This is a genomic window from Neobacillus sp. 204 (assembly GCF_046562815.1).
In the GTDB taxonomy this organism is placed as follows: Bacteria; Bacillota; Bacilli; order Bacillales; family Cytobacillaceae; genus Neobacillus.
Genome location: NZ_JBJORY010000001.1, coordinates 749,730 through 807,400, shown reverse-complemented (window position 1 = coordinate 807,400; position 57,671 = coordinate 749,730). Strand labels below are relative to the sequence as shown.

27 protein-coding genes (1 of these 27 only partly in view) are annotated in these 57,671 nt (G+C 37.3%); 4 read left to right on the top strand and 23 right to left on the bottom strand.

Going from position 1 to position 57,671, the window contains the following annotated elements:
* Window positions 1–146 precede the first annotated feature (146 nt).
* The 3 genes from ACJ004_RS03675 to ACJ004_RS03665 form a co-directional block, all read right to left on the bottom strand.
* A complete protein-coding gene (locus ACJ004_RS03675; RefSeq protein ID WP_410891158.1) occupies window positions 147–311 on the bottom strand; it encodes a hypothetical protein in 165 nt (54 codons plus the stop codon).
* A 32-nt stretch (window positions 312–343) separates the two neighbouring features.
* Window positions 344–1,633 (bottom strand): MFS transporter, encoded by a 1,290-nt coding sequence (locus tag ACJ004_RS03670; RefSeq protein WP_410891157.1) that lies wholly within the window; start codon window positions 1,631–1,633, stop codon window positions 344–346.
* 149 nt (window positions 1,634–1,782) lie between these two features.
* Window positions 1,783–2,838, bottom strand: a complete 1,056-nt coding sequence (locus ACJ004_RS03665; protein ID WP_410891156.1) for a TauD/TfdA family dioxygenase — start codon at window positions 2,836–2,838, stop codon at window positions 1,783–1,785.
* Window positions 2,839–3,309: 471 nt separating this feature from the next.
* Here ACJ004_RS03665 and ACJ004_RS03660 point away from each other — a divergent pair, with 471 nt between their 5' ends.
* Window positions 3,310–4,083, top strand: coding sequence for an SDR family NAD(P)-dependent oxidoreductase (locus ACJ004_RS03660; protein WP_410891155.1), 774 nt, complete (start codon window positions 3,310–3,312; stop codon window positions 4,081–4,083).
* Between the two features lie 107 nt (window positions 4,084–4,190).
* Here the strand turns inward: ACJ004_RS03660 and ACJ004_RS03655 are convergent, their stop codons facing one another.
* The 6 genes from ACJ004_RS03655 to ACJ004_RS03630 form a co-directional block, all read right to left on the bottom strand.
* Window positions 4,191–5,135 (bottom strand): alpha/beta hydrolase, encoded by a 945-nt coding sequence (locus ACJ004_RS03655; RefSeq protein ID WP_410891154.1) that lies wholly within the window; start codon window positions 5,133–5,135, stop codon window positions 4,191–4,193.
* A gap of 179 nt (window positions 5,136–5,314) precedes the next feature.
* The gene (locus ACJ004_RS03650) at window positions 5,315–6,313 is read right to left on the bottom strand and encodes a TauD/TfdA family dioxygenase (RefSeq protein WP_410891153.1); all 999 of its coding nucleotides are present in this window, start codon (window positions 6,311–6,313) and stop codon (window positions 5,315–5,317) included.
* Between the two features lie 60 nt (window positions 6,314–6,373).
* Window positions 6,374–7,666, bottom strand: coding sequence for an MFS transporter (locus ACJ004_RS03645; RefSeq protein WP_410891152.1), 1,293 nt, complete (start codon window positions 7,664–7,666; stop codon window positions 6,374–6,376).
* 94 nt (window positions 7,667–7,760) lie between these two features.
* The gene (locus tag ACJ004_RS03640) at window positions 7,761–8,816 is read right to left on the bottom strand and encodes a TauD/TfdA family dioxygenase (protein WP_410891151.1); all 1,056 of its coding nucleotides are present in this window, start codon (window positions 8,814–8,816) and stop codon (window positions 7,761–7,763) included.
* 33 nt (window positions 8,817–8,849) lie between these two features.
* The gene (locus ACJ004_RS03635; protein ID WP_410891150.1) at window positions 8,850–10,364 is read right to left on the bottom strand and encodes a long-chain-fatty-acid--CoA ligase; all 1,515 of its coding nucleotides are present in this window, start codon (window positions 10,362–10,364) and stop codon (window positions 8,850–8,852) included.
* 284 nt (window positions 10,365–10,648) lie between these two features.
* Entirely contained in the window at window positions 10,649–11,536 is an 888-nt protein-coding gene (locus ACJ004_RS03630) for a LysR family transcriptional regulator (RefSeq protein ID WP_410891149.1), read from the bottom strand.
* 176 nt (window positions 11,537–11,712) lie between these two features.
* Between ACJ004_RS03630 and ACJ004_RS03625 the strand changes: the two genes are divergently transcribed.
* On the top strand, window positions 11,713–12,699 hold the full coding sequence (locus ACJ004_RS03625) for a YeiH family protein (protein WP_410891275.1): 987 nt from the start codon (window positions 11,713–11,715) through the stop codon (window positions 12,697–12,699).
* Window positions 12,700–12,776: 77 nt separating this feature from the next.
* Here ACJ004_RS03625 and ACJ004_RS03620 read toward each other — a convergent pair whose 3' ends face one another.
* The 4 genes from ACJ004_RS03620 to ACJ004_RS03605 form a co-directional block, all read right to left on the bottom strand.
* Window positions 12,777–13,697, bottom strand: a complete 921-nt coding sequence (locus ACJ004_RS03620; RefSeq protein ID WP_410891148.1) for a LysR family transcriptional regulator — start codon at window positions 13,695–13,697, stop codon at window positions 12,777–12,779.
* A gap of 224 nt (window positions 13,698–13,921) precedes the next feature.
* Window positions 13,922–15,031, bottom strand: a complete 1,110-nt coding sequence (locus ACJ004_RS03615) for a Ger(x)C family spore germination C-terminal domain-containing protein (protein WP_410891147.1) — start codon at window positions 15,029–15,031, stop codon at window positions 13,922–13,924.
* The gene (locus ACJ004_RS03610; RefSeq protein WP_410891146.1) at window positions 15,028–16,125 is read right to left on the bottom strand and encodes a GerAB/ArcD/ProY family transporter; all 1,098 of its coding nucleotides are present in this window, start codon (window positions 16,123–16,125) and stop codon (window positions 15,028–15,030) included. The genes ACJ004_RS03615 and ACJ004_RS03610 overlap by 4 nt, the downstream gene beginning before the upstream one ends.
* Before the next feature lie 4 nt (window positions 16,126–16,129).
* The gene (locus ACJ004_RS03605; RefSeq protein ID WP_410891145.1) at window positions 16,130–17,560 is read right to left on the bottom strand and encodes a spore germination protein; all 1,431 of its coding nucleotides are present in this window, start codon (window positions 17,558–17,560) and stop codon (window positions 16,130–16,132) included.
* A gap of 267 nt (window positions 17,561–17,827) precedes the next feature.
* On the opposite strand from ACJ004_RS03605, the gene ACJ004_RS03600 reads away from it, so the two are divergent.
* Entirely contained in the window at window positions 17,828–19,048 is a 1,221-nt protein-coding gene (locus tag ACJ004_RS03600) for a helix-turn-helix domain-containing protein (protein ID WP_410891144.1), read from the top strand.
* Window positions 19,049–19,145: 97 nt separating this feature from the next.
* Here ACJ004_RS03600 and ACJ004_RS03595 read toward each other — a convergent pair whose 3' ends face one another.
* The 8 genes from ACJ004_RS03595 to ACJ004_RS03560 form a co-directional block, all read right to left on the bottom strand.
* Window positions 19,146–27,389 carry a S8 family serine peptidase gene (locus tag ACJ004_RS03595; RefSeq protein ID WP_410891143.1) on the bottom strand — a complete coding sequence of 2,748 codons (8,244 nt, stop codon included), beginning with the start codon at window positions 27,387–27,389 and terminating at the stop codon, window positions 19,146–19,148.
* Between the two features lie 495 nt (window positions 27,390–27,884).
* Window positions 27,885–36,062: a S8 family serine peptidase gene (locus ACJ004_RS03590; RefSeq protein WP_410891142.1), complete on the bottom strand. Its 8,178-nt coding sequence runs from the start codon at window positions 36,060–36,062 to the stop codon at window positions 27,885–27,887.
* 704 nt (window positions 36,063–36,766) lie between these two features.
* Window positions 36,767–40,309 carry a S8 family serine peptidase gene (locus tag ACJ004_RS03585; RefSeq protein WP_410891141.1) on the bottom strand — a complete coding sequence of 1,181 codons (3,543 nt, stop codon included), beginning with the start codon at window positions 40,307–40,309 and terminating at the stop codon, window positions 36,767–36,769.
* 608 nt (window positions 40,310–40,917) lie between these two features.
* Window positions 40,918–44,466 carry a S8 family serine peptidase gene (locus ACJ004_RS03580; protein ID WP_410891140.1) on the bottom strand — a complete coding sequence of 1,183 codons (3,549 nt, stop codon included), beginning with the start codon at window positions 44,464–44,466 and terminating at the stop codon, window positions 40,918–40,920.
* A gap of 472 nt (window positions 44,467–44,938) precedes the next feature.
* Window positions 44,939–48,490 (bottom strand): S8 family serine peptidase, encoded by a 3,552-nt coding sequence (locus ACJ004_RS03575; protein WP_410891139.1) that lies wholly within the window; start codon window positions 48,488–48,490, stop codon window positions 44,939–44,941.
* Window positions 48,491–49,015: 525 nt separating this feature from the next.
* Complete coding sequence (locus ACJ004_RS03570; protein WP_410891138.1) at window positions 49,016–49,771, bottom strand: M15 family metallopeptidase; 756 nt, start codon at window positions 49,769–49,771, stop codon at window positions 49,016–49,018.
* 474 nt (window positions 49,772–50,245) lie between these two features.
* Window positions 50,246–50,413, bottom strand: coding sequence for a hypothetical protein (locus tag ACJ004_RS03565; RefSeq protein ID WP_410891137.1), 168 nt, complete (start codon window positions 50,411–50,413; stop codon window positions 50,246–50,248).
* Between the two features lie 90 nt (window positions 50,414–50,503).
* Window positions 50,504–54,646, bottom strand: a complete 4,143-nt coding sequence (locus ACJ004_RS03560) for a S8 family serine peptidase (protein WP_410891136.1) — start codon at window positions 54,644–54,646, stop codon at window positions 50,504–50,506.
* 455 nt (window positions 54,647–55,101) lie between these two features.
* Here ACJ004_RS03560 and ACJ004_RS03555 point away from each other — a divergent pair, with 455 nt between their 5' ends.
* Complete coding sequence (locus ACJ004_RS03555) at window positions 55,102–56,322, top strand: helix-turn-helix domain-containing protein (protein WP_410891135.1); 1,221 nt, start codon at window positions 55,102–55,104, stop codon at window positions 56,320–56,322.
* Between the two features lie 91 nt (window positions 56,323–56,413).
* On the opposite strand, the gene ACJ004_RS03550 is transcribed toward ACJ004_RS03555, so the two are convergent.
* Together ACJ004_RS03550 and ACJ004_RS03545 are read right to left on the bottom strand one after the other, a co-directional pair.
* A complete protein-coding gene (locus ACJ004_RS03550; protein ID WP_410891134.1) occupies window positions 56,414–56,635 on the bottom strand; it encodes a hypothetical protein in 222 nt (73 codons plus the stop codon).
* A gap of 125 nt (window positions 56,636–56,760) precedes the next feature.
* Window positions 56,761–57,671, bottom strand: the 3' portion of a protein-coding gene (locus ACJ004_RS03545; protein ID WP_410891133.1) for a metal ABC transporter substrate-binding protein. 37 nt of this gene lie beyond the right edge of the window; 911 of the gene's 948 nt are visible here — the last part of the coding sequence; its start codon lies off the right edge, out of view; its stop codon occupies window positions 56,761–56,763.

Genomic DNA, 57,671 nt, shown 5'->3' with positions numbered 1-57,671 from the left:
GTTGAGGCCCTTTTACAATTTAAATCGCTAAGACTAAATCCATTTTTTATTCCATTTCTACACAACATCCAACAATATGTAAAAAGTCGGTACTAATGCATAGAATTAGCTGCTAAATATATTAAATCGATTTTCTAATAAACAAACTAATTTATTCCATCTTCCACATCAATATGATCATCAGCGTAAGTCTCGGACATTTTATCCAGACAATTCCAGCACTTACTACGATTTCGCTCCATAATGGCTAATTCTTCATTGCAATCTACACAACAATCCATTCCATTAACAGCCTTGTTATTTTTACACATATTTCGTTTCCTCCTCGATTAAATCATGATTTTTAAATAATCACAGTTTCATCTGTTTTTAACGTTGTGTTAGTTTGCTTCGCAGGACGTACAATGGTCAAAAACAATAATCCGAAAACAAACATAACCAATGAAGTTACTAGAAACCCAGAACCATATCCAATTGCCTCAGTTCCTGAATTTTGGATAAAATTCCCGAATACAACTGGAGCAATAACACTTGCTGAACTTGATAGAGCAACATATGTCCCTTGTGCTTTTCCAATGTTTTTGGTAGAAAAGAATTCCATCAACATAGCGGGTGCGAGTGAAAGAATAACAATCGCAAAACCTGGAGCAAGAATGAAGAACACGATGGCGATAGCACTTGAATGCACGACACTTCCAATATATAAACAAATAGCGGATAGCACCATTGAAATACCTGCAAGATTTACTCGTGCTTTACGAATATCTCCTGTTTTGCGATAAAGTCGATCTGATAACAAGGCAAATACAATTTGGCAAATGGCAGCGAAGAGAAAAGGCAAAGACACTGCCATTTTTAATGTTTTTCCATCAAAATGTTGAATTTTGGTAAAGTATGCTGGAAACCAAACCGCTTGAACAGACAATAACCAATAGGCACAACCTGCACACAAAACAGTAAAAATAAAATTTTTAGAAAAAAGATGCGGAAGAAATTGACGCCAAGAAACCTTAGAAGGGATGAATGAGTTCTTATCCTCTTGTTCAATTGTAGGTAACCCGATTTCTTTTGGGCTTTCTTTTCCGAAAATCATCCATAAAACTAGAACAATAAGTCCAACAATCCCCATTGCGATAAAAGCAGATCTCCATCCATATTGAGCGATCAAGGAGATTAATAATGGAGAAGCAATCGCTGGACCGATTGCTGCTCCAAAGAGAACAGCGCCAAAGCCTATACCATGTCTATGTTTAGGGAACCATTTTCCTATTAGAGAAGTTGATATAGCAATCGCTGGACCTTCTCCTGCTCCCAAGATCATTCTTGAAAACATTAATAAAGACAGACTGGAAACAAAAGGTGTGGTAAATTGAACAACCAACCATATTAACATGATCCAAGTAAACATTTTTTTCGTGTTTTTGGAATCGGCCATGCCACCTATAATTAAAGAGGATATGGTAAAGAACCAAAAGAATGAGCTTCCAATAACCCCCCATTGTGAAGGACTTAAGTGTAACTCTTTCATTATGGGAACGGAAACTAAACCGATGATAATTTTATCAACTTGGTTGACCATTCCGGAAGCAACGAGAATAAATAATATAATCCAAGAATATTTTGGTGTCTTCAATGTAAAAATCTCCCCTTCTAATCCACTATTTATGGAAAATCTTATCTTAAAATCTGCAAGCTACTCCCATCACATGATGCAAATGGTATTTTTATGAAATGGTTTTAAAGTCAATCTTCTGCGTTAAAATCATGACATTATTAAAACTATTACCTCATGTTTTCTGCAATCCCGCCAGCTGTTTTTTCACGTACAGGAATACCCCCGCGACCCGCTTTACCTGTTTTCTCATCAATAAACATAGCAAAATCGGGCGCGATTTCTCTTCCATTTGGCATCGTGAGCCACAATCTTAATAAATGACGTTTGCGTTCGGGTTCTTCATAATCTTCATAAACAGTCCGTGAATGAAGAACGGTATAATTATTTACGAATTGCATATCACCAGGTTCCATCATCATATCGATATGCATGTTTTCATCATGAAGGAGAGAATCCATTAAGTCATATGCGTCCATTTCTTCCTTTGACATTTGGATACCTGTTTTCGCTTGTGCAGATTCGACATATCCGCGATTATATCTGCAGCTCAATTTACCTTTGTAATAGCTAAAGACTGGTGAGGAATATACTGGAGATTCTCCTAGTGATTCTTCACCACGACGATCCAAGAAGTATATACGATAGAGAATTTCAAGGTACTCTGGGTACTTCTCCAGAATTTCATTATAAACAGCCATCGAACTTACGATACTACTGAAACCCCCAGATTTAGCTTTTCGTAGAGATAATAAACCGACTACGTCAGATCCATCTGGGTGAAAGGGAAGATGTGCATTCGTTTGGTAACCGCGTACATTGGAATCATTAATGTTGAGACCTTGGTCAACGACATGCCCTAAAAGATCACCTTTTGCGTTTTGCGCCACCGGGATGCCCAAGTGAATTCCAAGACCCCAATAAATGATGCTTGCTTCTTCATCTGTATACCTGTCCATTGGTAATCCGCGAATGAGTAGAAATCCTCTTCCATTTTCCAACTCTTCAACGAAGTAAGCGATTTCATTTGAAAGATCAGGAATTGGGAAGTCGTCCTTGTTAAAATCAGGTGCCTTTAACCCCTTTTGTTTTACATGAAATAGTGCCTTCTCAAGAGCTGAAATTGTTTGCTCTGACAAATAATAAATCCATGTATCATCTTTAGCAAGATCAATTCCTTTCCACGCTACAGATCCTTGAATTTTTTCCTTCAAAATGAACGGCACCGATACTCCCCCTTCTTTTTCTAAATCAACTTTAGTAATAGTAAGTAATAATAAATTTCGGGTTGATTCTCTTTTAAAAGAGTGACTCTATCTCTCTTCCAAATCCTTTTTCATCCTTTTAATAAATAAAATGAAGTTCCCCCTTTCATTTACATGGAAGCGCTTTAAATAACTTTCTGACTGTTTTAATTGTTATTACAGTAATTATATTCATAATTTTCAGTAAAATAAAATTAAAATATTTAATTTGCTAGTAAAAATTACTAATATACTTGAAATAGTCTTACCATGTACATTGGAAAATAACGATATAACAGTATATTAGTACAACTTAATTACAGATTAATATCTTTAATTTTATATAATTATTATTTATAGGTAGAATGAAAATATAGAGATAAGTTAATAGTCAAAAAAATCACTCTCAACTTATGTGGTTTTTTGAGAGATTCGAAACAGGAGGTCTAGACAATGGATTTAAAGTTATCCGGAAAAAAAGCTCTTATCGTTGGAGGAAGCCGCGGGATTGGTAAAGCGATTGCCCGCCAGTTGGCTTTGGAAGGTGTAGATTGTACAATTTGTTCAAGAACTGAATCCACACTAAAGCTCGCTGCAGAGGAATTGACACAAGAGACAAAAAGAAATATCTATCCGATCGTGGCAGATACTACTGACCCTGATTCAATCCTGAATTTAGTTGAAAAATCAGCGGCAGCGATGGGAAGCATTGATATTTTAATCAACAGTGGAGCCCGTGTTGGCGGCCATGAGCCAGAGGATTTTTATAGTATTAAAGATGAACTTATTTTGAAAGATTTTGAAGAAAAATACATGGGTTATTTTCGCTGTATCCGAGCAGTTGCACCTTATATGATAGAAAATAAATGGGGCCGTATAATAAATATAAGTGGTCTGGCAGCCAGAATTGGCGGCAATTATTTTAGTTCCGGTCCGCGTAATGCATCTGTTGTCCATATGACGAAATCCGCCTCATTGGAATTAGGAAAGCACGGTATTAACGTTAATGCTGTTTATCCAGGGATAGTCGATACAGAAACGTTTAGAGGCCGGGTCACGAATGAGGAAGCTATACGCCATGTAGAATCACTGAATTCCCTCGGCCGCTTGATAACTGCAGAGGAAATTGCTTATGTCGTTACCTTCCTGGCTTCGCCTTTGGCGGCATCGATTACTGGCGATGTTATTCCGGTAACTGGCGGCATTGGAAATACCGTTTATTTCTAACATACTTGGTTGTTACTGTTAACTGTTTCATAGATTACCAATTTATAGTCCATGAAAAATATATAATATAAAAAACGAGCCTCATTAAATTGTGAGGCTCGTTTCATTTAGATTTTTATCGAATATTTTGTTGTACGTAGGAATTTGTCGATCTTAGAAACAGTTGATTCAATGTTGTTAGAGAAAATAGCCATATGTCCAAAAAAACCGTGGACCATTCCGGATTCACATGCATATTCTACCTGCACACCAAATTTTTTCAGACGATCAGCATAAGCTCTACCTTCATCCCGAAGCACATCATTTTCCGCTGTGATTACTAATGCTGGCGGGAGGCCACTTAAATCTTCAGCCACCAAGGGAGAAGCGTACTCATTACACCTATCCTTATCATTTCTTAAATAATGATCCCGGAACCAAATCAGCTGTTCGCGATCCAGACCAAATCCTTTTGCAAAAGTTTGATGGGATTCCGTATTGCACTCAAGGCTTGTCGGAGGATAAAGCAGGACCTGAGCAGTGATGTCGGGACCTTTTCTGTCTCTCGCCATCATCGTAACTACTGTTGCTAGATTTCCACCTACGCTATCCCCTCCGACTGCCAATCTAGAAACATCACCGTTAAAGGAAGTCCCTTTTTCATACACCCATTCCAATGCCGCATATGCGTCTTCTACTGCAGTCGGAAACTTATACTCTGGTGCAAGACGATAGTTTACGGATACAACAATACTTTCCGTTCTATTAGCGATCATACGACAGCTTGCATCCGACGATTCAATGTCTCCGAGAACCCATCCCCCACCATGGTAGTATATAAATAGGGGAAAGGGACCTTGCCCTTCTGGTATGTATACCCGACATTTGATTTCTTCATCCTGGCTTACTGGAAGCATCAAATCCTCTACCTTTGAAAGCGGCTCTAATATCACAGCAGGGCGCGGTGCCTTTGCTAGCATATCTCTTACTGTCTTTGGATCCATTTTATGAATAGGCGGCATCTGATTAAAAGCTTGTAAATATTTTTCTGCTTGCGGATCTAAATTTACCAAGGAGCATCATCCTCACTTCAATTATTTTTAAATTAACTCGGCTATATCCTAATCTTTTATTCCGGCCATAAGGCATTTAAAAACATAAAATGGTGATTTTATTCACCATATTTCGTTGAATAAAATCACCATCTCACTTGATATAAGAAATAATGGTGTTTATTACTACCACCAGCTTTTTATCTTTTTACAGGTACCCCGCCGATATAAAACTCGAAATCTGGGGCAATTTTCCGGCCATTTGGCATCATGAGCCATAATCTTAATAGATGACGTTTCTTGTCATCTTCTTCGTAATCTTCAAAATGAGTCCGTGAATGAAAAACGGAATAATTATTAACGAATTGCATATCACCCGGTTCCATCATCATATCAATATGGAAGTTTTCATCATGAGTGAGGGAATCGATAAAATCAAATGCTTCGATTTCCTCTTTCGACAAAGAGATACCTGTTTTCGTTTGTGCTGATTCGACATATTGACGAATATATCTGCAGCTTAATTTACCATCGTAATAGCTAAAGATCGGTGTTTGAACTACTGGAGATTGGCCTGGTCCTTCTTCCCCGCGAAGATCATGGGCGAATGGACGATAGAGAATTTCAAGGTACTCTGGGTGCTTCTCCACAATTTCATTATAGATAGCCATCGCACTTGCAATACTGCTTAAACCGCCAGATTTCGCTTTCTGAAGACATAGTAATCCGACTACATCAGCGAGATCAGTGTGATAGTCAAGATGTACATTCGTTTGGTAACCACGAACTTTTGTATTATCATTAAAGTCTTTACCTACGTTTTTGATATGTCCTAGGAGCTCCCCGTTTTTGCTTTGGATTATCGGTAAGCCCAAGTGAAGTCCGAGACCCCAGTAAATGATGCTCGCTTCTTCGTCAGTAAACTGACCCATTGGCAATCCACGAATCAATAGAAACCCTCTTCCATTCTCCAGCTCGTCAACAAAGTATGCGATTTCGTCAGCGAGATCAGGAATCTGGAAATCCTCCTTTTTAAAATCAGGTGCTTTTAATCCCTTTTGCTGAACATGTAATACAGCCTTCTCAAGTGCAGCAATTGTTTTCACGGACAAATAATAAATCCATGAATCATCTTTTGCCAGTTCAGTACCTTTCCACGCTGATCGACCCTGAATTTTTTCCTTTAAAATAATCGACATAATTAACCCTCCCTTATTAATTTCGTACACTAGTATTCTGATGGACTATAATTGTATACTTTAAACACTCACTCGCTCTTCTGCTTCTATTATTGAATTACTTTGCTTTACGGGACGAACACCTATCCAAAACAATAATCCGATTATGAGCATCCCCAAAGAAGAGGCTTGAAACGCAAATCCATAGCCAATAGCTTCAGTCGTTGCATTTTGTATAAGATTCCCAAATACGATTGGAGCAATAATACTTGCAATACTTGCAAGAGCAATGAATGTTCCTTGTGCCTTTCCAATGTTTTGAGGAGAAAAAAACTCCATCAATATGGCCGGTGCGAGTGATAGAATGACATACGCAAAACCGGGTGCAAGGGTAAAGAATATTATGGACAAAGACGTCGAATTCACGGTATTTGCTAGATATATACATAAAGCGGATAACATCATCATGAAACCAGCAAGATTAATTCGTGCTTTACGAATATCTCCTGTTTTACGATAAAGCCGATCTGATAGCAAAGCAAATCCAAATTGGCAAAAAGCTGCGAAAAGAAAAGGTAAAGACACGGCTAGTTTTAATGTTTGACCATTAAACTGTTGAACTTTGGAAAAGTAGGCTGGAAACCATACCGCTTGAACGGACAATAACCAATACGCACACCCACCGCACAAAACGGTCAAAATAAAATTTTTAGATAAAAGATGCGGAAGAAACTGACGCCATGAAACCTTAGAAAGGCTAGACGACTGGTGCTCCTTTTGATGAATGACAGTCAGCCCGATTTCTTGTGGACTTTCTTTACCGAATATCATCCATAAAACCAGAACAATCAGTCCCAGTATACCCATGGCAATAAATGCAGATCTCCATCCATAATTATCGATTAAAGAGATTAATAATGGCGAAGCAATCGCCGATCCCCCTGTCGTTCCTAAGAGAACAGCACCAAAGCCTATTCCGTGTCTATGTTTCGGGAACCACTTTCCCATGATTGCCGTAGAAAGAGCTGGGGCTGGACCTTCACCTGCTCCCAAAATCATTCTTGTTAACAAAAGCAGAGACAAACTGGAAACGAAGGGCGTGGCAAATTGTACAATCAACCATACAAGCGATATCCACGTTAACATTTTTTTCGTGTTTCTGGAATCGGCCATGCCGCCAAGAACGATAGAGGCGAAGGTAAAAAACCAAAAGAAAGAACTTCCTACAACTCCCCATTGCGAAGGACTTAAATGTAACTCTTTCATTAAAGGAACGGAAACCAAACCAATGATAATTTTATCTACTTGGTTGATCATCCCGGAAAGAACTAGAAATAATAAGATAATCCAGGAATACTTTGGAGTGCTTGACATATATATATCCTCACTTTTTCCTATATAAGGAACACCTTTTCCTGAAACTAGAAAAGATGTTCCCACTAGTTTTAACGAAGCTGCTGATGCACAATTACTTTAAGGTTTCAACAATACCACCAGCTGTTTTATTACGAGGAGGTACACCGCCGCGACCCGGTTTTCCCGTATTCTCATCAATAAACATCGCGAAATCCGGGGAAATTTCCCGGCCATTTGGCATCGTGAGCCACAATCTTAATAAATGACGTTTTCGATCCAGTTCTTCATAGTCTTCATATTGAGTACGTGAGTGAAGAACCGTATAATTATTGACGAACTGCATATCACCTTCCTCCAGCAGCATATTATAATGCAACTTTTCATCATGAAGGAGGGAATCCAGTAAGTCTAATGCTTCAATTTCAACTTTCGACAGCTGGATACCTGTTTTCGCTTGTGCTGATTCGATAAATAAACGGACATATCGGCAGCTCAATTTTCCATCATAGTAACTAAAGATTGGTGATGTAAATACTGGAGATTCTCCTGGCGCTTCCTCTCCACGACGATCAAAGTTGAATGGACGACAGAGAATTCCTAAATATTCGGGGTTCTTCTCCAGAATTTCATTATAAACAGCCATCGAGCTTATAATGCTGCTGTAACCTCCGGATTTCCCTTTTCGTAGACTTAACAATCCGACAACGTCAGATCCATCCGCATGAAAAGGAAGATGCAGTTTCGTTTGGTAACCGCGTACATTTGAATTTTCCAGGCTAAGACCTTGATCCCTAACGTGCCCTAAAAGATCACCATTAGCGTTTTGCGATACAGGAGTTCCCATATGAAGGCCGAGACCCCAGTATATAATGCTGGCTTCTTCATCTGTATACCTTTCCATTGGTAATCCGCGAATTAATAGGAACCCTCTCCCATTCTCCAGCTCTTCAACAAAGTAATCGATTTCCTCTAAGAGATCTGAAATCGGGAAGTCCTCCTTGTTAAACTCAGGTGCTTTTAAACCCTTTTGCTTAACCTGTGCTAAAGCGTTCTCAAGTGAAGTAATCGTTTTTTCGGTCAAATAATAAACCCATGATTCATCTTTAGCCAGGTCAGTGCCTTTCCAAGCTACTGGCCCTTTAACTTTTTCCTTTAAAATGGTTGACATAATTAATCCCCCTTTAATAATTTGGTTAGTTTCTTACTTTACTTCAGTCAATTCTCTTAACTCTCTGCGCAAAATCTTCCCTGTTGAGTTCTTTGGCAACTCTTTAAAAAATTCTACTTGTTTAGGAAGCTTGTACTTGACCAGCTTATCCAGACAGAATTGAATAATGTCATTCATAGCTATTTGCTCATCCTTGACTACGACGTAAGCTTTTACGCTTTCTCCGTATTCTACATCTGGAACTCCAATTACGGCCGCCTCGACCACGGCAGGATGCTGATACAGGACTTCCTCCACTTCACGAGGATATACATTGTATCCGCCCACAATAATCATGTCTTTCTTGCGGTCAACAATGTAGATGTATCCTTCTTCATCCATTGTTGCGAGATCACCGGTGTAAAACCACCCGTCTTTAAAAGCAGCTAATGTAGCTTCCGGCATCCCCAAATATCCCTTCATTACATTTGGCCCTTGAACAACTAACTCTCCGACTTCACATCTAGGCAATTCTTTACCGAACTCATCTACCACTTGGCTTTGAACAGCTGGAATATTCAGGCCGATAGAACCTGGTTTGCGAGTTCCTTTTAATGGATTAATAGCGACGAGAGGAGCTGTTTCCGAAAGTCCATATCCTTCTAAGATAGAAACTTTAAACTTGTTTTCAAATTTATGCAGCAACTCGACCGGAATCGATGCACCTCCAGAGATACACAAGCGAATAGATTGGAAATCCTCCGCAGCCGCTTCAGGCAATTGATTGATAAAACTGTACATCGTAGGTACTCCAGCAAACACGGTTGCCATTCTTTCTCGAATGGTACTGACCACATCGACCGGGCTGAATTTAGGCTGGATGAGAACAGTTGCCCCGCAAGCAATTGGTGCATTCAAACAAACTGTCATACAGAAAACATGAAACATTGGCAGGACAGCTACTACACGGTCATTTTCATCGAGTTCAAGTAATTTTGAAATGGAGTCTGCATTCGATGCTAAGTTCCGATGTGATAACATCGCACCCTTTGGTTTCCCTGTAGTACCTGATGTGTAAAGAATGACTGCAAGGTCTTCTTGATCAATGAAAGGGCTTACACAAACATCCACACTAGTTTCCATGAGATTCTCCCATGTCCATTCCTGATTCTCGGCTTCGGTATAAATGACTAGCTTTAGATTTTCCAATTGTTTCTTTACTTCTGATAACTTCAGCTCTACAGATATGTGAGCAATGACCGCCTTGGCTTGACTATTGTCTAATATGTAGCTGATTTCCCCTTGGGTAAACAACGGATTGATCGGTACAACAAATGCACCTAGTCGTAAAATGCCGTAATAAGCAATGAGAAATTCAGGGCTATTTCCTAATATTAGAGCCACACCATCTCCCTTCCCTATTCCTTGTGCAGACAAACCAGCAGCCAATTTATCCACCTGCTGATGTAGTTCTTTATAAGTAACACTTTTATCTCTAAAGATATAAGCGTAACTGTCTGGGAACATACTTGCACTTCTTTTCAGATTTTCGTATAAATGATAACTCATAAAATAATGACACCCCTTTTACTCACATAGAAGCATTTTGAATGCCCACTATTGTGAATATTTAAAATATTACTACAGTAAGTATACTCATAAATAATAATTAAATAAAATTAAAGATTTTAATTTGTATATAGATTTCACTAATATAAAAAGGAGTTCAGCATAGCAAGTGGCTTACTTCCACGGTCTCGTCATCGACTTGTAAATAAAAAGACAAAGTCCTATAGATGGCTTTGTCTTTTTTATATCTTTAATGATTTATTGTTTAATTAGAGCTATTGCTCTTATTGATTCTTTAGATAATTTTCTATTAACTCAATAAATAAGTTCATAGATTTCGTATGCAATTCAATAGATTCTGTTATAACTGAAAAATTTCTTTTTATCGGTGTCCCTTTAACATTTAATATTTGGATGGTACCAAGCAGCCTTTCTTTTTTAACCGTAAGTTCAGATAAATAACTAATACCAAGCCCCGCTTCGACTGCTTCTTTAATTAGTTGTGTGCTGCCGAACTCCATTAACCTAGTAGGACGTATTTGCAAAGTTTCAAATAATTTTTCTGTTGCATCTCTTGTTCCAGAACCTTCTTCACGAACAATCCAATTCTCTTGTTCTACCTGGCTTCGTGTAACTTCCTTATTAAAATATATTGGATATTTCCCTCCTGCTACGATAAACATTTGGTCCGTTGAAACTGTTTTAATATATATATTTCGATGAGATATCTCACCCTCTACAATTCCTACATCGATCTCATGACTTAAGATTGCTTTTGCTATATCTCTTGTATTGCCAATCTGTACCGAAGGAATGATATTAGGAAATCGGTTCTTCATTGTTGCAAGTATATGCGGTAAAACATATTCACCAAAAGTATAGCTCGCACCAATTTTTAATAGTCCTGTTGGCTCGTTATTTAATTCATTCACTAACATCGACATTCTTTTATATAAAGCTGTTATTTCTTTTGCATGTAAATAGACAATTTCACCTGCTTTAGTGAGCTGTACATTTTTGTTTGTCCTTAAAAGCAGCTTTGCACCTATATATTTTTCTAATTGCTGAATTTGCTGGCTAACGGCAGGCTGAGTCATATGAAGCTCTTCCGCTGCTCTGGAGAAGTTTCTTTTATCTGCTACAGATATAAATACTGATAATAGTTGATCCATTGAGTTTACCTACTTTATATCGTTTTTACTTATTATAACTATAATAATCATTTATTTCCCTTATTGTAAATCATTCGTTACGATATATTTAAATAATGCAATTGAGGGGATGAAAAACATTGGAACAAAAAGCATTAATACTTTCCAGTCCGAATCAGCAAAAAAAATCTAATAAAATGATAAATGTTTCTTTGATATTTGGAATTGGTTTTACATTGATTATAGCCATTTGTGGGTTTTTTTTGGCGACATTGCCAGGTCTAAATCATATAGGAGCACTTGCATGTGCCATTTTACTTGCTTTGGTTTATAGGCAAGTATTTGGATACCCAGAGAGATTACGTACTGGCATTCAATTTTCATCTAAAAAACTGTTAAGATTGGCCATCATTCTTTATGGTTTAAAGCTTAACATGATCGTCATATTTCATCAGGGTTTGCCGCTATTGCTAAGAGGTGCCGTAACAATTATTTTTTCAATAGCAGTTCTGATGATACTTGCAAAATGGCTCAAAGCAGATCTTAATCTTTCTTTATTATTAAGTGTTGGAACAGGCATATGTGGTGCCGCTGCCATCGCGGCCGTATCGCCAATTATTAAAGCAAAAGATGAGGATACGGCTATGGGAGTCGGTATCATCGCTTTAGTAGGCACAGTTTTTTCAATTATCTATACGTTAATATATCCTATATTACCTATTAGTCTTATAGATTATGGAAAGTGGGTTGGAATCAGTCTTCATGAGATCGGCCATGTTGCTTTAGCAGCTGCGCCTGCTGGCCAGGATGCTCTTGCAAACGCTTTACTCGCCAAACTTGCACGTGTGTTTCTTTTAATTCCTGTTTGTTTTGTCCTTATGTTTTGGATGAAAAAGAAAGGAAAAATGGAGGGTGAGGCAAAATTCGAGTTTCCATGGTTTTTAATCGGTTTTATCGTTATGAGTTTTGTGGGGAGCTATATTATCGGAAATGAGTTTGTAGTATCAAAAAAACATATGTCAGATATTGCAACTTTCACATCATTTCTTTTAACGATGTCTATGACCGGCTTAGGATTAAATATTAGCTTAAAAGAATTACGCACTAAAGCAATACGTCCACTTATTGCCATTATCATTACATCTATTCTTTTATCGTTTCTAACGTTTTTTATAATTAACTAATATTAACTTTAAAATTAAAGAGCAATCATTTATTCAAATCAAAAAGACGGTAACGTCGGTCACCGCCATGAAATCGCTCAATTTGAAGTCTGTGCCCTTTTTTTACTATTTTTTAGGTTTTTAAAAAAGTCATCAATAAATTCCTTCGCTACCTTTGTTAAACCTTTTGTTTCTAAATATATAAGCCAGAAATCAATTGGAAAATAATTTTCTTCCCTTAGAGGGATGATTTTTATTTCTCCATTTTTAACCATTGGACTATAGTTAATAGAAAAATCATGCAAAAATAAAACGGCTTGACTTTCTTTTATCAACTCGAAAAGAAGGCTGCTGCTATTTGATCTAATTAAAACTTGATGGGGATTCAGTTTTATTACTTTTAATATCTTTTTATAATCCGATGAATTATAGATAACAAATTTTGAATTCTCTAAATCACTAAGAGTTACATAATCAAATGAATAATAAGGTGAATTTTTACCTACCGCTATACATACGTGACCCTCATGAATATGTTCAAAACAAATATTTTTTTCTTTTTTTAATTCATTTATAGATGCATGTATGAAAGCGAAGTCATAGTTTTCTTTGTTGAAATTCTGAATAATATCTGTAGGATTTTGCTCTACAAATTCGAATGTAATATCAGGATTTCTTGAATTAAACTTAACCATTGTTTCTTGAATTACATAAGAAAAGGTGGGCGCTGTAATAATTTTCAAATGAGTTTGATTACTATTTTTATAAGCATAAATTTCTTTGTTCAGTTCTTTAATGGTCTTAAGTAAAGCGATTGCTTTGGAAATAACTATTTTACCTTCAAAAGTAGGAGTAACTCCTTGTTTTGATCGGTTAAAGATTTTTATTCCAAGCTCATTTTCTAGCTGTGTTATTGATTGACTCATCCCCGAAGGTGAAATAAATAATTTTTCTGCTGCTTTTGTAATTGACATCTCATTTGCTACATTGACAATATACTCCATTTGTTCAAAATTCATTAGTTCACCTCAACTTCAGCGGATCTACATGATGATATTTCAATACATTCAACGAAATAATTCCTCTTTGGAATTTAACTTCACCAGCGTAAAACAGAACATCCCTATCCTGACCACGCCAAAAGGAGTTGAGCCTTTCACGAACTCACTATACTTTCCACAAAATAAAAAATCGCGGACATAAACTGGACGCGTTCCCCCTATCGGAATACGCGCCCATTGAACTATTCGGTATCCGGGTTACTGATCTGTACTTCGAATTTGGGTTTAATCGATAATCGTGGATAGTCTTTGCGCCAATGTAAAGACTTCCAAAGGTTTGGATGGTAGGCCTTTAATTGCTTACCAATACCCAGAAGATCACAATTAGCTTTTTGTAAAGTCTTGATTGTTTCAATCGCCTGTTCCTCCATATGTTTGCTCATGTCTTTTTCTATCCGGTTAACGGTATCAGCGTTCAGCGTATGAACCGACTCGCCTGCTTCGATTGAATTTATTCTTAATCGGACTCCGAAAATGACTTTCGGCAATCCGTTCGTTTCAGGGTGGACAGTGATCTTTGAATCCACTTTCTTGACGTACACCCCGTAATAACTATGTCGTTCATCGTCGTTTTCAGACATATGTCCAGTCAATCTTTGCCTTCCCATGTCCTTCCCTAGCAGTAACTGTACCATTCGAACTTGATCCTTGTCGAGTTTCTTCCTAGTATTCTTACCTTGACGGAATAATAGGGCACCCTTTAATACTATTTCCGAATCGGATTTTTTCAACAGCGGCAAAGCGATATCTTCCAATTGCATTTCTTTGGATTGTATAAAACGCATCATAGAAACGTTGGACATAATTCCGTTCTTTTCCAAAGCCAAAACAAACTCGTACAGTTCATTGGAAAACTCTTCTTGATTTTTCATCACTTTAAGAGTCTTAGATAGGCTCCCGTCAAATACGACTACGGGTACGTTGATCGCCGCATAGGGGGCCTTTAGTAAAAAAGTTAGCTTTGTAATAGGATCATGAGAAGCGAAGCTCTGGCTTATCGTATAGATTCTCGTGTTCACTCCTAAAAAAGGAGCCCGTCCGATGAAATCGCTTTGACCAACCGCTTCGACTAAACTAGGTCCTTTGAGTTCCGTAGTTTCCGAAACCAAATTTCCTCCTCCTTGGCTGGCACCTTTAAGGCGTGTGACGATATACCGGAGGACGATGTTCCCGCTCTTCTCGTCAAAATCAATACTTGCGATATCCACAAAATTGAGATGACGCAGCTGCATTTGATCCCAACAACCGGTCAATAGCAGCAACAACAAAATTCCAATTGTAGCTTTTTTCATCCTCCCGCCTCCTTTCCCCGAGCCAAAGAAATAAGAAGCAGAATGGTTGGCACAATGGCAATGATAATCACGGTAGCAGTATTATGATAGTCGCCAAATTTGAACAACCATTGCCGGTTGTCGCCCCATAATCCTCCTGCGAAGCAAACGAGTGCCAAAATCCATACCAAAAGAGGATGGTTGCGGATTTCTTTACGGCCGACGAATGCCAGATATCGTGCGGACAAAAACAAATAAACATAAACAGTTACCGTAGTCACGGAAATCCAAATCGTCATAAATAGAATGTCGAGGCTTTGAACAACTGGCCATCTGAATTTACGGAGAATGAATACCATCGGCTCCTGAATGGATTTCAATTGACTTTCGCTGTAGTTGTACGTCACAATCACCGATATCAATACATACAAAAAAGTCGTAAATCCATTGGCGGCTGACATTGCAATCAAGATATCCTTTTTCTTACGGCATCTTACAAATGGAAACACGTACAGGAGAAGCTCGTATCCCGCATACAACCAAAAGGCGGGAAGAGCGCCCTTTAGAGTAGGGCCGATCCCATGAGTACCTATCGGCAGAAAATGACGCCAATCCCCTTCTCCTATTCCACTAATAAATACAATCACAAAGCATATAAAAAACATGAACATAATTGTCTGCGTGATTGTAGCCATTGACCGGAGCGTAGATGAAGCAATATATGCAGCGATTAAGACCGATGCTCCAATTAACACGGACCAGGGTGTCTCAAATAACACCCAGCGGTTAATGACATCGGAATAAGAAACAATAACCATAAGACTAGATTGCAAGCAATACGTTGCATAGATGAAATTCACGACCGATCCTAACGGCTTGCCAACGATCGCGGATATGTACTGGGGTAAAGGCCGATCATCATATCTTTTTCCGAGCTGATAGATAATAATGATGACGGCTTGAGCGAACACTCCCCCAATTAAGATGGATATCCACGAGTCGTACCCTGCATAGCTGGATTGTGGGTAAGGGATCGATAAAACGCTAACACCGACTTGGGTCAGAATAACGAGGCAAATAAGCTGATTGATGGAAATTTTATTCAAGTGTATCAATCTGTCACCCCTTTGAATCTCCTATTCTCGTCTCGTCTTGAGACAAGCTTTCCTTCGGGCGTTTTTTCAAGCTCCTGATCGGACCTCTAAAAAGCGTATCCTTGATGAAATCGCCGCTAATTGACGAGTGATAGTACGGAATACCCATCGTGTTTATTCGAGCCAAATGCGTCAGCACTATAAGGAATGCCAGCATCAAGCCAATCAACCCGAAAATAGCTGCCATGATGATAAACGGGAAATATAATAATCGGGCTGTTAGTCTCATTTCGTAAGAAGGAATAATAAAAGAAGCAATGCCTGTTAGCGAGACTACAATCACCATCATATTGGAGATCAAATTCGCCTGAACGACGACGGTACCGATGACGATACCACCGACGACTCCGATCGTATTGGAGATCGAGCTTGAGAGTCGTACAGTAGCCTCCCGCAGGATTTCGAGTATGACCAGCATCGTTATCGCTTCGAGTACGGGTGGCATTGCGATGTATTGCATAGAGCTTTGCAATGTCAGTGCGATTTCGAACGGCAAAACCCGGGGATCGAAGGTGACAAGGGCCACGTAAATCGCGGGCAAACAGACCGCCATTAAGAAGCTGATGACCCGCAGAAACCTTAGGGAGCTGCCAAATAACCAGCCGACTTGGTAATCGTCCGGGCTTTGCAAAAACGCCCAAAACGAAACCGGAACGATCAGGCAATCTGGCGAACCGTCGGTCAAAATCGCGATTTTCCCATCCATCAGGTAAGATCTTACCCGGTCGGGTCTTTCGGTTACGAGTAATCTCGGAAATATCGAGAATTTTTTATCTTCAATCAACTCTTGTAGAAAACCTGGTGCTTCGACGTAATCAATGTCGATACTCGTAATCCTTCGATCAAACTCCTTTAAGACATCTTCGTTGGCTAACGAACGTAGGTAAAGAACGGCGACTTTTGTATTCGACCTGCGGCCAAGCTGATAGAACTTTACGACAAAATCGGGAGTCGGGATCAGCTTACGCATCAAATTGAGGTTCGTGTCTAGGTTTTCGATCAACGCTTGGTTGGAACCCCGCATTACCCGTTCGTTTATCGGAATGTTTACTGCTCGTTCTTTGTTAAGTTCGGTTCCAAGCAAATAGAGCTTCGCCTGGCCTTCTAGTTGAACCACCGTCTTTCCCTCAACCAGTGCATTTGAAGCAACTGAAAGAAGATCTGTCTCGCTGTAGTCTAGAATGGACACTGCTTCACGAACGCTGACGCCTTTGTTGCTTAGCAAAGGGCGGATAATATGGTCTTGCACCACGGCAAGCTCAATCATTGTATCCAAATAAAAAAGCCTATAGTGTCGGTCACCGGCCACGAAATCGCACGATTTGAAGTCTGAGCTTTGGAATAGCATTCCTTGCAACGACTTCTCGTTTTTATCTAGAGATCCGTCGGCTTTCATTAAATGTTCCTCTTTTCTCCAAATCGGAAAGTTTTACATATTTTACCCTCAACTTCTTTTCCTATTCCGTTTCAAAGCTAATAAAATGAACTTTTCGCTACATCGAGTGGCACCTTTATTTTTTGGATATTTCATTTGAATGTCTTCTTAAGTATTACTTCACAAGATACTCCATTTTTCTAAATGTACTTAATATTTTGAAGAATGTAGAATGTTATCTGGTAAGTTGTTTTTTTATGGGCAAATTGGCCAGGGGGGCTATTAGTTATGTATGAAGGAAAAATCATCAAATTTTATCGTGAAAAATACAAACTAACACAAGAACAATTAGGGAAAAATATATGTTCAATCACACATATTAGTAAAATTGAATGTAATCAAACAACATACTCAGCTGAAATCATTACTTTATTATCCAAGCGGCTTGGAATAAATATGGAGTTGGAAGTAAAAAAACTTAAAAATATTAAACAGCACTTAACTCATTGGCAGGACGCAATTATTATGCAATTATTTGAAGATATGGAACAAATTAACAGCGAGCTCGAACGAGAAGAATTGATTGAAATCTCAGAATATAAACTTATGTATCAGTTACTTCGGGCAAGATATTTACTAATGAATAATAGGCCGCATGAGGCAATTAAAACTATAAAAAAAATACAAAAAATAGAAAACAAATTAACCCCTTATGAGAGTAATCTTTTAAAACATGTTTTAGGTATCTATTATTTAGAAAAACAGGATTTCCTCAAAGCAATTCAAACATTAAAAGAAATACAAAATGAGAGTTATAATAATTCAGAATATTACTACCACCTAGCAATAGCTTATTGTACTATACAATCGCCCGTTTTGACCTATTATTATGCAGAAAAATCCCATCAATTCTTTAAAGATATGAATAACTATCTTAGAGTTATTGATGCAGAAATGCTTATGATCATACAAGTTGAAGATGATGATGATAATGAAGAAATCATATACCGATTTAAAAAATTAATTAAAAGCTGTGAATTATGTAATGCCCCTGATCGAAAGGCAAAAGTGTTGCATAACTTAGCTGCTGAATACAACCGAAGAAAAAATTATGAGCAAGCAAGTGAGTTTTATAAACAATCTATGTCCCTTAAGAATCCAGAATCTCCTGTCTATTTACTTTCTTTAGAAGGATTTATTCGCAGTTCGTTTGAGGGGGATCTTATTGCAAATGATCAACTAATACAACAAGCAGAGGATGGATTAATGATTGCAATTAGAATAAAACAATTATTATACATCCATCTATTTAAACTTTTGATTTATTTATTAAAATTTAAAGAAAAAGAATATCATCAATATTTACTCAATAAAGCATTACCTATGTACATTAAATCTGGATATACCTATTTGATAAAGCGTTCTAAAAAGGAATTATTTCATTATTATGCTAATAATAATTTACCGGATAAAGCATTGGAAATGGCACACTTATTAATCAACGCTTAAAAACTTTATTTAAGTCTGGAAGGAGGATGATTCATCCTCCTTTTTCTTTTTGTAAAAAAATATCCTTGAAAAAATATTCAGGGATATTTCTCGTTTCTTATTTACTAACAGTTACTTTTGTCGCATCGCTTTCGTTGCCAGCTTCGTCTTCCGCTGTTACGTAAAGGCTTGAGCCTACTTTTTGTTTGTCTATGGAAACTGCGAAATTACCATATTTATCCACAATTCCAGTTCCAATTATTTTTGTCCCAATTCTTACATAAATCTTAGTTCCTGGTTCAGCAGTACCTGTTACTAATGTAGTTGTAGAAGTCACTTTTTTCACAATTGGTGCTTGCGGAGCTGTTTTGTCAATCGTAAATTTCACGGTTGTTACATTACCGGCAGCATCTGTGACGACTAATGTATAGGTTCCTTCTTTTTTAACAATAGTTCCACTTGGTACTGGTGTCCCATTTAATAATCCACCTAATTCATTAAAGGAAAGGGTAACATTTTTATTATAGAAACCATTGTTTACTACGCCAACTACAGTTGGAGCCGTTTTATCAATAGTAAACTTAATAGTTTTTGCGTTACCAGCCGCGTCCGTTACCACTAATGTGTGATCACCCTCGCTAGTAATCTTCGTTCCGCTTGTGAAAGCTTTCCCATCTAATGTAGCTGTTGCTTCATTAAATGTAATGGTAACATCTTTGTTGTAAAGCCCATTGTTTTCTACACCCGTTGCCCATTTTGCGTAAAGAATAACGTCGCCTTCAACTTTATCTGTCGCAAAATTCCATGCCGTTTTACCGGCAGCATCTTTATACCAACCAAGGAATGTATAACCAGTTCTTGTTGGTGCTGTTGGTGCTGTGATTTTAGTGGTATAATCTGCTGTCTTACTCTCTACTAAGCCTCCATCTTGTTTATCAAAGATAACCGTGAATTTATGAAGTGACCATTTTCCATAAATTGTTTTTGCAGAATAGATTGAGTTTGTGAAATCCCAAGGAATTGTACATGCCTCATCTGCGAACCATGTTAAATCATAACCATAAACAACTGGTGGTGTTATTCTACGTGATACATTTTGGTCTTGTACTTCAAAAGGAGCATCACTTGGAAGTACAAAATGCACATTATATCCATTAACCACTTTTTGGATAACCGTTACATCCGCATAATCTTTTGCACTTATACTGATAGTGAAATCTCTTACTTTTGTGAAAAGACTCTTATCTAAAGTAATCGTTTGTGAAGCCGTATCTACTTTGTATTTAGTTCCGTCTACAGAAGACCCATTAACCGTTATACCGGCAATGGCTTTTGCCCAGTCTGAATCACTGAATTCAAGTGTCATATCATTACCAACACTGTTATTAGTAGAATCTGGTGAAACAAGAGATCCTGCTAAAGCATATTTGGCATAAAGAGTCATTGGTTTTGTAACAATATTATCAAAATCATATAGAGTGGTTAATTCTTTATCCGTATACCAGCCGTAAAACTTATAGCCGATCTTTGTTGGATCTGCTGGCTTCGTGACACTTCTATCTACGATTTGAGCTGCAATAGAATCACTGCCATTTGATTCAAACGTTACCAAATATCCGATAACTTGGTCCGAAACCAGTGCATCCATATAATTTTCGGATTTAATCACCACATTTACCTTTTGTCCCGCTGTGAATAGGGAATGGTTAAGTGTGATCGCACCGTCAGTAATGGTGTAATCGATATTAGCAACTAATTGTTTTGAGCCAATCCAAACTTCTTTAATATTATTTTTCCATGTTCCGTCATCTGTGAATGTTAACGTAATATCACTACCCACCGTGTTTCCAACTTTATCCTTCGAAACGGTTGGAGGGGTTTTAATCCAACTTAAATAGTAAGTTGCATTATCAGTTAGCATAACAGGTCCATTATTAATTGGTGCGAATTGTTCCTTTGTACCAGCACTATCAAGATAAAGATATGGACCGACTCCTTGAATACCTTTTGATATATGTGATGAAGCAGGGACCATATTTGGAGCAGCGGCTTTACCATTGACAAGTGTATCGGCAAAGTATAAGTCAGTTGGACTAGTTAGCGTTCCGCCATTTAAGTCTATATGACGTCTATAACCAAGTCTGACATCAGTAAATTCTGCTGTTTCACCAGATTTTGCTGTAATGGTTATCTTGTAACCTTTAATAGCAGTTAATATGCTCGGAGCTGCACTAAAGGCAAACTTTTCAGTCGGATGTGCATTTGCATAGCTTTCTGTAGCAGTTGTAAAAGTAAGGGTTCCACTACCATCTGGGTTAGGTAACAAGTTGTATGTACTTGGATCTAACGTATAAGTAGTAGGTGCTGAAGCTGAGTTTCCATCACTATTGATTTTATAGTAAGTTGCCTCGATTTTTGAAATATTATCTTTTCCAGTTAACCAAGGTATGTTCGCTAAATAGTCTGGAAAGGTGATTTTAAGGTCTTCTTCACCAAGCACCGAGCCAATTCCGCTTATTGATCCATTCGTTCCGTCGAACTTCAAACCATTCGGTTTTGTTTTATCGACAGGTGAATAGTTTTGTGTAAAAGCCATTTTCCATTTCCCATAGACTTTCACGTCTGCACTTACTGGGACAGGGTACCTAGGATCCCATAAAATTGTACAAGCTGGATCCGTATACCATGCTATAAATTTATACCCCGGTCTTATAGGAGTTGGATTAATAAAGGTACCAACAGAATTAGTAATATAATCAAATCTAGAAATTCCAAGAACTGGGTCGAAATATTGAATTTTGGTTTTTCCTGGTTGGTATCCAATCGCTATTGGAGCTATTGGAGCACCACCTTGAGTATCGAAAGTTACCCCATAACCAACAGCTTGTCCAGCAGTTCCTGATGCGTCCAGACCTACTGTTTTTTTCGGATAAACCGTACTATCAGCCCCAATTGAGTCGATTTCAAACATATACTGCTGAGGCAACCAGTTAGTTCCCCCTGGATTGATAGCTGCAGTTGCAGTAGCAGGTGATGTATTCGTTTTAAATAAATCTTTATTAAACGTAATTTTTCCAGGTTGACTAATGTCGTAATATTTGTTTCCAGTAGCTGGATTTATCAAATTCGTAATATCGACACCAGGTGTCCAGTTTGAATGTTTAACTACGATTTTATCGATACCATTTCGCCAGTTTGCATCATCTGTAAAGTCAAGGGTTAAATCCTGTCCAATATGTGCTTTTGCTGGATCTGTAACCAATGAAATCGTAGGCGTCACAATCGGTATATCCTTAATTGAAAGACTTACCTTTACATCTTTATAGCCAGTAGCAGTAATCGTAACAACGGGATTACCTACTGTCGTAAATAATGACCCAGGCAATGTAATTTTAGATGGAACATAGATCATTGCTCCATTTGCAGGATTGACAGATACATAACCTGCTGCGATAGTAACATTACTTGTTACATCTGTTGTACCGATTAGGACTTTCTGAATTGCTTTTCTCCAAACGACATCATCTATCATTACAGGATGACTTGGTTGTATTGAAATGCTCGCACCATTTTTTAATTCAGGCAAAGTAGGAAGTGTCCCTACAGGCGTTTGTCCTGGACCCGCAAAATTTAATGCCTTTCTGATTTCTTCCAGACCATCACCATTTTTTAGGTTGAACGTTTGAACCACTGTATCATATACAGAATCTGGATAAGTAGGTGGAATATATTTACCCTTATCTGATTTGATTGTTACGTCGCTTGGCAAAGTAAGCTGTGGAGTTGGAACTGTTATACCTGCTACTATTGCACTTTGATTCACTTTCCCAAAGTTTTTGAAAATGTAATAGAAATCATTGTAGTTGATATCACCATTTGTTGAGGTCCAACTAATATCTTGATCTCTATGTGTGTTAAGGAAGGCTGCTTTCTCAGTAGCAGGGTTATCAGCTGCTTGTTTAAGAAAATTAAAATCTGCATAAGTTTGGACTTCCGCAAGAAGATCTAACATATCAATGACGTTATCCCCATTGACATCTCCAGCTAATAATACCGGAATTACATTCGGCATATCGTAAATGGCTCCAGAATGATAACCATACTTGTTAGTACCAATTACAGGTGTTGTCGCATATCCCTTGAAATGTCCAGGCATATACGTTTCCATCTTATATGGTTCATTGCTTAAATTTGCTGTAACTGCATAATTTGGTTGTATAAACTGATAATCCACTGTGTTACTTGGAGTGGTAGGCTCATCTGTTTTAAATGTTGCACCAGATGAATTAATTAGAGTTACTTTAGCACCTGATGCCACTGGCGTACGACCGTAACTACTTCCAACACTATAAGTTGAGAACGATTCAGCAGCCATACGACCTCTAACCGTTGATTTAGACTGTCGCACGCTAGGGACATTTGTCGGGAACGCCGCAACCTGAGTATCTGTACCTGACAAAGTTAAACTTGTGTGTAGAAAATAGCCAAGCGGTCCAGTTACTGTACTATCGGATGTATAGGTTACATTTGCTTCTAAAATGTTCATATCCTTATCAAGAGCACCAGCTTCACTAATTCCAGATATTGTGACATTTGCTTCCGTGCCATAATATTGAACTTTTAATATATTAGTAGGGTCAATACCTCTGCTGATTAGATAGTTTTTATACTCTTCTGTAAGTTTGACGTTGCTATATGAATATATACTTGAACCTTCTCCAGTAAAGGTAAATTTACCACCTGTCATTCCAACGCCATTTTTCGTTGCGATGGTAGTTTTGAATGCTTTATGATCATCCACTACCAGCTTACCTTCACTTCCTGGTCCGGCATCTACACCATCAGAATTTGTATATGTTAGATATGGAGTACCTTTTTTGATGAAGTAATACGTCTGATTAGTTGATTCGACATCAGCTGCACCAGAATAATCACTTGGGTAAATCCAAAATTGGCTACCCATTTTCGATTGTAAATCCTCAGCAGTCACTCCAAAATGGAAACGACCTTCCGCATCTGTGTCAAAGATTGCTGTTGGATAACTATTATCTTGATATCCCCAAACATGGTTCAACCCTTGGTCTACAGGCACAGGTGTCTTACCATCTTTAGGACTTATTATCGATGTATCACCATTATTTTTCATGACGTCGATGTTAGAATCAAAGACTTTACCATAGAATCCTTTGATCTCTTGTCCCGGTTGGTATCCTGTAGGGTCGAGTTCATAAATTCCTGGCTGTGAATCTGGGGCCATTGTCATAACTGGCTTTGTAGTGTCTACATAGACTGTGTCTTCTGCTGTGAATTTTTTTCCAGTTTCGTCAGTCGTAATCATTTCAAGAGAATAAGCACCTTCTGTCATTACCTTTGCTTGTGATGCGAGGCCCGAAGGATCATAATTCCCGTTAAATGGCTTTGTAAATGGAAGATACTTCCCACCAGTAAGTAATAATATAGAGTACATGACACCAGGGTTAATTTCACTAGCGCCCACTAATGTTTGAGCCACACCTAAATATTTTCCATCCTTATCTTTTAATACAATAAACAAGTTTTTCATTGTACCATTAACAGAATAATATGCCAGTGATGTTTCATAAGGCGTATCGATGTTATAATTTCCTGTGATTGAAGTTGGCAGTGTAAACGACTTAGCGATTACTTCAAAATCAATTCCTTTTTCTGCTACAGTGATGGTGAAAGGGATGCGATAAGACTCCGTTGAGTCAGCCGCATTTACAAGATAAATATACCCCTCGTAAGTTCCTTCTAATGAGTTAGACGGTACCGTAATGGATGCAGTTGCTTTAACGGTACTGCCTCCGTCAACATTTAGGGATGTCACGTTTGTTCCACCAGCAGTAAAATCGATCTTGACATCATTTCCTGTTCCAGGACCTACTGGATTTGATCCAACAAATTTTGATGTGATAAATTTTGTACTTACGTTAAATGTTTTACTGCTAGCACCTTGATTTGATACGTTAAAATCTTTTGATTGAATCACATCATCAGAGCCGTTTGTTGCACCTTCTCCTCTACCTTTAAAGCCGAAGGAAATGCTTCCTGTAATGTTATCTACCTGATGAATTGTGCTTGGATCTGTATCATAGGTATTAGTTTTATCTAAAACTTGAATCTTAACATCTGCATTAATAGCACGAGTAGGATCAACACGTCCTGCACCGACTTGGTATACGCTATAAGTCTTTGAATCTGTGTTAATATCCTTCGCTGTATTCATTAAAGACGTCTTAACGTCAGCCGGACTATAATCAGGATGAGCAGCGAGAACTAAAGCGATAATACCTGCAACGTGAGGTGTTGCCATTGAAGTACCAGACATAATCTGATAGCCATACTTATAATCATGTGTTGTATTGTCTTGCGGCTCCCAAATGTCGTATGGAGCTGTGGATGAAATGTCAACGCCTGGAGCTACAACATCCGGCTTGATCGTCCAATCTCGAACTGGTCCTGCTGAGCTAAAGTTTGCCAATTCATCCCCGTTTTTATTGATTGGCGCATCTAGGGTAGTCGGAAATGTAATGGTTGCATTGTTAGGATCTTTCGTAATGGCATCTGAAAGCGCTTGACCTTGTGCTTGAGTCAATGAAACAGAATAAACATTATCTATGCTTACGCCTAAGAAGGTTTGTATATATCCTTGTGTAGCTGCATCATCATTATTATTCCAGATAATCATACCTGCAGCGTGAGCATTATGAGCATTTGCCATTTTTGTCTGTAAAAACTCCACTCCACGGTGCACGAGAGCAATTTTACCAGACATATCTTTACCAATGTAATCTGCCGCACTACCTAAACCGACATCAACAATTGGTAACGTCTGTCCTTTATAAGCATCGTCTGCTTGTGCGAAGTTTTTACCAAATAAACGAGCTTGATAAGGGTTTGAACCATTCTTTAAAGTCATCACTGGAATGTTTTCTGGGAACGTACTTGCCCCAACGGTGATGGCTAGTGCCGAAGTTCCTGGAGAACCTACAGTAGCTTGACCCGGCCCAGAATTCCCTGCTGCAACTGCACACACAACACCTTGTAAAGTAGCATTGTTGATCGCGATGCTCGTTGGGTAGAGTGGATCATTAATCGATGCACCAAGTGAAAGGTTAATGACATCCATATGATCTTTCGTTGCTTGGTCAATCCCATTTAATACTGAGTCCGATGTACCGTGTCCACCTGGTCCTAAAACACGATACCCATATAGATCAACATTTGGCGCTACACCATTTGCTGAATAGGTTGCATTATTATTTGTCGTATTTGCTGCAATGGTCCCCGAAACATGTGTTCCGTGAGAAGTGATATATTGCTTATAATCCGTAGGAGGCGGGCCTGCAAGTGGATCTGGATTTGACTTTGCATTTACCCAATCAGTATACACTGTTTCCATTGGGTCAAGGTCATCCACAAAAGTTATATTGCCATCTACATCGACTGTATAATTGGCAAAGTCATGTCCGCCTTTATATACAGCCTTTAAATCAGGGTGATTGTAATCAATACCGGTATCCAATACACCGACCTTTATTTTTTGGCCAGCGCGAGGACCTGATTTAATAATACCTGTATGGCCAGCGGCTTGAAGTTTATCAATTCCTAAAAATGAAAGTCCTGGTGTAGAATTGCCTACAAAGCCATTAGTCTCTGTAGCCTGTGCTGAGTTTCTTAATTCTTCAGGAGCCTCGACTTTTTCTACAGGCCAAACAGATGCAATTTCTGAGTTTTCTGCAAGTGTTGATACTAGGTTTGCAGGTAGTGATAAAGCTACTCCGTTAAATGCATCTGAATATTCTCTCTTAATACTCATAGTACTAGGTTCTTTTTGACCACCGACTATTTTAGTCTTAGGTTGATTATTCATCATTTGAGTTTTAAGTTGATTATTCACAAAGCTTTTAAATGTAGCGTGTGAATCTTTAACCTTTTTTTGTGCATCCGAATATTCGCCAGCAAAAGCTTGGCTATTTAGTGAAGCTCCACCTTTTGCCAATGATTTCTTTATGATTTGTACTTTTGCTGGATCAACCTTAAATTGAACGATAACATTAATATTTTTTGAACTACGCAAATCTTTTGGTTCCACATGGATTTTTTGCGAATTTTCTGCTCCAGTGAGCTTATTAATGTTTGCTTTTTGCTCAGGAGTTAGACCGTCAAGAATACGGTTTACTTCTTTTGCATTAAAAGTTTCACTGGACGGACTTTTCTGACTTGGGTTTTCAGCTGCTTGTACGAATGTTAAACTCTGAGGCAGTGCAAAGTTTAACAGCATTGCAATCAACATAGAGATGGATAACATTCTCTTTTTTTGTCTCATTCTCTTACTCATTTTAACCCTCCTTTTATACTATAAAACTATGAGCAATCTAATAGATGATCTACTTGCTCATACTATTGCAAAATATTAAGTATTGATAATTTTCTTAATACTTAAATGTCCTCTTTCAGTTTAATAGGATTCATATAAAACGTACATTGGGGGAATTTATCCTTTTTTGAATCGACATTTTTCTTCCCAAAAAACAAATTAATGGGTTTATTGCTAATAAATTGTAGAATTTTCGGTAATTGCGGAATAGTGTCGACTAAGAAAAGGAAGCCATGCTAAATAAATGAAGTAGATTGCTGCTTTATTTGGGGGAATATTATAAAATCTCAAAAAATTGTCGAAAGAATATTGATTTTAAAAAAAATAAACTATCAAATTACTAAAATATTTTTCGGATGTCTTTTATTTTTCCATGCTCTTTTTTTAAAATGAATACTCTTCATTTTTCAATGCACAAAAATATCCCTGAAATTTTTCAGGGATATTTCTTGTTTCTTATTTACTAACAGTTACTTTTGTCGCATCACTTTCGTTGCCAGCTTCATCTTCCGCTGTTACGTAAAGGCTTGTGCCTACTTTTTGTTTGTCTATGGAAACAGCGAAATTACCATATTTATCTACAATTCCAGTTCCAATTATTTTTGTCCCAACTCTTACATAAATCTTAGTTCCTGGTTCAGCAGTACCTGTTACTAATGTAGTTGTAGAAGTCACTTTTTTCACAATTGGTGCGTTCGGAGCTGTTTTGTCAATCGTAAATTTCACGGTTGTTACATTACCGGCAGCATCTGTGACGACTAATGTATAGGTTCCTTCTTTTTTAACAATAGTTCCACTTGGTACTGGTGTCCCATTTAATAATCCACCTAATTCATTAAATGAAAGGGTAACATTTTTATTATAGAAACCATTGTTTACTACGCCAACTACAGTTGGAGCCGTTTTATCAATAGTAAACTTAATAGTTGTTGCGTTACCAGCAGCGTCCGTTACCACTAATGTGTGATCACCCTCGCTAGTAACCTTCGTTCCGCTTGTGAAAGCTTTGCCATCTAATGTAGCTGTTGCTTCATTAAATGTAATGGTTACATCTTTGTTGTAAAGCCCATTGTTTTCTACACCCGTTGCCCATTTTGCGTAAAGAATAACGTCGCCTTCAACTTTATCTGTCGCAAAATTCCAGGCAGTTTGACCTGCAGCATCTTTATACCAACCTAGGAATGTATAACCGGTTCTTGTTGGTGTCGGTGCTGTGATTGTCGTATTATAATCTGCTGTCTTACTCTCTACTAAGCCTCCATCTTGTCGATCGAAGACAATGGAGAATTTATGAAGTGACCATTTTCCATAAAGTGTTCTTGCAGAATAAATTGAACTTGTGAAATCCCAAGGAATTGTACATGCCTCATCTGCGAACCAAGTTAAATCATACCCATAAGCAACTGGTTCTGTGATTCTGCGGACTACGATTCGGTCTTTTGTTGCATCTTTGACCGCTGTAGGAGCGTCACTTGGAAGTACAAAATGCACATTATTTCCATTTACTACTTTTTGGGTAACTGTTACATCCGCATAGTCCGTTGCCTTGATCAGAATCATGTAATCTCTTACTCTTGAGAACAGACTCTTATCTAGCGTAATCGTACGGTTAACTGTATCTACACTGTACTTCGTTGTGTCTACCGTAAGTCCGTTTATCGCGATACTACTAATTGCTTTTGCCCAGTTATTATCACTGAACTCAAGTACCATATCATTTCCTATCGCGTTATCGGTTGTATCTGATGTTACAACAGAACCAACCAACGCATATTTCGCATAAAGGGTAATTGGTCTTGTGACGATGTTTGAAAAATCATACGGTGTTGTTAAGTTTTGATCACTATACCAACCGTAGAACTTATAACCAACTTTTGCTGGAGCAATTGGTTTTGTTACACTTCTGTCTACGATTTGAGCTGGAATAGGATCTCCGCCATTTGTTTCAAATGTTACCGTATATCCGATTACTTGATCGCTCACAATGGCATCTTGATACCCTTCCGAAACAATCGTCACATTGACCTTTTGTCCGATTGTGAAGAGAGCATGGTTAAGAATGATGCTATTACCCGTCATCGTGTAATCTGTGTTTTCTACTAATGTTTTCGAACCGATTTTCACTGCTTTGATGTTGTTTTTCCATGTTCCATCATCTGTGAATGGTAACGTAATATCGCTTCCTACAATGTTTCCAACTGTATCCTTTGAAACGGTAGGTGGTACTTTAATCCAACCTAAATAGTAGTTGACATTATCCATTACTACTATAGGACCGTCTGTAATAGTGGACTTCTTGTCGCTTGAACCAGCTGCGTCCAAATAGAGGTATGGACCAGGTGTCAGATCGCCTTTTGTGACATGTGATGGAACCATTGACATCGTTGGCGCTGACGCTTTTCCATTGATCAACTGATCAGCCAGGAATAAGTCATTTGCATTTTTTAATGTTCCGCCGTTTAAGTCAATATGACGTCTGTATCCTAGTTTAATATCAGGAATCGTCACCGTTTCGCCTGTTGTCGCGGTTAATGTAACCTTATACCCCTTGATATTTCCTAAATTTCCTAATGTTGGCATTTCACTAAAGGCAAACTTTTCTCCTAATGTCGTTTGTCCCGCTTGAACAGCTTGATCATGTGTAGCGGTTTTAAACGAAAGAATACCGTTATTGTTTGCACCAGTTACCAAGTCATAGGTGCTTGGGTCTAACGTATAGGTCGTTGCGTTTGTGTCTGTCGAGCCATCACTCTTCATCTGATAGAAAGTGCTCTCGATTTTAGCAATGTGCGCCTTGTCTGATAACCAAGGGATATTGGTTAAATAGTCTGGGATGTTGATTTTTAAATCGCCTTCTCCAAGAACCCAACCGGTTCCGCTTACTGCTCCATTACTTCCGTCGAATTTCGGCCCATTCGGGTCTGCCTTATCAACAAGAGAATAGTTTTGAGTCGCATTCATTTGCCATTTTGCATAGACGGTTTGGTCTGCGTTTATATTATTTCCAACAATCCACTGAGACGTAGTCGTACCTTCTTTATCAGTAAACCAGCCAATGAAGACATAGCCAGGTCTCGTTGTCGAAGGATTTTTATTTCCACCAATATAAGCGCCGTTCGCAATATTAGCGCCATCTATTTTGGATTTCGCTGGATTGTATCCAACTGCAACCGGACTAACTTGAGACCCACCTTGCGAATCAAATGTAATACCATATCCAACTGCTTGTGCAGCACTTCCATTTGAATCCACACCAATGGATTTAATTGGGTAAATCGTATTATCTGCACCGATTGAGCTGATATTGAACTGATACAACTGAGGTAACCAGTTGGTTCCACCAGGTTCGATCACGGACGTCGCAGTCGCAGGATTCGCATTTGTCTTAAATAATTCAGCCTTAAAGGTAATTTGTCCTGGTACGCTGATATCGTAATATTTATTACCACTACCATCTTTCAAATCTGTAATGTCTACAAGGCCGGAATTCAACGTTTTCACTTTAATGTTGTTGATTCCTTGACGCCAATTGGCATCCTCTGGGAAGGTAAACGTTAAATCTTTTCCTAAATGTGCTTTTGACGGGTCGGTTACCAATGGAATCGTAGGAGTCGGAATGGTTACCGTTGACACCGTAAAGGCTTTTGTTACATTTTGAAATCCAGTCGCCTTAATCGTCACGGTGTAATTCCCGCCTGCCGTGAATAAGGTACCTGGGAACGTAATTTTAGAAGGCATTGTTTGCGCTTGTCCAAGTCCATCAGCATACCGATAAGCTGGTGCGATCGTCACGCTACTTGTTACATCTGTCGAACCTAGCATGACTTGTGTAATCGCCTTTCTCCATACCGTATCATCGACGAATACATTACTAGCTGGCACGATCGAAATTGTTGAGCCATTTTGTAAATCCGTCAACTTCGGAAGCGTTGTTTCATAGGTTGTTTGCTGCGGACCCGCAAAATTAAGAGCCGCCATTACTTCTTTCAACCCATCTCCAGTGTGCAGTTGTACGTTATTCACCATCGTATCCGCTGTAAGCGTCAACTGTGGGTTTCCTACCGTTACTCCCGCATTGATGGCATTTTGGTTAACTGCCCCAAAGTTTTTGAAGATGAAATAGAAATCATTGTAATCGATTCCCCAACCACCTGGATTTTGTGTTGGAATCCAATAGATATCGTAATTTCGGTTTGTTGGAATATTTAACCAGTCTTTTTTGCCTTGCGAACCGAGTTGTGCTTTGTAAGTCGTGTAGGCATTCACTTCAGCCGTTAAGTCGTTCATATCGATGACGTTATCGCCATTCACATCTCCACCTAAAAGGACTGGGAAAAGACCTGGAAGATCTTTGACGGTACCTGAATTATAACCATATTTATTTTCACCAATGACTGGTGTTTGTCCATATCCCTTGAAATGTCCTGGCACACTCGCTACCATTGAATATGGTTTATCACTTAAATCCGCCGTCACGGCATAATAAGGATCGATAAAATAATATTTAATTGAATTATTTGGTGACGTAGGGTTGTCCGTTGTAAACGATTTCCCCTTGTCGTCTGTAACCGTTACCTTCGCTCCTGATTCCACTGTGAACTGAGGATACTCATTGTTTATGTTGTTTCTTTGGAATGATTCCGCCGCCACACGTCCTCGAATAAGAGAAGTGGACTGTCGCACAAAAGGTGTATTCGTTGGGAACCATGCTACTTTTGTATCCTCACCTGACAACGTTAAATTCGCTTTTAAAAATATGAATTCAAATGGCCCCGTAATTGGGTCAGGGTTATCATACGTAACATCTGCTTCGATAATATTCATATCATGGTCTAGCGCAGCTGCTGCACCAATTCCAGAAATGGTTACATCCGTGTTTTTACCGATTTGATAAATCGGATGAACATATGGTTGACCGACCGTTAGAGCATGGTCAACATCATACTGAGACACCCCTTTACTGATGAGATAATTTTTATATTCATCGGTAAGTCGGATATTGCTAAATTTATACACTTGATTATCATTTAGCGTAATGGTTCCACCGGTCATGCCGATACCATAATGTGTTGCAATGGTTGTTTTGAACGGTTTATTTGGATCGACAACCACTTTATCTTCATTTCCTGGGCCTGCATCTACCCCGTTCGATGAGGTTACCGTTACATATGGATTACCTTTTTTGATAAAATAATAAGTCTGTTTCTTCGTATCATAATCATTTTCACCCGAATAGTCGAGTGGATTAATAATAAATTCACTACCTAATTTGTTCGCTACATCCTCAGCTGTGACACCAAAATGGAAACGACCTTTCTCATCTGTATTAAAGATGACAGTTGGATTATAACTATCTTGGTAGCCAAAAACGTGGTTCAATCCTTGGTCCACAGGGACTGGTGTTTCCCCATCTACCGGACTTGGAACAGACGTTTCGCCATTATTTTTCATGACATCCACGTTCGAATCATAGACTGTACCATAAAACCCTTTAATTTCTTGTCCTGGTAGGTACCCTGCAGTATCGAATTCATAAATGCCTTCTTTTGAATCATGGTCCATCGTCATCGTTGGCGGAGTACCGTCAACATAGACTGTGTCTTCTGCTGTATAGCGTTTTCCTTTTTTGTCCGTCGCAATCATCTCAAGAGAGTAAGCGCCTTCTTGTAAAACGGCTATTTTATTTGAGATTCCGGACTGGTCATACGTTCCATCATAGTCTTTCGTAAACGGAAGATAGCTTCCATTAAAAAGGGTGATGATAGGTCCGTAGTGAATACCTGGGGTAAAGTTGCTACCGCTTCGTAACGTGTTCGTAACCCCGATATACTTTCCATCTTTGTCTTTTAACACAACATAGATGTTTTCCATGTCATTATTCACCGAGAACGTATAGGCTGAAAGTCCACCCAATGTCGTCGCTTTGATGTTGACTTTAAACGTATCAATTCCTTTTTCTGCTATTGTAATCGTAAATGGAATGCGATACGTCTCGCTTGCATCCGCCGCATTGACCACATTGATATACCCTTCGTAGCTGCCATCTAATGCGTTCGACGGAACGGTGATGGTCGCCGTTGTTTTCACTGTGCTATTTTTATCTACATTAATCGATGTTGTGTTTGAACCACCGACAGCAAAATCAACTTTCACATCATTTCCTGTTCCAGGTCCTACTTTATTCGATTGCGCAAATTTCGTTGAAAGAAACTCCGTGCTCACCTTAAAGGTTTTATTGCTATCTCCAAGGTTTGCAATGTTGAAGTCTTTCGACGAAACGGTATCATCCGTTCCGTTTGTCGCACCGTCACCACGACCTTTAAAACCAAAGAAGATGCTTCCGGTGATTTGATCAATTTGTGTTAAAACATTTGTTCCATCCACTGATTCAACTGTCGTTGCTTTGTCTAATACTTGGACTTTCACATCCGATTTGACCGCTTTTACAGGATCAATACGACCTGCACCGACTTGATAGACGCTATACGTTTTCGAATCCGTGTTCACATCTTTCGCCGTATTCATCAAAGCCGTTTTCACGTCTGCTGGCGTGTAATCTGGATGAGCCGCAATGACAAGTGCAATCGCCCCTGTTGTATGAGGTGCCGCCATCGACGTACCTGACATGGATTGATACGAAGAAACATAGTTGTGAGTCGCATTTTCTTGTGACTCCCAAATATCATATGGAGCTGTTGACATGATATCCACACCAGGTGCGATCACGTCTGGTTTAATGGTCCAATCTTTTACAGGACCTGTTGAACTGAAGCCTGCTAGTCCATCGCCATCTTTCTTGATTGATTCATCAAGAGTCGTTGGGAATGTAACAGTTGCTTTGTCTGGATCCGCTTTAATCGCGTTCGATAGCGCTGAACCCTGTGCCTGCGTCAAGGAAATCGAATACACATTATCTTGGCTTACACCTAAGAAGGTTGGTATATAACCTTGTGTTTCCGTATCGTCTTGATTATCCCAAATGATCATCGCTTTTACGCCTGCATTATGTGCATTCGCCATTTTCGTTTGCAAAAACTCTCCACCGCGGTGGACAAGGGCGATCTTCCCTTTTACATCTTTTGCTTGGAAATCCGCTGCACTACCTAAACCAACATCGACGATTGGTAAGGTTTGACCTTTTAACGCATCATCGGCATCCGTGAAGCTTTTACCGAATAAGCGAGATTGGTAAGAAGTATTTCCATTTTTGATCGTCATCACTGGGATTTCCTCTGGTATACTACTTGCCCCAACTGTAATCGCAAGTGGTGACGTTCCTGGTGAACCAACTGTTGCAACACCCGGACCGCTGTTACCTGCTGAAACCGAACACGTCACACCCGCTAAAGTAGCGTTGGTAATCGCAATACTTGTTGGGTATAATGGGTCGTTTTGATTTGCCCCTAAAGAAAGATTGATAACATCCATCTTATCTATTACGGCTTGGTCAATCCCTTTTAAAACGGATTCTGATAATCCGGAACCACCTGGTCCTAATACACGATAGCCATGAAGTTCCACATCTGGCGCCATCCCATTCGCTGAAAACACGCCGTTATTATTCGTTGTGTTCGCTGCAATTGTGCCCGAAACATGCGTTCCGTGAGATGTAATATAGTGTTTGTAATCTGCTGGAGCCGGCGCATCGACCGGACTTGGATTTGGATTAGCCTTCGCCTTCACCCAATCCGGATAAATCGTTTCCATTGGATCATGGTCATCCATTAAAACGACATTTCCTTTCGCATCTAGCGTAGGATTGGCAAAGTCATGCCCTTCATAAAGGTTCCCGTTAGCATCATGTGTCACCTTATAAAGGTCTGGATGATTATAGTCAATTCCTGTATCTAATACACCGACTTTTACTTTTTGACCCACGCGAGGTCCTTTTTTAATAATACCAGTGTACCCCTCAGCTTGAAGTTTATCGACTCCCATTAATGACAGTCCACCCGTTGGTTTACCTACAGAACCTGGTTCAGATGTCTGGGATGCGTTTGCTGATTCCGGCACCGTATACTCCACTGATGACCAAATGGAAGCGACTTCAGGGTTTTCCGCTAATTTTTCCACTTGATTTCCTGGAAGCGTTAACGCTACACCATTAAAGGCATCCGTGTATTGTGTTGTGATACTCATTTCCGTTTTAACTTGCTTTCCGCCGACGATTTGTGTTTTCGCCTGCTTATTCACAAAGCTTTGGAATGTGGTGTGAGACTCTTTCACTTTTTCTTTTGCTGCTGCATACTCAGATGAAAAGGTTTTCGCGTTCGCTGTTGCCGCACCTTTTTCAAGTGAATTTTTAATGATTTGGATTTTAGCTGGATCTACTTTAAATTGTACAATCACTTGTACGTTACTTGATTTAAGTAAATCTTTTTGTTTAACATGGATTTTTTGTCCAATATCTGCTCCAGTAAGCTGATTAATGTTTTCTTTTTGCTCATGAGATAGACCGTCTAGAATATGGTTTACTTCTTTTGCACTAAAAGATCCACTGGACAGACTTTTCTGACTCGGGTTTTCCGCTGCCTGTACAAATGTTAAACTCTGAGGTAGTGCAAAGTTTAAAAGCATTGCAATCAACACAGAGATGGATAACATTCTCTTTTTTTGTCTCATTCGCTTACTCATTTTAACCCTCCTATTACTCTATAAAACTATGAGCAACCTAATAGATGATCTACATTTAAATAGAATACATTAGGTGCTCAAATAATTTATATATAATTAAGTATTAATAATTTTCTTAATACTTATATATATACATAGATATTAATTGATATTAGAAGATTCGTACATTGGGGGAATATAGAACTTTTTCAATCGACGATTTTTTACAAAAACACACCATAATTACCAATGATTTACTAATACTGAGAGATTTGTCTGATTAACAAGAAAAATCAATGAGAAAACTAGGATTTTAAGGTTTATATGGGTAAATATGACTATTATAACTTGGGGTAATTTAAGAGATTCGCGAAAAATGTCATATTATTTTTAGGTGTTCCATTTATTACATATAATTTGTATTAATTTTAATGTCAATTTCAGGCAAAAAGTGACATTATGCACCAAAACAGTATGGTGCGAGGATATCGGAGAGTATGTTTATCGAGCGGCTAGACAGCCTATGGCTGCTCCTGTCCAGATGCGACTGTTAAACCGAAAGAAGAAGTTGCCGGTAAGTACAGTACACATTACTTCAAAAGCGATGGAAAGGTTTAAGGATTCAAAAAGTCCTTCTAAATATTAAACAGCATTATTAAAGACCAATTGAAAAAAGCTATCCAATTCCTAAAATAAATAGAAAGGATAGCTTTTTAATAAGTTATTTACGGTTGCTGAACAACTGTCACTTGTTTAGGTGTTGTTGTTACTTTAAAACCGTCTTTTGTAACGATATCAGCTGTGATAAAATACGTACCATTTGGTACGTCAGCTTTAGGTGCCCATTGTTCTTTCAATGTATGTTCATTTTTCACTTGCCAAGAATCAATCATCTTTCCACTTGCATCTTTTACATTAATTGTCCAGTCTACTCTGTTATGTGCCCAGCTTACAATTTTTGCTGGATTGCTTTTGTTAATATTTGTAGACGTAAGAACAGCGATTGTTTGAATGACCATACTCTGATTATTGTAGCTTTGATCTCCCCACGTGGTCCAAGATACATTTCCTGCATAATCAACACCTAAAATCACAATACCTTTCGGTTCTGTATTGACAAGGAAAGATTTTTGCTCTAGTGGCAATGAATAAGATTTTCCATTAACAAAAACAACAGCAGAATTAAAGTCACTTGCATTATCTTCCGCATTGAAGGAAATTTCATATTTTCCGTTATTTGGCGTTATTTTTATATCGGATACTTTCGGAGCAATCGAATCCACCAACATTGGCATTTTAACAATCTGTGGCTTTGCGTTTGGATAATCCATTGTTGTTTTTAGGACATATTGGTATTGGCCGTCAGGAACATCTTGTCCGGATTGGTCTTTCATATCCCATTTGTATCCTTGATACATAGTATCTCCAAATGCCATAACATTTTTTCTAAATTTCCATGGTTGTCCAATTCCAGTATATTCACTAAAATCACCTAAATTTTTAAGGAGATTTCCAGATGAATCTTCAATAGACGTTTCAACTTTTTCTAAATTACGTAAGGCTTGGAATGAACCATAGATACCTGTAGCACCAACATAGTTTGGTGAGTAAGCAATATGGTTAAGATCGAAACCCTGTCCATTATATCCCAATGGAGCGTCTTGGTCATCATTCCAAAGAGCAGTATATCCGACAAATGCATCTTTATCCCATGCTGGAGCATCGATATTTCGTGGTTCATCCCATTTTCCATAGAAGCCCATATATGGAACAGTTAAAGGTACTGCTTTATCTTGGTCCTTGGTTACTGGAACTAGACGTACAAATCCTTCTACAAAACTATTTTTCTTTATGGAATCTGGTAAAGATACATTAACCGTCAGCATTTTAGTTTGACCTGGCTTGATTTTAACTAATGATCCTGTTTTGTCCGTTACTGTATTATCATTGACAGTGACAGACGCCCCATTAATACGTTCACTTGTTAAGCTTAAATACTCTTTTGGTTCTACTTTTCCATCACCATCAAAATCAAAATCTTTCATTTCTGTCTTATCTTTTAATAGATCTACATAGACATTGTATTCAATATCATCGCTATTATTTGTACCTTTAGGAGCGTCGAATGCTTGCATTTGTAATTTGAAGCTTGTATTTTGACCAATTTCCTTTAATGCAACGGATCCGGCTTGCTCTAAAGAAGCGTTTCTATTTGTCACAATAACAGGCGTATTAATAGCATTTTGAATTTGCATTAACCCTGACCCTTGAACACGTGGTGAATATGGAATTTCACTATTTGTTCTTGGATCCATGACAACTTTAGATGTATTCATTAGTGCAATTTTAGATTTTAAAACAGTATCTTCTGAATGTGTTAATCCTTTTTGATAAAGGGCCTGCAATAGTAAAGCTGAGCCGCCTGCAACATGTGGTGTTGCCATGGATGTACCGCTCATCACTTCATAATTATTTCCTGGAACTGTAGAATATATATTTCCGCCAGGAGCTGAAATTTCAGGTTTAAAATCTAATGTATGTGTTGTACCCATTGAAGAGAAGTAAGACATCGTGTTTTTCGCTGGATTATCTACCCAATAATCGCCAACATTTTTCATACTTAAATATTGGCCACTTGGTAGACTGTTCATTTTAGCTAATAATGCATCACCTGCAGCAATACTTGTTGGCGCAGTTGGTACTGCAACTGGCGTTACTGGTAGAGAGAGATAATCTGGATAACCAGTAGGCGGGATCATAATAATGCCTTTTACCCCAGCACTCTTTGCGGTAAATTGAATAGATGAAACCGTACTATACATATTCAATAGTTTTACTACGGCAATGTAGCCAGTTTTGCCTTTAGGATAGTCAGTTGTTTTCTTTCCTTCACCTACGAATACCATATCATAATTGGTATTTGGTAATAGATTTTTAGAAAGTTCAAAATTATAAGTTGGTCCAAATTGCGTAAGGTCTCTGAATGGTACCGTCAAACCATTTCCATCAGAGATTGCATTTAAATGCATTTTAGTATTTTCATAGGAAGCAACTGATAATGCAAATGGACTTACACCCGGCGCACCAACAGTTCCAATATCAGGATCTTCTGCAAATGGTTTTAATGAAATCTTAGTGAGATTATTCTTCGTACTGTAGGCTGAATTTCCGGCTGCTACAACAACAAGTGTCCCCTGTTCTGTCGCCACTCGGATCGCTTTTTGAATCGGATCATACTCTTCATCTACATAGCCTGCATCAACACCTAAACTCATGTTGATAACATCTGCACCCATTGTGACAGCATGCTCAATACCGGCAATAATATCATCCTCATAAGCACCGCCAGGATTAACATCGGAAAATACTTTCTCAGCTAATAGCTGGACGCCTGGTGCAATACCAGCGACTCCACCCTTTGTTTCGTCACCATTTGCTCCAATTGTTCCAGACACGTGTGTACCATGCGAGCTACCTTTTAGTCCAGGAATGACATTTGTATCGTTATCTGCCCAATCATAGCCTGTTGGGACTTTATCGGAATACCAGATTTCGTTTACCTCTGTCTGATCCGTTTTTTGATTTATATTTTCTTGAGTCCATTTTTCTTTCGCTTTAGCCTCATCTGATAGTTTCATATCTTTGTGCGTATAATCAATCCCGGAATCTACGACCGCGACGACTAAGCCTTCACCTTTATATCCATATTGTTCCCATACCTTTTGAGCTTGTACTAATTCTTTACTTGCTGCCATTGATTCCTGGAATGTTCTAGCAACCTGAACATGCACAACACCTGGTATAGATTGGATATCTTGTAAATTTTGGTACTCTGTTTCAACACTGAATCCATTAAACCCTTCAAAATAACGATGCTTTACTTTCATTGAAGCATTGGATTTAGAATTTTTTCCATTTGAAATTTGCTCGATGACTTTGTCTTGCTTTTGTTTAAATAAAGCTCTTTTAATTTCCGATGTTGTTTGCTCATTTTCTTCCGGCTGTTCAAGCTCTACAATTAAATGAACAAGCTCATCTGGTTTATAGTTTTTTGTTGGATCTTCTTTTTTTACATCTTTATAAATGGAGTCTTCTTGGGCTGTTTCAATCTTATTCTTGACTAATAATGATGCTCCTTGTTCAACAATTGCATCTCCTGTTTGGGATGTTGTGTCATTGTTTTCGGCAAAAACGAAGGATGAAAAAATCATTGATGTTAGAGCTGCAGTAGTCATAACTTTAAACGCTTTCAATTTTCCATTTTTCATTATCGTTGCTCCCCTTGTTATCTGATTTTACATTTTATATTTATTTCACTGCTTTTATTAAGATTAGTAAAACTATTAAAATGGCAATTCACTAACCGTTCTGAGTAAATAAATACAATTCAAATTGTACATGCACTATTAATCACAGTAAATTGGGGGAATGAGGCATAGTTCAATAGACTTAAATGTTAATGAGTTCTATTAAAAAATTGTCAATTAAACATTATTTATGTAGAATTTCAAATAGTTATCAGGAAAAATATCTCTAGATTTTGTCGAAATCAATATTATAAGTGGAGTGCTTTCTCTTAAAATTGGGGGAAATAATTATAATTAATAGAATTTTTCGATAATACTAAAAAATTAAATTAATTTAAATGAGCATAAAGAACTAGAACTGAATATGATATTTGGACATAAATTCAAAAACTAGAATGATAAAATTAATTGTCAAATGGTTTATATGATTTACTCCTGTGCAAGAAAACAAAAAAGCCAACCCTTTTGCAAGGGTCAGCTCCATCTGTAACAAATCTATAAAATTCGCAAAACTGAAATAAAAAAAGATTTGGGGATAGGCAGCAGAAGAACCGTCCCCTTGCTTCCTATTAATTCACTACCGTTACCGCTTTAGGTACGCTGGTTACTTTGAAACCGTCTTTGGTAGTGGCCTCAAACGAAATATAATACGTGCCATTCGGTAGGTCTTCAGGGGCCCATTTGGTTTGGATGGTGTGTTCATTTTTGACTTCCATCGAATCCATAATATTTCCGTTTGCATCTTTCACCATCAACTTCCAATCGACTCGGCTATACGCATAGGCAGCGATATTAGCTGGTTTGGTTGGACTCAAATTGGTATTAGGATAAACTTGGACCGTTTGAATCACCATTCCAGGATTTATATAACTCGGATCTCCCCACGTCGTCCAAGACATATTTCCTGCAAAATCCACGGCTAAAATCACAATACTTTTCGGTTCTGTAGTAGTGAGTATAGATTTTTGCCCAATTGCTGGTGTTGGCTGATGAGTTTTTCCATTAATCCAAACAACTGCAGAATTAAAGTCACTTGCATTGTCTTCCGCATCGAAGGAAACTTCGTATTTTCCGTTCGTTGGCGTTACTTTAATATTGGAAACGGTCGGAGAAACGGAATCGACTGTCATTGGCATTTTAACCACTTGTGGGCGTGCGTTTGGATAATCCAATGTTGTTTTGATCACATATTGGTAGACACCGTCTGGTACAAATTGACCGGATGTGTCTTTCATGTCCCATTTATATCCTTCATACTGAGTATCACCATAGGACATAATATTTTTTCTGTATTTCCATGGTGTTCCAGTGTATTCACTAAAATCGCCTAAATTTTTAATGAGGTTTCCAGATTGATCTTCCACATACATTTCAACTTTATCTAGATTACGTAAGGCTTGAAATGTCGAATAGATACCTTGGTTTTGATAGTTTGGCGAGAATGCAATACGGTTAAGATGGAATTGACCAGTAAGCGGGTCATGTCCCAATGGGAATCTTTCTGAACTATCATCCCAAAGTGCCGTATATCCTACAAATGCATCCTTCTCCCATGCTGGAAGATCGATATTTCGTAGTTCATCCCATTTCCCATAGAAGCCCATATAAGGAACTGTTAGAGGTACTGCCTTTTCTTGGTCTTTGGCTACTGGAACTAGACGAACAAATCCTTCTACAAAACTATTTTTCTTTAAGGAATCTGGTAACGTTACATTAACAGTAAGCATTTTTGTTTGACCTGGTTTGATTTTAACTAATGCACCTGTTTTATCTGTTACTGTATTGTCATTTACAGTGACAGTCGCACCCTCAATACGTTCACTAGTTAATGTTAAATACTCTTTTGAATCTAAAACCCCATCAGCATCTAAATCAAATTCCTTCATTTCCGTCTTATCTTTTAGTAAATCAACATACACATTGTATTCAATATCAGCAATATTATTATTACCCTTAGGAACGTCGAATGCTTCCATGTTTAATTTAAAGCTTGTATTTTGACCGATTTCCTTTAAAGCAACCGCTCCAGCTTGTTCTAAAGGCGTGTCTTTTCTTGTCACAATGACAGGTGTGTTAATGGCATTTTGAATTTTCATTACCCCAGAACCTTGTACACGTGGTGAATATGGAGCTTCTCCATTCGTTCTTGGATCCATGACCACATTAGCTGTATTCATTAAAGCAATTTTTGCCTTTAAAACGGTATCTTCTGAATGGGTTAATCCTTTTTGATAAAGTGCCTGCAATAGCAATGCAGAACCGCCTGCAACATGTGGAGTTGCCATGGATGTACCGCTCATCACTTCATAATTATTTCCCGGCATAGTGGAATAAATATTTCCACCAGGAGCAGAAATCTCTGGTTTAAAATCTAATGTACTAGGTGAACCAAAAGATGAAAAAGATGACATTGTGTCTTTCGTTGGGCTATCTACTAAAGTAGCGCCTGTAAATTTCATGCTTAAATATTGACCACTTGGCAGACTACTCATTTTATTCAGTAATGCTTCACCTGCAGCTATACTTGTTGTGGCAGTTCGTAAATAAGGTGCATATGGGCTTAAACTTAAAGTAGGATAATCAGGTATACCCTTACCAGCAGGCGGTATCATAATGACTGCAGTTGCTCCGGCACTCTTAGCTGTCATTTGAATGGATGAATAAGTACTATATGCATTTAATAGTTTTACTACCGCAATGTAGTTAGTTTTGCCTTTAGGATAATCTGTAGCATACTTTCCTTCGTTTACGTATACCATATCGTAGCTAACATCTGGTGAAAGATTCTTAGAGACTTTAAAATTATACGATGCTGGGAATTGACTTTGATCCTTGAAAGGGAGCGATATACCGTTTACTTCATCTAGTTTATTTACATGAAGTTTTGTATTTTCATAGGAAGCAACAGTTAGAGCAGATGGACTAACACCCGGTTGACCAACTGTTCCAATATCAGGATTTTCTGCATATGGTTTCAATGACGACCCAGTGATGGTATTCTTTGTACTGTAGGCTGAATTACCTGCTGCTACGACAACTAGGGTACCTTGTTCTGTCGCCACTCGGATTGCCTTCTGAACCGGATCATATTCTTCATCTACATAGCCTGCATCTAAACCTAAACTCATGTTGATAACATCTGCACCCATTGTGACAGCATGCTCAATACCTGCTATAAGATCATCTTCCTGCGCACCGCCACCATTATCTGAAAATACCTTTTCAGCTAAAAGTTGAACACCTGGTGCAATACCCGCGACACCACCATTCGTTTCGTCGCCGTTTGCTCCAACTGTTCCTGCAACGTGTGTACCATGCGGATTACCAGTTGCTGCAGGAATAACATTTGTATCATTGTCTGCCCAATCATATCCTGTTGGAACTTTATCAGAATACCAAATTTCGTTTACGTCTGTCTCTTCAAATTTTTGATTAATTTTATCTTGAGTCCACTTTTCTTTTGTTTTGGCTGCATCAGATAATGTCATATCTTTATGCTTATAATCAATCCCGGAATCTACTATCCCAACTACTAAGCCTTCACCTTTATATCCGTATTGTTCCCATACTTTTTGAGCTTGTACCAATTCTTTACTTACGTCCATCGTTTCCTGGAATGTTCTAGCAACATGAACATGCGTAACACCTGGTATGGATTGGATATCTTTTAAATTTTGGAACTCTGTTTCAACACTGAATCCGTTAAACCCTTCAAAAAAACGGTGTTTCACTTTAGAAGGCGTTTTTGATTTTGTGTTAGCGATTTGGTCGATGACTTTGTCTTGCTTTTGCTTCATTAATGTTTTTTTATTTTTAGATGTATTGTCCACATCTGTTGGTTGTTCCACTTGTACGATTAAACGAACAACATCAGTTGGATTATAGGCTTTAAGCGAACCTTCTTTATTAATGTCTTTATTATAAATATCATTACTTACAGGATCTACCTTGTCCTGATCAAAAAATAAATTCCTTGCTTGTTCCACTATATTTTCAAAAACGACTGACTCGGTTGAAGTGTCATTCGTTTCTGCAAAAACTGTTAATGATGAAAGGAGTAAGGCTGTTACAGCTGCAGTAGTCATGACTTTAAATGGCTTCATTTTACTATTTTTCATTTACGTCTCTCCTTTTTCTTGGTGTTATATATTTATTTCACTACAATTATGAGATTAGGAATTTAATAAAGTTATAGGAATAATAACTTTATGGTAAATGCTAACCCTTATGAGTAATAAATATAATTCAAATTGTACATGCACCATAAAATACAGTAAATTGGGGGAATAATCGCATAGTTCAATAGACTTATATTGATACTTGAAAGTTCATCAAAAAGATTGTCATTTAAACGATATTAATGTAAAATTTCAAGTTATTACCAGAAAAAACATTTCTAATTTTATCGAAATCAATATTTTTAGTGGAGTATTTTGTCCTAAATTGGGGGAAATACACATAATTAATAAAATTTTATGATTTTATAAAAAAATGAGTTGATTAAAATGTGTATAAAGTCCTAAGAATGAATATGGTATTAAAAGGAAGCTAACCCTATTTTATGATTAGCTTCCATTATTTTTTATTAGTTTATTGAAGAACTGTTACTTTTACTGGAGTTGTTGTTACTTTAAAACCGTCTTTTGATACTACTTCAGCTGAGATAAAGTAGTTACCATTTGGAAGCTCCGGTTTAGGTACCCATTTTTCATGAACTTCTTTTTCATTTTTATATGCAAATGTATCGATTATATTTCCATTTGCATCTTTAACATAAAACGTCCAGTCCGATCTGTTTTGGGCAAAGTAATCTACCTCTGTTGGAGTGTTTTTGTTTAAATTTTTAGTCGGCCATACACTAGAATTGGAAAGGACCATCCATTCACTCATATATTTTGAACTTTGATCTCCCCAAACGGAGTAAGAGTGGTTAAACGCGTTGTCTGCTCCAATAACTACTATACTTTTCGGTTCGTAATTTAAAACAAATGATGTCGCTCTTCCTGGTGTATAGTAATTTCCGTTCACCCAAACCATTGCAGCTATATAACCACTTCCATTTTCATTATCTGTGCCTTTCCAGGAAATTTCGTATTTTCCATCCTTTGGAGTTACAGTAATGTCAGTAACTTTAGGGAGGGTGGCATCTACTTTAACAGGCATTTTAACTTCCTGTGGTTTTGCACCTGGATAATCTAATGTTGATTTAATCACATATTGATAATTTCCATCTGGTACAAATTGTCCAGACTCATCTCTCATATCCCAAGGATAGAGTTCATTGTAATAAGTGTCCCCAAATGACATGACATTCTTTCTGAATTTCCATGGTGTCCCAGTATATTCACTGAAGTCACCTAAATATTTAACGATATTACCTGATTGATCTTCAACATACATTTCTGTTTTTTGTAGATTACGTAACGCTGTAAATGAAGAATAGATACCATCTAGATGGTAGTTTGGCGAGATGGCAATTTTGTTAAGATCAAACGTTCCAGTAGTAGAATCATATCCTTTTGGATATCGTTCTGACGTGTAATCCCAAAGTGCTGTATAGCCTAAAAATGCATCTTTTTCCCATGCAGGAGGATCGATATTTAGTGGTTCATCCCAATTTCCATAGAAGGCCATATAAGGAACAGTTAAAGGTACTGCTTTATCCTGGTCCTGTGCTACTGGAACTAAACGAACAAATCCTTCTACAAAACTATTTTTCTTTAAGGAATCTGGTAATGATACATTAACCGTTAGCATTTTGGTTTGACCTGGTTTGATTTTTACTAAGGAACCTGTTTTGTCTGTTACGATATTATCATTTACTGTGACAGTTGCACCATTAATACGTTCACTCGTTAATGTTAAATACTCTTTTGAATCCATTTTTCCATCATTATCTAAATCATAGTCCTTCATTTCAGTCTTATCTTTCAATAGGTCTACATAAACATTATATTCAATGTCAGCACTATTATTTTTACCCTTAGGAGCGTCGAATGCTTCCATATTTAATTTAAAGCTAGTATTTTGGCCGATTTCTTTTAAAGCAACCGCTCCAGCTTGTTCTAACGGTGTGTTCCATCTTTTTACTATGACCGGAGTATTAATCGCATTTTGAATTTTCATTAAACCAGATCCTTGTAAGCGTGGTGAATATGGAACTTCACCGTTTGTTTTTGGATCCATGACCACATTAGCTGTATTCATTAAAGCAAGCTTTGCTTTTAACACCGTATCTTCTGAATGGGTTAATCCTTTTTGATAAAGTGCTTGCAATAGCAATGCTGAACCGCCTGCAACATGAGGCGTTGCCATTGATGTACCGCTCATCACTTCATAATCATTACCTGGTACAGTGGAATAAATATTTCCACCAGGACCAGAAATCTCTGGTTTAAAATCTAATGTACTTGGAGAACCATAGGATGAAAAACTGGACATTTTGTCTTTGTTTGCGTTATCTATCCAAGTATCCCCTGCTAATTTCATCTTGACCGTTTGACCACTTTTTAGTTTATTTAATAGATCTTGCCCTGGACCCTTACCTGTTGTAGCAGTTGGAATGGAATTTTCAGTTAATCTTAGATACGGATAATCAGTCGCCATATTATCAGCTGGTATTATGATAACCGCCTTTGCTCCATACGTTGCTGCGTTAAATTGAATAGAAGAATAAGAATAATATTCATTTTTTAATTTTATTACTGCAATGTAGCCAGTTTTATTGACAGGAAAATCAGCTTTGCTTCGTCCTTCGTTTGCATACACCATTTCATACTCTTGATCCGGATTTAAAAATCTTGACAGTTTAAAGTTATATTTTGCTGGAAACATCGTTTGATCTTGGAAAGGAATCTTTAAACCATTTGTTTCTGCTAAAGTATTTAAATGCAATTTTGTATTTTCATAGGATGCTACCGATAAAGCATAGGGACTTACACCTGGTGCACCAACTGTCCCAATATCAGGATTTTCAGCATATGGCTTTGAAGCAGAGTCAAGAAATAAATTATTTTTCGTACTATAAGCGGAATTGCCAGCTGCCACTACAACAAGAGTTCCATGTTCTGTCGCAACTCGAATCGCTTTTTGAATCGGATCATCTTCTTCACTAACAGAGCCTGCATCAACACCTAAGCTCATGTTTATCACATCTGCATCCATAGTAATGGCATGTTCAATTCCTGCGATAATATCATCCTCATAAGCTCCGCCGCCACTATCCGAGAATACCTTTTCTGCTAATAGTTGAACACCTGGTGCAATACCAGCGACCCCGCCAGTTGCTTCGTCACCGTTTGCTCCAATTGTACCCGATACGTGTGTTCCATGCGGACTACCATTTAATCCAGGGATAACATTTGTATCATTGTCTGCCCAGTCATATCCTGTTGGGACTTTATCGGAATACCAAATTTCGTTTACGTCTGTTTCTGCCATTTTTTGATTCATTTTATCTTGAGTCCATTTTTCTCTCGCTTTTGCATCATCAGATAGTTTCATATCTTTGTGCGAATGATCAATCCCGGAATCTACGACCGCTACTAATAATCCTTCACCTTTATAGCCGTATTGTTCCCAAACCTTTTGAGCTTGTACTAATTCTTTGCTCGCTGCCATTGATTCCTGGAATGTTCTAGCAATATGTACATTCGTAACCCCTGGAATAGACTTAATATCTTTTAAATTTTGGAACTCTGTTTCGACACTGAATCCGTTAAACCCTTCAAAATAACGATGTTTCACTTTCGTTGGTGAATTTGATTTAGACGTTTTCGTTTTAGCGATTTGGTCAATGACTTTGTCTTGCTTTTGCTTCATTAATGTTTTTTTATTTTTAGATGTATTGTCCATATCTGTTGGTTGCTCAACTTCTACAATTAAACGAACAACATCATTTGGGTTATAGACTTTATTTGCACCTTCCTTATTCATGTCCTTATTATATAAATCACTACTTCCAGGTTCTAACTTGTCCTGATCAAAAAATAAATTCCTTCCTTGTTCCACTATATCTGCAAACGCTTGAGACCCAGTTGAAGCGTCATTCGTTTCCGCAAAAACTGTGAATGATGAAAGAAGTAAGGATGTTACAGCTGCAGTAGTCATAACTTTAAATGCCTTCATTTTACTCTTGTTCATTAACATAGCTCCTCTTTATTTGATTTTAAGTTTTATATTTATTTCACAAAAATTATGAGATTAGGAACTTAATAAAATTAAATGAATAATAACCTTACGCTTATCTCTAACCCTTTTGAGAAGATAAATATAATTAAAATTGTACATTCACCATTAAGCACAGTAAATTGGGGGAATAAAGCATAGTCCGATAGACTTATATTTTTAATTCCACAAAAAAATTTGTCATATAAACAAAATTAAAATAGAATCTCAAATTATTATCAGGAAGAATATTTATGAATTTTGTCGAAATTGGTGGAGGGCTTTCTCTTGAAAATTGGGGGATTTAATTACAATTATTAGAATCTTATGATTTTTTTAAAAAATAAGTCGATTAAAATAGACATAAAGAACTAGATAAGAATGAGGGCGGCTACCAATATATTTTAGCCTCTTCTCTTATTACTAAGAATAAGCCATCAAAGTGAAAGATGATCGTACATAAAAAAAGCGATTCTCTGTATTTAGAGAATCGCTTTATTGTTATTTAGAAACGGATTGAATACCTAAATATTCTTCAAGTGTAATCCCACGATTTTTAATTGGTTTTGAGATATGTCCTACGTAACGAAGATGCCACGGTTCATACTTATAACCTGTAATAGATTCTTTTCCTTTTGGGTAACGAACAATAAACCCAAAATTCGCACTGTTTTTACTTAACCAGGCCGCTTCTTTTTTGCTTCCAAAACAAGATGAAACTGCGCATATTCCGTCTGCTCCGCTGACATCAATCGCTAAACCTGTTTGATGTTCACTGGCTCCCGGAATTGCACTATATGTTAGGGCTTTTTTAAATCCATCTCTTTTAACATAATTGTTAAATAATACTTTTTGTGTAGCATAAGAACGATATGCGGATACCCCACTCAAATAAATTCTATCCTTTTTAGCTGCGGCAAACATCTTTTCTAAATCTCTTGCGGCTTCCTGCCTCATTTTACGTTTTTCAATTTTTTCTTTGAATAGAAATGGTACTTTCGGATATACTAAATTCTTCGGCACATAAGTAATAGGTAAATAATATTTTTTATTTACTACGGAAGCTACCGAAGTTGGATAGGGGGTTAATGTAACAGCACTTATTCTAGTTTTCCGTTTGTCAGAAGGGTTCGATATGTTCATTTGATTTATTTTGGACGTCTTAGGTGATGATGATTCATTTGAATTTTTGTTACATCCAGTCAGACTTATTATTAAAAAGAACACCAATAAGACACTGATGTTTTTTTTAATCATGATTTTAACCTCCTTTACGATTACACTTATAATGCCTTATAAAAAGGAGATTTATTCTTCAGAGATCTCTTTATCATTTGCGGGTTCAGGGAATTTCCTTCTCTTTAGAAATCCATATTTGCGTTTTTTATAGGAACTCCAGTTTAATAAATTTCAGAAAACTTTATCGCTATTTTTCCTAGTTTATTTTTAATGTTTTCTAATAAAAATAAAATATCAGGAGGACAAACAATTTAAACAAAAGCCGCATCTTAATACTAAAGGTTGTCTCCATCGGGCAGTTGTCCACCTTATGAGACAATCTCTTCTTTTTAGTATTTCTTTACCTTATTAATAGCAAGTAAACGATTGAACTTGTCGTAAGCTTATTCCGAAATAAACCCATCTAAATCCAGTCCAACGATACCCTGAGACAGAGTTTCGACCAACAAATGTTGGATAAAACCAAAACTCGTCAAAACCTCTCAGCCATACTTACGTGTATCTGAATAAGCATCTTGCAATACCTCCTGGGTCAACTGCATATGCTTCTACTTGTTGTTGAGGAACAAAAGATGGCGGTGGTGAAGTTGGTGGTCCTGCATCTGGACCTTGTCCTGGTGGTGCAAACGGTGGTTGAAATCCACCAGCACTTTTTGCCATAAAAAAACCCCCAATAAAGAAGAACAGATTTTTATTATTTCATCTGTCTACTTTATCGGGAGCATATCAATCAAAAGGCACCCTCTTTTTTTAATTAAAACTTTTTTTCAATTCTTCTAATGTTAGGTTTCCTGTTTTTTCAACTGGCTTATTTGATGTTGGGATGTATGGATTGATGGACATGAAGTTCTTTTCGACATAATTAAAGTCAATAATGTCAACGACTCCATCTTTGTTAAGATCTTCTTTCAATCTATCCCCTGAAATTCCCGCATTATTTGCAATAAGCTTTGCGTCATAAATGTCGATTACATGATCTCCGTTGACATCTCCAGCAGCAGCCGTATCCGTATAGGCAACATAGAAAATACCTTGGACTTTTCCATCAATAGACCTGCTTAAAGTTATTTTTTTGCTGTATTGGAAATGGCCAGGAATATCGACAATTAATGTATATTCATCACTCGTTGCAGGAATATCCGTTATCGTCATATACCCACTATCTGAAATATCGGCAGGATACTTTTTACCGTTTTTATCTACTAGATAAGCTTTTGTACCAATCTTTGAATAATCTAAATCATAATTATCCAAATTAACTGCTTCACCATGATAGTACCCTTCGAACCATGAGTGCTGGGAAATGAATTTAAACCTTTCAGCAAATGTTGGTAAAGAAGACTTACTACCAGAGCTTGTTTGATAGGAAGATTCTTGATAATAGAATCCACTTTCTACCATATAATTATGGTCATCGACTACTTTTAATGTGATATCCAATAAATCAATATCATCATTAATTGAAACTGGTAATTGTGTCTTTTTGTTTGAAATATCTACTGCAAATGCTGAAAGATTAGACCAAGTGTTTTCGGTAATTTGAGGCTTTGCGACATTTATAGTCCAATTATTTTTCTTTGCTAGATCCTCTAGTTGTTTTGATGGCTTAACGTCGACAACTTTATAGAAATTAGGAACATCGATTGTTACAGAAGCACTTGTTAAATCTTTTGAGTTTTGAACTGTAAATGTATTTACAAACTCCGAACCAAGACTTACACTTTTTGAATTTGGTTTTATTGTGGAATATTTATCCCCTTTATTAATAAAAGTAAAGTCTGGGAAAGTTGGATTTCCAGCAGTAGCGTAGTCATAAGTATAGATGGCTACATTTGTTGGATAGTTTGCATATTCTTCTGGTAAGACACCAAATTTAAATTCACCATTTGCATTTGGGAAAAATTCAACTGTTGGCCAATATGAATCTTGATAGGCGTACGCGGTATTTGCCTCTTGAGTGATGTCATGTCCTCTACTTTTTAAATAGTCAATCGTATCATCATACAATTTTCCATGTACCCAATAGGCTGTATAATCTTGTCCATCATAATTTTCAGTTGTTAAATCTGAACTATTGAGCTCCTTGATTCCTGTTTTCTTATCAAATTCCAGGGTTGGAGCGGTATTATCGATCACCATGTCATTATCGATTTTATATGTTTTACCATCTTCCCCTGTACCAATATAAGAAACAATGTATTTGCCTTCTTTAAGTGGTTCATATTCAAGTGCTAAAGGTTTATTCGGATCACCTGTAAAATGTTTTACTTCACCTGAAAATCCGAAAAATATTAAGTAATCCGTATCAACTGACGCATTTTCTAAATTAAATGTGCCATAAAACCCAATGGGTTTTCCATCTAGATCGCTAACCACTACATCAATCGTTTTCATATGACTATTTAACTTGAAACTGACTGGTGTAAACGGCTCGATATACGGATGAAAGTTACTAAGGTCATTCGTTATGGCATGTTTAAAAAACTCTAATTTTTGGAATCCTGGTTTAGAATAACGAACATGAAAAGGAATTTGATATTCTGCCGTTTTCGACTCATTTTCGATATAAATGTATCCCTCATATATACCAAATTCTGCATCGGCTGGAATTGATATTTCTGCATTCATATTTTTACTGTCATTTCCATTCACTTCAATCGTAGATGGTAATTGAAGCGTTACACCATTCTTACCAGCTTCCTTTGAGACACCATCGATGGTTAAAAATTCTACTCTTGTATGATATGTTTCTAGTTCACTACTTAAATTCTTTAAAGAAATCAACGTTGTTCTATTTTGAGTCTCACTTGATTGTGCAATACTACCAAAAGGTAGAGATCCTGAGATGTCATCGATTTCTATTTTTAAACCTTCTTCATCTAATGTAGTAGTCTTATTTTGTACTTCAATTAACGTTGTATTGTGAACTGCCTCATAAGCATCTACACGTCCTGCACCAACTTCATTCACATTGTACGTACGACCTTTTAATGGATCAGCAGTATTCATTAGCGCTGCCTTTACATCTGCAACTGTATAATCTGGATGTGATTGTAATAATAAGGCTGCAACTCCAGCAACATGTGGTGTTGCCATGGAGGTTCCACTTAAACTAGCATAACCACTAGAATAATCGACACCATCTTCTGGACTATTAATATATTCTGGAACAGTAGAGAATGTAGAGACTCCAGGTGCTACTACATCTGGCTTAATATCAAAGTTATTATTTACTGGTCCACGTGAACTAAAATCTGCTAACACATCACCTGTAGACATATTTGACTGTAAGTCTGTTAATTTAAGTTTAGCTGTAGGATCTGCTTCTAATTTTTCTGAAAGTTTTACTCCGTCCTCGTGTAACATTTTAAATGTTGGGACATAACCATAATTTTCACCTAAGAAATATGGAATTTCTCCATCCTCATTATTGTAAATCAATATAGCTACAGCACCTTTATCATGGGCTCGTCGGATTTTTTCATCAAATGAGATCGTTCCACGAGAAATTAACGCCACTTTTCCATTAATGTCTTTCTCAGTATAATCCTCTTCTGTACCAATTCCTACGTCAACAACATCATACTCTTTATCCATTAACTTTAGATAATCCTTACCAAGTCCATGCCCCATTAAAGTATTTTGAACTGAAATCTCTGCTAAACTTGCTTTAGCGGTTGGAATATCAGTCGGCACATCACTAGCACCAACAGTGATAGCTAATGGAGAAGCACCTGGTGAACCTAACGTACCTGGATTTGGCCCTGCATTTCCTCCGGCTATAACTGGTATGACCCCTTTTAATGCGGCATTGTTGATGGCTACAGAGGTAGCATCTAAGGAATGATTATTACCATTACCTAATGATAGATTAATAACATCCATTCCATCTTCTACCGCTCTTTCTATTCCTGCGATAACGGATGAATCATATCCTGATCCATATTCTCCTAATACTCGATATGCATACAAGTCAACATTCGGAGCTACACCTGTCATTGCATATTCAACATCATTTTTAGGGTTAGATGCGATTGTTCCAGCAACATGAGTTCCATGTTCTGTATAGTATGAACTACCATCTATCGTTTCAGGTTGACCAGATGCAAGCCATTTCGCCCTGGTTGTTTCCATTGGATCGGAGTCATTATCGACAAAATCATATCCGCCTTTATAAACATCTTTTAAATCAGGGTGATTATAGTCAATCCCTGTATCAAGTACCCCAACTTTTATTCCTTGTCCTTTTAAGCCCTCATTATGTAAACGATCAACTCCTATATGAGGAAGCGCTGGTGGAATTACTTTTCCAGTTGTTGGTTCTTGAGTAGTAGTCAATTCATTTTTCGGTAAACTAACGACATTGTCTTTCCAAATCCTTTTAACTACACCAGTCTCAAGCAAGGTATTAATTTCATTTGTAGGAATCGTCATAGCCATTCCATTAAATACATTCTGGTAAGTTTGTTTAATTTGATATTTAATTGACTTTTCTTTTATATTTTGGTTTAACTCCTCCTTCTTCTTAAAAATTTCAGTTAATCGTTGTTTAAAATATTCTTGTTCCCCTTTTATCTTTTCTGCTTTATTTTTAGATGTACCTTTTGATTTTGATTGCTGGGCATTTTCGACTGGAGCTGTTTTGAACTCAACAATGACATTTGCGGTTTTATCTTTAAGTGACAACAAACTTGGATCAATGATGAATCCTTCTTGTGGGGTTAATCGTTTTATAGACTGTCGTTGTTCTTCAGTTAGTCCTTTTAAGATTGATTCTGCAGAATTTGATATCGCATAGGTTTTTTGCTGAGGCATTAAATAAGATGTAAGTAAGCTGGATGCTATGACACCTGTTACCATAACATTTAGAAATCGTTTCTTTCGAATTTTCATTAATCGACGCTCCTTCTACTAATTTAATTTTAGCTGCAAATTTTAAAACTATTATTTTCTAAAAATAATAAATCTAGCAGGTTTTCCTTAATAAAATGGTCACATATTCCTATGAGCATCGCTTTCCTCCCTAGAGAAAGATAGTGTAAAATAAGAGTATGAATAATTAGACAACTCTATTAATTCCTATTGTACTTGAGCTTTTATTGTCGGTAAATTGGGGGAATTGTTCTACGAGTTGTCCTCATTTGACTATAAGATTTGACGAAATCCTTGTAGAACATTGTCAAACTTTGAAGAATTGAACGATTATTTATAAAGATTTTAACTGTAAAGTTACTAGAAAATGACAAATTTTTAATTATATAGAAAAAATTATTTTTAAACTTGGGGGAATCCTGATTTTCCTATACTCAAAACTATCAATATAATTTTTCTAAAAGGAGAAATTCAATATGTACGAGGGGAAAATCATTAAGTTTTATCGGGAAAAATACCAAATGACTCAAGAGCAATTAGGAAAAGGGATTTGTTCTGGAACACATATTAGCAAAATTGAACGTTTACATACTGAATATGCACCTGAAATTGTCACTCTTTTATCCGAGCGACTAGGGATTAGTATCGAAAATGAGATAATAAAACTAAATAATATAAAAAAGCGTTTAAACCATTGGCATGATGTTATTGTCATGCAATTATTTGAAGAAATGGATCTTATAAATCATGAACTTGAGCAAGAGGATTTAATTCAAATCTCTGATTATATTAATTTTTATAAATTACTTCGGGTAAGGTATTTACTAATGCATAATTTGACTGAGGAAGCATTGGACATCATCGTTGAAATCCAAAAAAAAGAAGATAAATTATCATCCTATGAAGCTAATTTGTTTAAGCATGTTTTAGGCGTTTATTATTTAGCTAAACATGAAAATCTGAAAGCAATTCAAGCATTAAAATCAATTAATGAGGCAGATTACACTAACAAGGAATATACCTATCATTTAGCAGTCGCGTATCATTCCATGGAATTACCCGTTATGGCGTATTTTTTTGCAGATAAATCGCGCCAATTTTTTGAAGAAATTAATAACTATCTTCGAGTGATTGATGCAGAAATGCTGATGGCGATTCAAGTAAAAGATGATGGAGATTTTAAGGAAACCATCCAGAGGTTTGAAAGCTTAATCAAAAGCTGTGACCTTTGTCATTCACCTGCTCGAAAAGCAAAGGTATTACACAACTTAGCTTTTGAATACTTTAGAAGAAAAAATTATGAACCGGCCAATAAATTTTATAAAGAGTCTATGAGTCTTAAAGATAACGAATCAGGCCCATACCTACTTTCTTTAGAAGGCTATGTAAACAGTGCATACTATGGAAGTTTACTTCCAAAGGAAGAATTAATACAACTGATAAATGAAGGACTAGAAACAGCACTAAAGAAAAATGAACAATTATATATAAACTTATTTACCTTACTTAGTTATTTAATCCAAGATAAAGAACAGGAATACCATCAATACTTGTCCGAACAATCATTGCCTTTGTTTGAAAAATTTGGTTTTGTTTATTTAATTAAACGTTCAAAAAAAGAATTGTTTAATTATTATTTTAAACAGAAAAAAACTGGTAAAGCATTAAAAATGGCTCATGTATTGATTAATCCATAAAGAGGAATGGCATGCCACATTTAGTGACATGCCATTTCTAATAAGAATTTCTTGAAAATAAAAATTATACAAGTACTTCTTGAATTTCCTGTTATTGAGCCGAAAGCCACTTATCCCAAACTTCAGCGAATACCCCGGTCAAGACAAGCGAAACATGTCCACCTTCATAAACCTCATAAGTTTTATCTTTACTTGAAACAAGGTCCATCACAGGAAGACTTTGCTTCTCTAATATAATTGTGTCACGTGAGCAAGAGAAGACAAAAAGCGGGCAGTTTATATTCTTTAAATCCACCTTTCTACCGCCAATCACCAATTCTCCCTTTATAAGGTCAATGTTTTTTAATGTAAGATATATTTTTATATTTAAAATTCCGATACCAATGACGTTATTAGGATAAAAAAGCTAGGATAACTAATCCTAGCCTCATTTGAGTATTACTCTAAAATAGATAGTTTTAATGCTTCAAGATTTTTTTTCATAACATCTATATAGTCTAGACCTTTTTCTTGCTCTTCTTTTGTTAATCCTTCTAAAGGATTTAAAACTTCAGTTTTAGCACCTATTTCTTTGGCTAACGTCTGAGCGACTTTTGAAGAGGTTAGCTCCTCAAAATAAATAATTTTTACATTATCCTTCTTTGTTAATTCCGTTAATGCCGCCAATTTCCCTAATGTAGGTTCCACATCAGGTGATAAACCTGCTATAGGAATTTGAGTTAAACCATATTGTTTTGCCAAATAACCAAATGCAGCATGTTGTGTGACAAATTCTTTTTTCTGTGCTTTTTCAATCGTCTCTTTATATAAGCGATCTAAATCGGCGAGCTCCGAATTTAAAGCCGCTGCATTTTTTTCAAACTGGTCTTTATTTTTGGAATCTGCCTGTTCTAAAGCTTTAGCAATATTATCAACCTCTTGCTGTGCTAAAACCGGAGATAACCAAACATGTGGGTCTTTGGAAGACACAGACTCAGAATGATGCTCTTCTTCCTCTTCCTCTGATTTTAGGGCATCCATTAATTCAATCCCTTTCGATGCCTCAATAACGTTTAAATTTGTATCATTAATACTCTTTAATACTTTTTCAGTCCAGGTTTCAAAATAACGGCTATTGTAGATAAACATATCTGCATCTTGAATTTTAGCCATATCCTTTGCAGTTGGCTCCCAATCATGCGGCTCTGCACCGTTCGGAACTAAAAGTTCAACGTTTGCTGAGTTGCCAGCCACTCTTTGGGCAAAATAATACATAGGATAAAATGTAGTAACAATTTGCAGTTTTTTGGATCCTTCACTTGTCTTTTCATTTTTTGTTGAAACTGCGTTGGAGCAACCAGTTAAGAACA

What these genes read in the sequence shown, in the direction of transcription:
- ACJ004_RS03675 (WP_410891158.1), bottom strand. Translation starts at nt 311, where the DNA reads ATGTGTAAAAATAACAAGGCTGTTAATGGAATGGATTGTTGTGTAGAT.
- ACJ004_RS03660 (WP_410891155.1), top strand. Translation starts at nt 3,310, where the DNA reads ATGGATTTAAAGTTATCCGGAAAAAAAGCTCTTATCGTTGGAGGAAGC.
- ACJ004_RS03650 (WP_410891153.1), bottom strand. Translation starts at nt 6,313, where the DNA reads ATGTCGATTATTTTAAAGGAAAAAATTCAGGGTCGATCAGCGTGGAAA.
- ACJ004_RS03645 (WP_410891152.1), bottom strand. Translation starts at nt 7,666, where the DNA reads ATGTCAAGCACTCCAAAGTATTCCTGGATTATCTTATTATTTCTAGTT.
- ACJ004_RS03640 (WP_410891151.1), bottom strand. Translation starts at nt 8,816, where the DNA reads ATGTCAACCATTTTAAAGGAAAAAGTTAAAGGGCCAGTAGCTTGGAAA.
- ACJ004_RS03635 (WP_410891150.1), bottom strand. Translation starts at nt 10,364, where the DNA reads ATGAGTTATCATTTATACGAAAATCTGAAAAGAAGTGCAAGTATGTTC.
- ACJ004_RS03630 (WP_410891149.1), bottom strand. Translation starts at nt 11,536, where the DNA reads ATGGATCAACTATTATCAGTATTTATATCTGTAGCAGATAAAAGAAAC.
- ACJ004_RS03625 (WP_410891275.1), top strand. Translation starts at nt 11,713, where the DNA reads ATGATAAATGTTTCTTTGATATTTGGAATTGGTTTTACATTGATTATA.
- ACJ004_RS03620 (WP_410891148.1), bottom strand. Translation starts at nt 13,697, where the DNA reads ATGAATTTTGAACAAATGGAGTATATTGTCAATGTAGCAAATGAGATG.
- ACJ004_RS03615 (WP_410891147.1), bottom strand. Translation starts at nt 15,031, where the DNA reads ATGAAAAAAGCTACAATTGGAATTTTGTTGTTGCTGCTATTGACCGGT.
- ACJ004_RS03605 (WP_410891145.1), bottom strand. Translation starts at nt 17,560, where the DNA reads ATGAAAGCCGACGGATCTCTAGATAAAAACGAGAAGTCGTTGCAAGGA.
- ACJ004_RS03600 (WP_410891144.1), top strand. Translation starts at nt 17,828, where the DNA reads ATGTATGAAGGAAAAATCATCAAATTTTATCGTGAAAAATACAAACTA.
- ACJ004_RS03595 (WP_410891143.1), bottom strand. Translation starts at nt 27,389, where the DNA reads ATGAGTAAGAGAATGAGACAAAAAAAGAGAATGTTATCCATCTCTATG.
- ACJ004_RS03590 (WP_410891142.1), bottom strand. Translation starts at nt 36,062, where the DNA reads ATGAGTAAGCGAATGAGACAAAAAAAGAGAATGTTATCCATCTCTGTG.
- ACJ004_RS03585 (WP_410891141.1), bottom strand. Translation starts at nt 40,309, where the DNA reads ATGAAAAATGGAAAATTGAAAGCGTTTAAAGTTATGACTACTGCAGCT.
- ACJ004_RS03580 (WP_410891140.1), bottom strand. Translation starts at nt 44,466, where the DNA reads ATGAAAAATAGTAAAATGAAGCCATTTAAAGTCATGACTACTGCAGCT.
- ACJ004_RS03575 (WP_410891139.1), bottom strand. Translation starts at nt 48,490, where the DNA reads ATGAACAAGAGTAAAATGAAGGCATTTAAAGTTATGACTACTGCAGCT.
- ACJ004_RS03570 (WP_410891138.1), bottom strand. Translation starts at nt 49,771, where the DNA reads ATGATTAAAAAAAACATCAGTGTCTTATTGGTGTTCTTTTTAATAATA.
- ACJ004_RS03565 (WP_410891137.1), bottom strand. Translation starts at nt 50,413, where the DNA reads ATGGCAAAAAGTGCTGGTGGATTTCAACCACCGTTTGCACCACCAGGA.
- ACJ004_RS03560 (WP_410891136.1), bottom strand. Translation starts at nt 54,646, where the DNA reads ATGAAAATTCGAAAGAAACGATTTCTAAATGTTATGGTAACAGGTGTC.
- ACJ004_RS03555 (WP_410891135.1), top strand. Translation starts at nt 55,102, where the DNA reads ATGTACGAGGGGAAAATCATTAAGTTTTATCGGGAAAAATACCAAATG.